The organism is Acidobacteriota bacterium (genome assembly GCA_016196035.1).
Taxonomy (GTDB): Bacteria; Acidobacteriota; Blastocatellia; order RBC074; family RBC074; genus JACPYM01.
Genome location: JACPYM010000117.1, coordinates 115,344 through 173,014 on the forward strand (window position 1 = coordinate 115,344; position 57,671 = coordinate 173,014).

A 57,671-nucleotide genomic window follows, 5' to 3' on the forward strand; every position below is an offset into this window, starting at 1 on the left:
GGCCCATAAATCGGATAGCCATCGAGCGCCCAGCCGAGAATGGGCGAATGCACCCAGGGCGCAGCTTTTTCACGATAAACGGTACCGGTGCGGCCCGTGTTGACGGTGACGAGATTGTCTTCGAGTTGCGCGCGCAAACAGACGGGCTGCGCGTGGTGGTGATATTGGCCGTTGCCGGGTTGATGGCCCAGGCATTTGTCAAAGGTTTGCGCTTCGCCGTAATAGGCGTTGCGCACCCAAATGCCGTCGCCTTGCTGTTGCGGCGGTTGCGCCCACACGGCCACGCTGCCAATCAATAACAAGAGGATGGCGCTGCTCAATGTAACTTTGTTCATGTTCTGCTCCCTCCCAGTTGCGTTCTCGAATTGGCGAAGCCTTTGGAGTGCGTGCGGCACAGGCCGCCGCTTTGGTATGCCCTTCACTAGCTACGATTCAAAGGATTACCAAAGCGGCGGCCTGTGCCGCACGCACTCCAAAGACGCTGCGCGTCAAAATCAGCACAAGCGTTCTTGTTCAGGGCGCGGCGGAGGCGGGCGATGCGCTTCGTGCTCGGCGTGGAATTGATCGAGCTTGGCGCGTTGTTCCGCCGTCAACACCTGATAAATCGCCGCGTCTTTGCGGGCGCGAATCACCGTCAACTCAATCTCACTTTGCGCGATGGCCGCCGCCAACGCGCGCACTTGCGCTTCATTGAATTGACCCTTGGCGGTCGCCGCTTCGAGCGCCTCGTGCGCCTCGCGGAGTTTGTCAAAATACGCTTCGGCCTGGGCGTCTTCGGTGTCTTGAATTGTTTTGACTTGCGCTTTTTGCGCGTCGCTCAGATCGAGAAAATGCAGCCGCATTCGCCCGCCATCCGGCGGCGGCGGGCCACCGGGGCCGCGTTCACCTGGCCCGTGTCCTTGGGCGAAAGCCATTGTCATTAACAGGCCGGCGCCCAGGGCCAGCACGCTCAGGACATTCAGTGTGTTGGGAAATTTCATGTCTTGCTCTCCTTTGGTTGCAGTCCGTTGTTGTTTGCCAGATGTCTTGTTGCACTGCCCGGACTATACGCACAAAGCAACGCGGCGTGTGTAAACCCTGGGTAAACAGCAATGCGCTTTGTAAAGGGCTGGTAAAGCATGCGCAAAAGGAGGGCGAACAATTCTTTCCGCCCTCCTTTTGCGCTTAGAGCGAACGCAGGAAAGCCAGTACCTGTCCGCGCTGCAATCCATTCAGCAAACGATAACGCGACATCACCTGTGCCGCTTCGCCGCGATGGCGCAGGATGGCTTCGTCAAAGGTCAGCGCCGTGCCATCGTGCAAGAGGCGATTGCGCGTGCGCACGCCCCAGAGCGGTGGCGTGCGCAATTTGCTGGCCGTCGCCGGGCCGCCGTTTTGAACGATGCCATCGCCCGTGCCGACATCGTGCAAGAGGAAGTCGCTGTAAGGATGAATGAGCTTGTTGCCGAGCGCAGGCGGCACGACGAATGAGCCGCCGTTGAGCGACGTGCCCGGCGGCGCGGTTTGCAAAGTTGGCACGTGGCAGACCGCACAACCGATCACGCCGAAGACCTGTGCGCCCGCGCGCGCTTCCGGCGCGGCGGCCAACGCTTCATCGCGCGACGGCGCTTTGCTGGCGCGCATAAAGCGGGCAAAGACGTCAATATCGCCATCCGCATCTTCGGGTTCCGGCACGTTGTCAAAAGCGGCGATGGGACGTCCCATCGAGGTGTTCTCTTCCATCAGCAAATAACTGGTGATGCCGATTTCGTTCAGATAAGCATCCGCCGAAAACGACAGCAAGCTGGCGTGCTGATTCTTCCACCCGAAGCGGCCCACGCGCGTCTGGCCGGGCGCTTCGAGCAGGGGTACCTGAATCACTTGCCCGGCAATTGCGCCGCGCGTGTCACGGGCCTGTTGGCGAGCAAGCTGAATCAGAGTTTCATCGGCGATGGCTTCGACATAACCGTCGCCCAGTGTGGTCAGCGAGGTGCGGAAGGTTTGAATGGTTTCGCCATACGTCACGTATTCCTGCAACGACGGGTGAATGGCGCGGTCGTGAATCAGCGAACCGCCGGGCGCTTCGACAAAGTTGCCCTGCGCGTCGCGATGCCCGGCGCGCAACACCGTCACTTGGCTGATGCCGCCCGTGACCGGGTTCTGATGGCATTCGACACAGCCTTGCGCGTTGTAAACCGGCCCCAGCCCTTTCTCGATCTCGTCGCGTTCTTCAAATGTTTCGCGGTCATGATCGAAAGTGGTTTGATCCACCATGCCGTTGGTTTTGTTATCAAAGCCAGTGGCGGCTTCGGTCAAACCTTGTTGCCCAGCCACTGGCCGCACCAACGTGGTGGGCCACGTGAGCATCGTCACGAAAAGTACGAGCACCGAAAGCTTCAAAAATTTCATCTTGATTCATCCTCCATGAGCGTGGCGTTAGCGTGACGCGGACACACTGCCCCCCTTCCGGGACGGCCCCAGTCACGATTGATTTATTGCTGTGGGTTGCCGGTGTAGCTTGTTCGTCGGGGCCATCCCTGGGAGCGCAGGCATCCTGCCTGCCGGGGGAAAGCCGCGTAGCGTTCCTCATCCCGTCAGAGAGAATAAGGAAGGCTGCGCCGCTTCTTTTGTAGTAGGCAGGAATGCCTGCGCTCCCAGGAAATCATCAATATGCGTTGGGGCCGTTGCGCAGCGTGTTACCTCGCTGCTCATTTGCGAGGCGGACTATAAACGCAAAGCGCGCGGCGCACTGTAAATTCCAGGTAAGCAAGCGGGCGCTTTGTAAAAGGCTGGTAAATTCGCGGGCGGGCAATGTCAGGCACCGCAATGCTGACGTAAAATGCGCGCGCTATGTGGCAACGAATCCAAACCAGCATGCGGGCCAACTGGCTGCTGTGCGGCGGCGCGGCGTTGTGCGTGCTGTTGCTGTTGACCGCCATATTGCAATACCGCTGGATCAATCGCGTCAGCGAAGCCGATCAGCAACTGCGGCACATCCTGTTGGAAATGACGCTGCGCAACTTCCAACGAGACTTTGACCGCCGGTTGCGCGACACCTTGCAATTTTATCAACGTGTCCTGGGCGTCACGCCCGGCACGGCTTGGGAACCGCGCCTCAACGCCGCGTTGAATCGCTGGCAAACCGAAAGCGCCGAAGCGCGGTTGGTCGAAGCCGTCAGCTTCGCCACGCTGGACGCGGCGGGCACGCCCGTCTTCAAACGCCGCGCTGGCAATGCCGCCGCTTTCACGTCACAGCCCTGGCCTGTGGCATTGCGGCCCTATCGCCAAATGCTTGCCCAGCGTTTGCGCACACGCGGGGGCGAGTTGCCGCTCACGCCGCGCGATCTGGTGCAGGAGTTTTCCGCCGACAAGCCCGTGCTCGTCTTTCAATTGGTCGAAGACGCCGCGCGCCAAGCCGAACTGGCGGCCTCGCCCGACGCTGCTGACCGTCCCGGCAGGTTGCCGCAACGCAAGCTTGAGGAATTCTTCAATTCGCTCACACCCGCCCCCGCCAAGCTGCCGCAGGGCCGGGCGGAGTTGGCGGGCTGGGTTTTCCTCGAACTCGACGCGGCCTATATGCAAACGCAATGGCTGCCGGAAATGTTAAAGCGGTACTTCGGCCAACGCGGCATGGAGGGTTATCAATTGGCGCTGTTGACCGGCCAGCCGCCACGCGCGCTGTATGTGTCAAACGCCGCACCCGCCGACGCATTTGTCACCGCCGACGCGGCGCTGGTGCTTTTCACGCGCCGCATTCAAACCAGCCAGGAAGCTGGCCCGCCCAATGGCCCGCCGCCACCGCCACCACCGCCACCGCCGCGCGCTGGACAACCCGACGCAGGCTCACCGCCTGAAGGGCCGCCGAATGAAGGGCCGCCAGAGGCCGGGCCGCCACGTACAGGCCGCAGGCTGCGGGAAGAATTCACGGCCTTCAATGCCGCCGCTGACCCGGCGGCCTGGCGCTTGGTCGTAAAGGATGTTTCCGGCTCGGTGGACACGGCGATTGCGCAGGCGCGCCGCCGCAATCTGGCGCTGGCGCTCGGCGTGCTGCTGATCCTATCCGCGAGTTTTGTGTTGATGATTGTGGCGACGCAGCGCGCCCGCCGCCTGGCCGCGCAACAATTGGAATTTGTCGCGGGCGTTTCGCACGAGTTGCGCACGCCGCTGTCGGTCATCCAATCCACCAGCCACAATCTGGCGCAAGGCATGGTCAAAGACGCCGCGCGCGTGCAACAGTACGGTGCGGCCATCCAAACCGAAGTGCGCCGCTTGTCGAACCAGGTCGAACAGATGCTCGCCTTCGCGGGCGTTCAATCGGGACGCAAGCTCTACGACTTGCGCCCGCTCAACCTCGCTGAAGTTTGCGAACACGCGCTGGCCGAATACGCCGCCGTGTTTGCCGCCGACGGCTGGCAGATCGAATGTAACTTGCCTGCGGAGCTGCCGCCCGTGCTGGCCGATGCCCAGGCGTTGGAAAGCGCGCTCAAGAACCTGTTGCACAACGCGCAAAAATACGCCGCCGCTGGCCGCTGGCTGAGCCTGAGCGCGACCACAATGACGGCGCGTCAACGCACCGAAGTGCAACTGACCATCGCCGATCACGGCCCCGGCATTGCAGCGGCGGATGTGCCGCACATCTTCGAGCCGTTCTATCGCAGCCCGCGCATCGTGGCGACCACCATTCCCGGCGCGGGTTTGGGCTTGAGTCTGGTGCAACGGCATTTGCAAGCGATGGGCGGGCGCGTGACGGTGAAAACGGCGGAAGGCGCCGGCACCGCATTCACGCTGCATTTGCCTGCCATCATCCCGGAACACGGCTCATGAAAAAACGAATCCTGCTGGTCGAAGATGAACCCGGTCTGGTGCTGGCGCTGACCGATTTGCTGCTCAATGAAGGCTACGAATTTGAGACCACGCCGGATGGTTTGGCGGGTCTGTCGTTGGCGAGCGAAGGCCGCTTTGACTTGGTGATCCTCGACGTGAATTTGCCGGGCAAAAACGGCTTCGACGTCTGCCGCGATCTGCGCCAGCGCGGCGTGACGACGCCCATTCTGATGTTGACCGCGCGCGGCCAAATCATTGACAAGGTGCTGGGACTGAAGCTGGGCGCGGATGATTATTTGACCAAGCCGTTTGATTCGCTGGAACTGCTGGCGCGTGTCGAGGCGCGTTTGCGCACTGCGCCGTCCGTTGCTGCCTCTTCCTCATCTGAGAGCTTTCATTTCGGCGCAATCGCGGTCAACTTCCCCAGCACCGAAGTGCGCCGCCACGGCCAAGCGGTCGAGCTGTCGGCGCGCGAATTTGAACTGCTGCGTTTTTTCATCGAGCGGCCCGGCATCACACTTTCGCGCCAGCAGTTGTTGCAAGAGGTTTGGGGTTATGCGTCGGACATCGAGACGCGCACGGTGGATGTGCATGTCGGCTGGCTGCGGCAAAAACTGGAAGACGACGCGAAAAACCCGCGCCACTTTTTGACGGTACGCGGGTTCGGCTACAAGTTTTTAGCGCAGGCAGAATAAGTTTGCCACAGAGGCACAGAGACACAGAGGAATAAGAGAGTTTGATGGGGCGGCTTTTTTTTAGCTCTGTGTCTCAGTGCCTCTGTGGCAAATCACCGCGCCACGCGCGCGCCGCCGCCTTTCATCACTTTTTCGACTTCGGCCAGCGTCGCCATCGAAGTGTCGCCCGGCGTCGTCATCGCCAACGCGCCATGTGCCGCGCCGTATTCGATGGCCCGCTGTGCGCCCTGCTCAGTCAAAAAGCCATACGCCAAGCCGGACGCGAACGAATCGCCGCCGCCGACGCGGTCAAAGATTTCCAGATTCTCGCGCAAGGGCGCTTCGTAAAACTGGCCGGCGTAGTAACAGATTGCGCCCCAGTCATTGACCGTCGCCGTTTTGGCGTTGCGCAATGTCGTCGCGACGACTTGGAAGTTGGGGTATTGCGCAACCGCGAGGGCGATCATTTTTTTGAAATTGGACGGATCGAGGTCGGCGAGATGTTCGTCTACGCCCTCGACGGCAAAGCCGAGCGCAGCGGTGAAATCCTCTTCGTTGCCGATCATCACGTCTACCAATTCGGCCAAGCCGCGATTGACTTCCTGCGCGCGCGCGTGGCCGCCGATGCCCTGCCAGAGCGATTCGCGGTAGTTCAGATCGTAGGAAATGATCGTGCCGTGTTTGCGCGCGGCTTCCATCGCCTCTTTGGCGACGAGCGGCGTCGTTTCGGAGAGCGCGGCGAAAATGCCGCCGCAATGGAACCAGCGCGCGCCTTCTACGCCAAAAATCTTTTCCCAATCAATCTCGCCGGGTTTGAGTTGCGCAATCGCCGTGTGGCCGCGATCTGAACAGCCGACCGCACCGCGCACGCCGAAGCCGCGTTCAGTAAAGTTCAAGCCATTGCGCACCGCGCGCCCGACGCCGTCATATTTGACCCATCTGATGTGCGACTGATCTACGCCGCCCTGATAGATCAAATCCTGCACGAGACGGCCCACCGGATTGTCGGCCAAGGCTGTCACCACAGCGGTGCGCATGCCAAAGCAACGCTTCAAGCCGCGCGCGACGTTATATTCGCCGCCGCCTTCCCACGTCTGAAACGTGCGCGTGGTGTGAATGCGCCCATCACCCGGATCGAGCCGCAGCATCACTTCGCCAAGCGCGACCATGTCCCATTTGCATTGTTCTTTTGGTTTTATCTGCATCTCGTTTTCTCCCACGAAGCCACACGAAGAATCACAAAGTTGTTCTTCTTTCTTTGTGATTCTTCGTGTGGCTTCGTGGGCAATCTCAGCTTACCCGCCGAGTGCTTGGCGGCAAAACGCATAGCACTTCTTCATTTCCGCAACAGTGTCCGCGCCTTTGTATTCGTATTCGATGTTGGCGGGAATCTTCCATTTGTTTTGCAGCAACAGGTCAAGCACGGCTTTGATCGGGGTATCGCCTTCGCCAAAAGGCACGTTGTCGCCCTGGTTGCGTTTGCGATCCTTGATGTGCAGCGTGACGACGCGGGCGTGATGCTTGGTCAGATAATCCACCGCGTCGAAATTAGCTGCTGTGAAATGGCCGATGTCGAGATTCATGCCGATGTACTCGGAATTGCCCTCCATCGCTTTGGCGAAATCATCCGGCGTGGCGAATTCGTTCGCGTGGATGTTGGAGTGGTTATGCATACCGACGCGGAGTTTGTATTTCCTGGCATAAACGTCCACACGCTTGGCGACGCTGACTTGCGCCGAAGAGGTGATGCATTTCGCGCCGAGCGCGCGCGCCATTTGAAAGCCACGCTCGATTTCTTCATCCGTCGAATCGTCGCGGAAGCTGTAGTTGAATGCGTAAAGCTCAATCCCGGCGGTTTTGAACTGCTGGCCGATGGCGGTGAATTGGCTGAGCGGCGTGGTCAGCCGCCATTTGCGCAACTCGTCGCGCTTCAGTCCGCGCGGTTCGATGTGGCCGGCCCACAACTCGCAGCAGTTCAGACCGACTTCGAGATAACCTTTGAGGGCGTCTTCGAGCGAGCGGTCGCGGAAGCTGTAACTTTGCGCGCCGATTTGCACGCCTTTGATTTTGGAATTGGGTTTGGCCTGCGCCAATAGCCTGCCGGGTAACGCGGTCGAAAAAAGGGAAGCGGTCAGCGTGCCAAGCGCAAGCTGGTGCCATTCCCTGCGAGTCAAATCCGCCATGCGAGTGTCTCCTAGAAATTCATGTTGATTGCGATGAGCGCGGTTGAAAAGTGCGGCAAATTGTAACGTTGCTGCCCACTTGCGACAAGACTTGCGGCCAGTCTTGCGGTGAGCCTGCGCAAGCGTAAAATCCGCTACGCAGGCGGTTGACACCTATGCTAAGCTCCGCGCGCGTTGAAGCTGTCCACACGAGAATTCATCGCATCCCACCTGTACGCGGCGCAACGCAAGCAAACCAAGATCATCGTTTCAGGAGTACCGCGATGTCCCCACAACCAAAATCCGGCAATTTACGCGAGTGTGTTTCGTGCAAACAGTGTTTCGGGCCGGGGCAGCAACTTTGCCCGAATTGTTTTATCGAACTCGTCACCGTCGAAGCCACGCCGCATCTGCTGAATGAACGCTACCGGCTGGATCGCATCGTCACGCGCGGCGCCAGCAACTTGCTGTTTGCCGGTTTCGATGTCGTTGACGAGCAACCCGTCGCCATCAAACTCATCCGCGCCGGCGCGATGCTCGATCCGCGCGCGAATGATCGTTTTCTGCGGGAGGCCGAACTCGCGGCGGGTTTCAAACATCCGGGCTTGGCAGAGATTTTCGCCTTCGGCCTGCTGGACGAAGGCGGCGCTTACGTCGCGTTCGAACTTACGCCGGGCACCCTGTTGCGCAGTGAAATGCGGCGCGTGGGCCAGTTCACGGTCGAGCAGGCCGTACCGCTGTTGTGCGTCATCGCGGGCGTTTTGCACGACGCCCATTGCGCCGGGCTGGTGCATCGCGATCTAAAACCCGAAAACATTATTTTGCCGCCGCCAGACCCAACCCTGGAACAACCCCGCGTGAAATTGGTGGATTTCAGTTTTGGGCGTGTGTCAGGCGGACAAGCCTATCAACCGGGCAAGACCGCGCGGTTACAAAACATCGGCCAATTGCCCTCGCGTCCGGCGTACCTCAGCCCGGAACAATTCCTGGGGGCCGAAGCCGACCCGCGCGCCGATATTTTCAGCCTGGGCGTGATCGCTTATGAAATGCTGGCCGGACAACCGCCGTTCAAGGCGAGCCGGGTGGGCGAGTTGGCGGGCAAAGTCTTGCACGAGCGCCCGGCTTCGTTGCGCAATTTCAATCCCGAGATCAGCGTGGTGATCGAGGCTGAGATTCTGCGCGCGCTGGAAAAAGAACCGCACAACCGCCAACAACACGCCGCCGAATTCAAACGCGAATTGCAAAACGCGTTGCATTGGAACTGAACCAATGGCTGACAGCCAAAACACGAAACGCGCGGGAAGCTGTGAGACCTCCCGCGCGTTTCGTGTTTAGGTTTTGCCTTCAGGTTTAACGTCTCACGCCATATACCACGCGCACCTCACCGGCATCAGCACGCCCGCCGTTGACGCTGGCAGAACGCGGGATGCCCAACACCAGATCAGGCACGTCCGCCCCATTCAGATTGCCAAACGCCAAGCCTCCAGCGCCCAAGCGGTCGCCCGCATTGGCGCCATAAATCGTCAAATCCGCCGCTTTGCTCGCCAGGTCATACGTGCTTGGCAATGAAGCGCGCGTACCCAAAATGAGGTAGGCCGCGCCTGATGGATCGCGCTTGTCGCTGATGAGATCGGCACCCGGTGCGCCGATTACCAAGTCGGCAATGCCATCTCCATTGAAATCTCCGACAGCCAGATTGGTACCGAGCGCATCGGCAAAGGCGTCGCCGGTGCGCCCGACGCCATAAATCACGGTGTTTTTCGCCTGCACCCCAGCGGCGCCGTAAAAGATAAAAACTTCGCCGGCATTTTGACGCGCGTTGTTCTGTCCATCGCCGTTGGGCGCGCTCATAATCAAATCGGCATACCCGTCGCCATTGATGTCGCCCAGCGCGACCGCCGCGCCAAAGTTGTCGTTATCGCTGGTGCCTGACAGGAAGAAGGCGACATTCGGCACCGTCGCGGTTTTCGTGCCCGTCAGGCCGGCATTCCCTAAGACCAGATAAGCAAAACCAGCCGCGCGGGCAAAAGCGCCATTCGAAAATGGAGCGCCCGTGGCGAAATCGTCGTAATCATCGCCATTGAAATTGCCGACCGCCAGCGCACTGCCAAGCTGCCCGCTGCCCAGCAAAGTATCGCCCAGCAGCGTGTAGGTGGCTGCGGTTCTCGCCAGATCAAGCTCTTTGCTGAGCGCCGCGCCACCGGCAAACAGATAAACAGCCCCCGCATCCGTGGCAATCAGATCAGCCGCCAGGTCGGATTTCACATCCACACCGGGCGCGCCTATCAACAAATCCAGCGGGCCGGTTTTGCTGCGCAGATGCCCGGCGGCAACACTCGCACCTAATCTGTCACCGGCCTTGAGGCCATTCACCGTCAACCCCGCGATGCGTGTGATGATGGCAGCCTTGTTGGCATCCAAACCATCCGGCGGGAAAGGCCCAAACAGCGCGTAGACTTTGCCACAATCGCGCCGGTCAGTCGTATCCGCCAGCGGGGCACCCACGATCAAATCGGGTTTCCCATCACCGCTGATGTCGCCAATCGCCAAGCTCGCGCCGAAGGAATCATAAGAACGCTCGCCATACAGCGTGACATCCGGTTTCTGCTGCGCCAGATCAAGCGTACCGCCCAGGCTCGCTTTGCCAAAAAAGACATAGACAGCGCCTGTATCGCGGCCCACGTCCTGCGTGCCGTTGTTGGCGAAAGGCGCGCCGATGACGAGATCCGCAATGCCGTCGCCATTCAAATCGCCCGTTGCCACACTCGTGCCCGTGGCATCGCCCGCATCCAAAACATTGCGCGGCACCGGGCCATGCGCGCCGTAAATCGTGAGATCGCCCGGCTCCTTGCTCAGTTCACGTTGCGCGTCAAAGACCGTGATGCGCACATCCTTGCTTTCACTACTGCCATTGGTGATGGCCCGGAAAGTGACGGTGTAACCGCCTGCTTGCGTATAGCCGGGCGTCCATTTGAATTGCCAGATGCCCGCGCTGGTCGCCGTCAGCGCCGCCCCCTCGGGCAAGTTGCTGGCCGTTACAGTGCTACCGGCTTGTCCTCCGGGAACGGCGACATCAAAGAGCAGCGATTGACCTTCGTTGACGGTTTGTGGGCCGGGCACCGACAACGTCGGCACGTCCAGGATCGTGATCTTAACCTCTTTCGTGTCGCTCAAGGGCGGCGTGCCATTGTCGGCAACTTTGAAGGTGACGGTGTAATTCCCCGCCTGTGTGAAGCTGGGCGTCCATTTGAATTGCGCGCTGGTTGGCGTAGTCGCAGACAAAGTCGCGCTGGCGGGCAAATTCGTTCCCGTGATCGTCAGCGTTTGCCCCTGATCTACATCCGTGGCGGTCAAGTTGATCACCAGCGGTTGCCCTTCATTGCTCGTGACCGCCGCAGGCGCGCTTAGCACGGGCGCGTCGTTCACCGGTTTGACCGTAATGACCACGGCCGCCGCCGCGCTATTCACGCTGCCGTCATTGACCACAAAGGTGAAGATGTCCGAACCATTGAAATTCGCATTCGGAATGTAAGTCAGATTTGGCGCGGTGCCGCTCAGCCCGCCATTCAACGGCGGCGTGAAAATCCTGTAAGTCAGCGGATTATTATCCGGATCAGTGCCGGTCAATTTGATCGTCAACGGCGTGTCTTCATCGGTCACCAAATCCAGACTATTGGCCGTGGGCGGACGGTTTTGATCTACTACGGAAACCGTCAGGTTATGTACGGCGGTGCCTCCCTGTTTATCATCAGCCGTGATCGTCAACGAGAAGGACCCACGCGCGGGCGGCGTCAATCGCAAAAGATAAGCATTGGCGTTAACGATTGTGCCGGTCCCTTGCACCTTGATCAACGAAGCCCAACTCGCGCCCATCACCGTCGCCGAAATTTGCTGCCCGGGATCGGGATCGGAAATCACCAAGCCAATGTCGGAGGTCTGCGTCACCGGAATCTCGACCTTTGGCGGGGCCAGAATCACCGGCGCACGATTGACAGACTCGCTGGGCAGGTAAGTCGGCTCGACTTTTGTAATGCTGCCAACCTCGACCTTGGCATCGGAACTTTGCGCCCGTGCCACGCGCCCGCTGGGCAATCTGTAAGTGACATCCACGGTGATGTTTTCGCCTGCGGTGGCCGGAACATTGGGCAGGATATAACTGCCATTGCCATCGGTTTCGGCTTCCTGACCACGCGCCTTGACGTTGGCCTTGCTAACCGGGTCAGCATGATTGCCAACGATTTGGCCACTCGCATTTACGCAGCACAAAACCTGTCCTTGCACCGTCGTCGAAGCGTTGGGAGACGGTCTCGCCGAAGCTTGCGCCGCAAAATAGATATTCGCTTCCTTGACATCACCTGACCCGGTTTCGAGATACTTGCCGTCGGATGAGATCGTAATCTTAGCCCCTTCAACTTCCGCAAAGCGGCCGATACTACCGCTACTGTCATAACGGTAAAGCTTCAGGCTCGCTCCCACAGCACGGCCATCATTCGGGAAAACCAGTTTCGCGCCCTCCGGAATTTTGGTATCAAACGGCGTGATCTGCACGATGCTCGTGCTGTACACCCCCGTCGGCAGATCCACGGGCGTCCGGCCATTCTGCACCGGGGTCAAGTAAATCTTCCCGCTACCGCTGCCATCGGGAAAGACGGGTTTGGCGTTTGCGGCGACTTGCAGACTGAAATTGCCGGTTTGGATATTCGTGGTGGGCGGCTGTGGTGTAGGTTGTTGTTGTTGCGCCGAACTCGCCACCCGCAAATTGCTTCCGCCCGCAGTTGCCGCTGAACCAGAACCAATGGTGCTGCTCGACCCGGTGGCTTGTTGCAAGGCAATCGCACTCGCAAATTTGTTATCACGATTGGCCGAAGCGACGATCTTCATTGTCAGCTTCGGATAGGGCGGTTGCGTGGGAATCAAATCACCATCAATAAAAACGGAATGCGCCGTGGCCGGCACATCCGCCAGCACAAACGTACCTTCGGCGGAAGTCGTAGTAGAAGCGCCATTCGAGAGGCGAACATTGACACCCACCAACGGTTGGCGATTGGTATTTTCGATGATTCCACTGATCGAAGTGACAATGGGTACGACGCTAGTACTGACGCCTTCACCATTGGGCGTGGCAACTTTGACTGTGCCGGTCTCGACGCCAAAAGGTACCACCACTTCCAACCTGGTAGGTGTGGCAGTCATAACTTGGGCTTCGGTGGCGCCAGGGCCGATATAAACTTTATTGGCGGTTTTATCCGAAGAAAATCCTGAGCCAGTGATAATAAGACTCTTTCCAGCCACAGCTTGACCACCAATTCCATCTTGTGGGGTCAGGCTCATGATCTGCGGCGTGGTAGGTCCGGTGCCATTACCGGCAATCTCAATCTCAACTAAGTTCGAGGAACCGAAGCCAGTTGCTGAAACAGAAACGCTAATTACACCTCTGCCCAAGAGAGTACGGGGGACTTTGACATTAAGTTGATCAACACCGACTAGGCCCCCTTGAGCACCGGCAAAGTCTGGGGGAATCTGTTCTCCGCCAATTAACACACTGATATTTTCTCTTGCTGGCGGATCAAAATAACGTAGCCCAGTCATGTAAAGGATGAGATAGACTTGGTCAGTTGTCGGCCCTAAATCTATTGGCTTAGTTATAAAGCGACCAGACCCCGTATTAAACTGAGCTGTCGTCTCAAAGGATTGGGTTCCATTGCTTCTTGCCCGCAAAAACACCGCTGCGGCTGCCCCGCGCCCATTGCCATTTGCTGAGAAAATGCCAGGTGTTACCTGCACAACTTGGATGGTTCCGTTTGAAACGGTGCCATCTCCGGAACGGATCACGACATTCGCTGTCCCGTAAAGGGTCGTCGAAGGAATCGCATAATTAACTTGGCCCGCCGACACAAAAAACAAACCCGCTCGCACTCCATTTACTTCCACTGTCGTTCCCCCGAGTTGCGTGGGCAACGGTGTTGTAGTTGCCGAAGCATTCTGTGTGGCAAGACCCGCTCCAAAAGAAGCCACAATCGAATCAGGTGCCGCTCCGGCTTCAAAACTTGCCGCCGACACCGTCGCTACGGCATTCGCGTTAATATCAACCGCCAGCCTGCCAGGTAGAGCGGCTGTTGCGGCCAGGTTGCGCACCGCTTGAACGAAAGTCTTTTTTGTCTCACGAAACTGTTGGCTGAGCGGCTTAGGCCAAGAGGCTGGCGCGGCAAGGCTCAAACCGAAAGCACTAATGGCGAGCGACAACGCGACGAAACCCAAAGTAATTATTTTTGAGGCGTGACGCGCTTGACGATTCAGCACGGCGGCACGGAGCTGTCGAACTAAAACTGATGCAAAGCGCGCGATACGCATAGGGACCTCCCAACAACGATTCATAAATGCCTATGGATAAATGGAAAGGAACGACGAGCTGCGGATTGTGCTCTCTGACTTGCGCCAACGGGGGAAAACCGATGTAACCAACAAGCGTGTTTTGCGTTGGGTGGCAACGCTGGGCAACAACACAAAGCGGTCAGTATTCGGGGAAACAAGGCTTCCGCCAAATCAACCTTACCCTTCACCTTATTGAATTACAAAAGCGGGGTACCGGCTGTCCGGTGCGAGCCAGAGAGTATCGCGGAGCGGCTCTTCGATGCAACTAATAAGCGTTGGGTTGGCAAGTCTTAAGAAATGTGATTGCGGATGGGAAAAAATTTGGGGCTAGCCAGTGGGCTAACCCCTTCAATGAATCTTTTAGCTAGCGGATGAACATTGTTTCAACGCATCAGGCTCAACTCTTCAGCAAGCCCTTGAAGTTGGCCGGATTGACTTGATAGCTCGGGAAAATCGTATTCAGGCTGGTCGCCCCCAGATGTGACTTGGCGACCTCTGCAAAGACATCGCGAAAATCTGTTGTCACCGCCAAATCGCGGCCTTCATACAATTGCTCGGTCTTCAAACCCGGCCACTTGCCATAGACTTTACCGCCTTTGACATTGCCGCCTAGCATAAACATCGCACTGGCGTGACCGTGATCAGTGCCGCGATTGCCGTTTTCTTTGGCCGTGCGCCCGAATTCGGTCATCGTCAGAATGACGATTTCATCGGCGCGGTCTTTGAGATCAGCATAAAGCGCCGCGATGCCCTGCCCGAATTCGGTCAAACGCCCGGCCAATTGGCCCTGCGCCGACCCCTCGTTCACATGCGTATCCCAACCACCAATGTCGGCAAAGGCGACTTCCAATCCGATATCCGATTTGATGAGTTGGGCAAGTTGTTTCAAGCGGTCGCCGTAAGGGCCGCGTGGATAGTTCACGCCCGCCGCCGGCTGATATTGATTGGGGTTGACCTGCTTCAGCAACTTGACGGCCTCGAAGGTTTCGTGCCCGGTACCACGCAAAGCCTCGCTGGCGGCTTGTGCATACATCGCCTCGAATCCACCCTGCACAGCCTTGGCGTCACCGTTTCCAGTGCGAATGCCAAAGTCGTTCAGGTTGTTGATAGCAAGGGCGGGTGCTTTGCCTTGCATCATGCGCGGCATATTCGCGCCCATTGCCACGGCCCGGAAGGGCGTCGCCTTCGCATCAGCTTTGCTTTGCAAGTAGCGGTTGAGCCAGCCATCGGTCGTACTCTTCACGCCAGGGGTCGCGGACTCCATGTAATCCTGCGCATCGAAATGTGAGCGCGTAATGTCGGGCGAACCGACCGCGTGGACGATGGCCAATTGTCCGGCGTCATAAATGGGCTTGAATGACGCCAGTGCCGGGTGCAGGCCAAAATGCCCATCCAAATCAAGCGCCGCGTTCGGCTCGCCAACTTTGGGACGCGGAATGGCGATGGTTGGACGCAGGTCGTAATACTCCTGCTCGGCGTAGGGAACAACGACATTCAATCCATCCATCGCGCCACGTTGAAAAAGGGCGATCAGAATTTTGCGTTTTCCTTTCGTCCCCGTTTGCGCCAACGTGCGCGTCAAGAACGAAGGGGAATTCACCGCCACGCTAAAGCTCGCCATCGCGACGCCGCTACTTTTCAGGAAAAATCTTCTGTTCATTGCTTTGCTCTCCTTTCGTCCAGTTTGACCAAGCTATTGTCGTTGAAACTCCGGCGAACCCAAAAGTAAGCCGACGATTTTCGCGGCGTCTGTTGCCGGTTCCGCTGCGGCTGAACGATTGTTCATCGCCACTTGGGTTTCGCTCAAGCTCTTGTCAATCGTCGCCCGCGTTTGCGCTGAGACTTCCCCACGTAAGAGCACCTTCGCGTAATAATCAACCAACTGCGCTTGCGAGTTCAGCGGCGCACTCGGTGCCAGCTTGCTCAGGTCAACCCGCGTGCCGACGATGCGATTGGCGCTCAAGGCCAGCGCGAAGTTCATACGCTCAAGCAACGCACCTGTATTCACCCACTGCTCCGACGTGTCGGGGTAACCAGTCGGCGGTTGCATCAAAAACAGCCCTTCACCCATTTGCGCCAGCCAGCGATGGAATTGCGGGTTGCCGTTGGTTTCGGCCCCCAAAGCGCGGACAGCGCTGACAGTCATTTCAAACGGCGTCTTGATCTTCGTGCGGTAAACCTCTGGCGACCAGAATCCGGGAGCGCTGAACATGGTCTTCAAGACCTCGCGGATGTCGCCTTCGGTTTTCTGAAAGGTCTGCGCCATTTTGTTCACCAGCGCCGGTGGCGGGTTGTCGGCCACGAACTTGCGCGCCAGTTTGGTCGAGATGAACTTGGCCGTCGAAGGCTGCGTTGCCAGTATGTGAATTACAGCGTAGCCATCCTGCACACCACCACCCGCCGGAATCTTTTTGCCCAAGACCGTTTTCTCACCATCGTCGTGCATGAATTTGCTGAAAAAGAACTCTGCTCCAGCCCGCGGAGTGCGCAGCGTCCAGCCGGTAAAACAGCGCGCCACTTCCTGCACGTCCTTTTGCGTGTAGCCGCCATCCACACCCAATGTATGCAATTCCATGATTTCGCGCGCGTAATTTTCGTTGATGCCGCGCGGCATGCGTTTGGGCTGTGGCTTAACTTGGGGATTTTGCTGGTTCTGTGCATTGCGTTGTGTCATCACTTCGCGCATTTGTTTTAGACGCTGCCGGTCAATTTTGGTCAAATCCCCATCGCTCCGCATTTGACGTAATTCGTTGCGGTTGTTAAAGGCAGGCATTTTCATATTCGGAGACGCGCTCTGCCAATTGTCCAGATACCAAAGCATCGCCGGGCTTTCCGCTGTCGCCTTAAGCAGGTCTTCAAATTTGCCGAACACGCGCGGGCGAATCGTGTCGCGTTCATAGGCAGTCGTCAGTACGCGGTCGGCCCCCTTCTGCATATAAACATTGAAGTGATTGAACCAGAAATCAGTCATGACTTCCTGCAATTGCCGCTCGCTGTACACCGCGCGTTGGATCTTGGCCGCCTGCGTTTCGGCGATCAGTTGCTGGCCGGGCTTATAACCGGCTTCCGCCAATACGCGCCTGGCCTCACGCCGGCGCGCATTGCCATCTTTAGCCTGTTCATTTGCCTTATCGGGCGTCATCTGGTCGGCGTTCGCTTGCCCACCTTTCATATCGGCAATGTCCAAGCCACGTGCTTTTAAGGTGGCTGCCAATACTTGTTGCGGGGGGTAGTACGTCTGCGCCAATTCACTATTGCTCAAGCGCTGGCTTTCGATGTTTTTGAGCTTCTGTTCCAAGGCTTGATCGTCAAGGCGTTCGGGATTCAATTGCGCATCCAGATATTTCTGCCAGCCCATTTTCAGCACGCGTTCGACTTCGCCGGGGCGTGGGCCAAAGCTGGCGCGATCCAGCAGGTGCAACACTTTTTGCTCCACTGTCAGAGCTTTGGCATTTACATTGACGGGTTTGTCTTTACCCCTTTGCTTCATCTCCTGGGCAAGCCCGAACGATGGGCCACAGGCCAGCAATCCAATCAGCAAATAGGCGCCATATCTTCTTAGCTCTCTGGTTCCTTTCGGCATAATTCTCTCCATAGTTTCAAAGGTAGACGGCAAAGATACCGCTACTTACCCTGATATACGATTTAATGCGAATGACGAACGGTTAGAGATCAGTGGTGTTGGTTTGGTCGGGAAAGATTCTAGCGCGGCAGGTTGAAAAGCTGGCAAGTAAAACAATGGCATTAATGTAAGAACGGCTGCCTAAACTCGTAAGGCCTCCCCCAAGAACCATACGAACTAAGACAGCCGTTCTAACTCGTCTACGGCATCAGTGCTAGCAATCCAGCCAGCGCCTTGATGTTCCCCAACATCATCCGTAGTAAGAGCATTACGTAAACTGAAGCATTGCTTGTCGGGCAGCTATATTGCAACGACCATACCACTCATCAAATCCCTGAAGACATTTCTACTTTTGACTTCTAAACTATTGTTTTCACAAGAGTAATTTTCCAACTTGAAGATGTTTCTAAATCGGCTCAGGAACTTTCGCAGAAGACAGTTGCAACAAAACACTACAATTAAACTCAACGTCTGCATTTTTTCTGTCCACTTGGCATTACAACGTTAAAGAACCGCTTGTCCAAAACGGCAATGTTCGATCAGGCAGCATTGCTTGCATTGCGGATTACGCGCATGACAAATGCGCCGTCCGTGCAAAATCATATTGATGTGTAACGCATAGTGCTTACAGTCTGGTACCCATTGTTCCATCCGTCTGTGCCCCTGTGTATCACTGCCCTTTTCGGGAATCAGTCCTAACCGCCGGGCAATGCGAAAAATATGCGTATCCATAGGGAAAACCGGCTGTTTGCAGGCAAAAAGCAAAACACATGCGGCGGTTTTTGGCCCTACCCCCGGCAAGCTTGTCAAAAAGTCTCTGGCTTCTTCGATAGGTGCGGTGTGTAAAAATGACAGACTCAGTTTTCCGACGCGCGTTTTAACTTCATTCAGGAGATTTTTGATCACCACGGATTTGACCTGCGCCAATCCGCCCAGTTTGATGGCGGCTTCGATCTTTTCCGGGCGGGCGCGCCGCACGGCCTCCCAATCTTTGAAGCAGGCTTTCAAATTCGCGAAGGTGCGCTGGCTATTTTGGTTGGTGGTAGCTTGGGAAAGGATCGTCCCAATGAGTTCATCAAGCGGATCATCGGTGCCGTCGTTGCGGGGAAAGCCATAAACGGCTTCCAGGTTTTGCGTGACGTATTTGAGTTGCTGGCGTTTCTCAGCAAGCTCCGCCGGTTCAACCGCGATCTGCACTTTCATTTCGATCAGTGTTTGGGTGGTCTGCGCGCCGCCAGGCAAATGTTTCGGAGATGCCTTACTTCGACGCCCAATAAGCAAAGACCAGCAATATCACCAGGGCCAGCAAAACGATGGGCACGGCCCGCGCCAGCCGCCGATGCTGTTGATTATGTTCAGGTGGCGCGGAGGGCATGAACCATTGGGTGAAAAATGGTTTTCCCGTCACGCCGCGTTGTAATTCCAGGGTGGAAAGATCAACCGCCGGAGGCGTCTCAGACAGCGTGTCTTCTTCGACCTGGGTTACCGCATAAGAAATGACGCCATAGCTTTGTTTTGGCGAATCATCAGGCACAGTTTCATTTGCCGACTGTGCCCCTAGTCGTGCCGAAACATTGGTGATCGCGCCGGGTGGAGTGCCCATGAAATCAGTTCCCTTTTCAAGGGCAGCTTCAGCTTCACCAGCAGTAGATTTGGCAGGAGGCTGACGTTCAGTTCCGCGTTGAGCAATTTGGTCGGTGCGGGGTTTGGGCGTCAATTCCGGTGTCGTCGGCCCTAAACTCGCTTCTTGTTCGGCGGTTTGTCCCGGTTTTAATTCATGCGTAGCCGCTTTTTGGGTGGCTAACAGTGCGCTGCCAAACCGTTCTTGCACCGGCTTGCCACACTGATTGCAGAAATGAGCCGTGGAGCGAAGTTTTGCGCCACAAATTTGACAGAACATGGTGGGGAGACTCGCTTACTTCTCTTCGATAAGTTTGGCGATGCGTTGCGCCAGTTTGCGGTAATTGCCACCGCCACGTTGCACTTCGCGCACATTGCCACGCCGGTCAATCAGGATCGTCGTGGGCAAGCCGGTGACGCCATATCGTTCGTCGTTGGTGACATCATCCATTTTGCCGACGGCGCAAGAATACGACAATTGATGCTTGCGTTTGAATGCCAGCAAGGCTTGCCATTCCTGCTCGCGATTCAAATCGTCTTTCTCATCCGAACGTCCATAAAAGCGCGTCACACCGACAATCTCAAAGCCCCTGCCGGCATATTTCGTTTGCCATTCGCGAAAGTGCGGAAAGGCCGCGACGCAGGGAGCGCACCACAGCGCCCAAAAATCTACCAGCACAACCTTGCCGCGCAACTCGTTAAGCTTGACGGGCTGCCCATCCAGCCAGCGCGGCGCCAGCACCTCGGGCACAGGCTTGCCAATCAGCCGCGCGCTGGTGAGTTCGGCTTGATAAGCGTCGCGCCATTGCGATTGCGGATCGAAATCCGTTTTGAGCACTTGCTGATGAAACTCGCCCGCCTCTTTTTGTTTGCCCGCCTGTTCCAGCAACGCCACGATCAGCGCGGCCAAATTCGGACGCAACGGATCAACCACTTCGCGCCAGCGCGGGTTCATGGCTTGCGGGCTTTTCGTGAAGTCATAGGCCTCGCGCGCAAACTGCAAGCTCAACTCCACCTGTCCGCGTTCGCGCAAAGCCACGGCCAAGTCCTTCTGCAAACTCAGGCGCAGCGGCATCTCTTCATTGAAGCTGCCTGGAAAATCCAGCTTGGTTTCACTCAGGGTTTTGAGTGCCTCGGCAAGTTGATCGGTCTCCAGCAGCGCGCGTAACAAACCAATCCGTGCCTTGGCAAGGGTGTTTAGATTGCGCAGGTCTTTCAGGTACAGGCGATATGCTTCAACGGCGGGAGCATATTGTTCGCCCATCTCATACAGGCGAATCAACGCCAGCAACTCCTCGCCCTTCCAGTCCGCTGCTTTGAAGGGAGCCACGCGTTGCACCGCCATTTGCCGCAGCGCTGTTTTAATAGCCTCGAGTTGATCGGGCGCTTGCGCTTTCTCTTGTTCCGCATTGCGCAAAACTTCAGTCATCTGTTTGCGCTGCTGATTGACCACCTGGTTCAACGCATCAGAAGGCTTCTTATCCCTCTGCGCCACCTGTGCCGCTTGCCCCGCTTGCCCCCACTCCACAACAAACACCTCGCCCACCAGCAGCAAGCACGCCGTCAATCCAATCAGCCAGGCAAAGGGAAACTTTGTTTTCATAGGTACTCGAAATACGCGATGGTTTATGTTGCTCACGATGCCGCGCATTTTATGCGCACCTGCAAAGCGTCACAAGCCATGCAACTCTAATCTGGCCGCTGGCTGGACAATCCTGGAACGATGTTGTACAAACGCCGCCTAGCTCCCACCATCCGTGCAAAGGACGCTGCACTAATGAAATTCGGCGTAGTCATCTTTCCCGGATCGAATTGCGATCACGACGCCTATCACGTCATCAGCAAGGTCATCGGCCAACCCGTAGATTTCATCTGGCACAAAGACACCGACGTAACCTCGTTTGACGCGATCATTTTGCCCGGCGGCTTCTCTTACGGCGATTACCTGCGCACGGGCGCCATCGCGCGTTTCTCGCCCGTGATGAATTCGATCAAGGAATTCGCCAGCGGCGGCGGCCTGGTCATCGGCATCTGTAACGGCTTTCAAATCCTGTGTGAAGCCGGCCTGCTGCCCGGTGCGTTGTTACGCAATCGCAGCCTGAAATACATCTGCGAGCACGTCAATCTGCGCGTCGAACAGGTCAATACGCCCTTCACCACTGATTGCAGCGCCGGCCAAATCCTGAGCGTGCCGATTGCGCACGGCGAAGGCAATTACTTTTGCGATCCGGCCACGCTGGCCGAACTTGAAGGCGAGGGCCGCGTGATCTTTCGATATTGCGACGCCACCGGCAATATCACTGACGCCGCCAATCCGAACGGTTCACTCAACGGCATCGCTGGCATCTGCAACCGCGAACGCAATGTGCTGGGCATGATGCCGCACCCTGAACGCGCGGCGGAAAGCGCCCTGGGCAGCAACGATGGGCGCGTCATCTTCCGTTCGATGGCCGACAGCTTGCGCGAAATGCTGAAGCAACACGCTTAAGCCAAAAGCGCGCGAATGATTAAAGACACGCGCGTAATCTCAAATCTCCAATTTCAAATTCATCCATGCCTGAATTCAAAGTCACACCGGAACTCCTCGATCAGCACAACATCACACCTGAAGAGTACGACCGTATCAAACAACTGATGGGCCGCGAGCCTTCCTTCACCGAACTAGGCATCTTCTCAGTGATGTGGTCGGAGCATTGCTCGTACAAATCCTCGCGCGTGCATTTGAAACGCCTGCCGGTCGAAGGCGAAGCCCTCGTGCAAGGCCCCGGCGAAAACGCGGGCATCGTGGACATCGGCGATGGCTGGTGCGCCGCCTTCAAGATCGAATCGCACAATCACCCTTCCTTCATCGAGCCGTACCAAGGCGCGGCCACGGGCGTCGGCGGTATCCTGCGCGACATTTTCACGATGGGCGCGCGGCCTGTCGCGGCGCTCAACAGTTTGCGCTTCGGCCCGATCCGCGATGCCGAAATTAATGAATCGCGCGAACAGACTTCGGCAACGAGCATCGCGCGCAATCGCCGCATCGTGGCAGGCGTCGTCAAAGGCATCGGCGATTACGGCAATGCCTTTGGCGTGCCGACCATCGGCGGCGAAGTCTATTTTGCCGACTGCTATTCGCTCAATCCGCTGGTCAACGCCTTTGCGCTCGGCCTGGTGCGCCGCGAGCAAATCTTTTACGGCAAGGCCGAAGGCGTCGGCAACGCGGTCATTTATGTCGGCGCGAAGACGGGCCGCGACGGCATTCACGGCGCCACGATGGCCTCGGCGGAATTTGACGAGAGCGCGCTGGAAAAACGTCCCACCGTGCAAGTCGGCGACCCCTTTGCCGAAAAGCTGTTGCTGGAAGCCTGTCTGGAAGCGATGCGTGCCGGGGCCATCGTTGGCATTCAGGACATGGGGGCTGCCGGGCTGACTTCGTCCTCGTGCGAAATGGGCGCGCGCGCGGGCAATGGCGTCGAGTTGAATCTCGACCATCTGCCACAGCGCGAAATGAACATGACGGCTTATGAAATGATGCTGTCCGAATCGCAGGAACGCATGCTCATCGTGGCCAATCGCGGTCACGATAACCAGGTGGCGGACATCTTTCGTAAATGGGATCTGGACGTAGCCATCATTGGCAAAGTGATCGCCGAGCCGCGCCTGCGCATCTGGCACAAAGGCGAACTGGTCGCCGACATTCCCAACCAAGCCCTGACTGACGAAGCGCCGCGTTACCAACGCCCAATGGCTGCGCCGGTTTCTGCGCCGGTTGCCGATGTCACGCCGCAACTGGTCGCCCATCTCAAATCTCAAATCTCGAATCTCAAGTCCGAACCGGCTGCCTTGACTAACATCTTGCACCGCCTGCTCGCGTCGCCCAACCTTGCGTCAAAACAATGGGTCTACCGCCAATACGATCACATGGTGCGCACCAACACGGTGGTGCTGCCGGGTTCCGACGCGGCGGTGATTCGCGTCAAAGAAACGCGCCGCAGCCTGGCGATGTCGCTGGATGGCAATGGGCGTTATTGCCAGTTGAATCCACGCGAAGGCGCGAAACTGGCCGTGGCCGAAGCCGCGCGCAACGTTGTGTGCAGCGGCGCAAAACCAATCGCCATCACCAACTGCCTGAATTTCGCCAGCCCGCAACGCCCCGAAGTGATGTGGTCATTCAGCGAAACGATTGACGGCATCGGCGAAGCCTGTCGCGCGTTCAACATCCCCGTGACCGGCGGCAACGTCAGTTTTTATAACGAAACCGAAGGGCGCGGCATCTATCCCACACCCGTCATCGGCATGCTCGGCGTCATCGAAGAAGCCAAACACGCCACCACGCAATGGTTCAAAGCGGCGGGCGATGTGATCCTGCTGCTCGGCGAAACCGGCAACGACCTGGGCGCCAGCGAAACTCTCGCCGTTCTAACCGGCGAAGCGGTTGGCGCTGTCCCGCAACTTGATCTGGCGCTGGAAACCGCCGTCCAACAAGTCTGTTTGCAAGCCATTCAAACCGGATTGGTCGCCTCGGCGCACGATTGCTCGGATGGCGGGTTGGCTGTGGCGCTGGCTGAAAGCTGTTTCTCGCATTACCGCGCCACCGCGCTCGGCGCACAGCTTGATCTGAGCGAACATTTTCAAGCGAGCGGGTTGCAAAGCCTGCCCGCCAGCCTTGCTCAAAAGCTGGCGCTGCTGTTCGCCGAATCGCCCGCGCGAATTGTGTTGAGCGTGAGGGCAGAGAATGTGGCCGCAGTGCAGGAACGCGCAACGCAAGCAAAAGTGCCCTGCGCCGTTATTGGGCAAGTCGGCGGTGAACGCCTGAACATCGTTTGTGCGGGTGAAACGCTGATAGACGCAGCGGTGGCTGAACTAGAAACGGCCTGGAATGAGGCGTTGCCGCAAAGCTTGGATCGTCCGTTGCAGGCGGCGGCTTGAATGGGCGTTATTTCGTTATCGGCTCCAACTCTTCCTTGCTCGGTTCGACAATCGAACAGTTGTTTTTGAAATTGAGCAGCCGCGCGCTCGCCGTACCCGCCGAAGTTTTGGCCACGAGCTTGACGGGGATGTGGCTCTTGTCCGCTGTCAGCCACATCGTCATTTCGCCCTGCCTTGAGAACAATTGGCCGGGGCCGAACAGCTTCGGCTCGATGCGGATCGTATTGAGCTTGCCGCAATCGGTGCCGAGTTTCTCTTTCTTGCCCACCACGATTTCGAATACGTAATTGACGCCGTCATCGCTGACCGGGAAGCGCAGCAATTCGTTTTCTTTCAGTTTCTGCAAGCGCACAAAATACAAAGCAGAGATGAGATCAAGCATGCCTTCAGGTCGTGGCAAAGGCTTACGCTTCACTTCAGCTTGCGGTTTGGTCAGGTCGGTGAATTGGTAATTCACCGCAGCCGGTTCGCGTTCAAACAGCGCCACCTGCGACTGATTTTTTTTCCCCTCCTTGATCTCGTGCCAATGCAAGCGCGCGCTGAAATCCTGGCGGTCAACCAGCGTTTCGTACCGGTTCAGCACATCAATGCCGAAAAGGGCGGTCAGGATGCCCTTGGAAACCGCGCTAGCCCGCAGCCGGAAATAACGCTCTTGCGGGTTGGGTTGAAAGGCGAAATCGAGCCGCTTGAAAAACTCCTCTTCGGTGGCGGGGAGGCCCGGCGGTTCGGCTTCGCCCACGTATTCAAACGTCACCTCGCCGACTTTGGCGGCAATGGGAAAGCGCGTGAATTTGACTTCGTAAACCAGCTTCTCGCCCGCTTTGAACGGCAAGGATTTGAACTCGCGCTGCAACTGCGCCAGCGGCAACGCGGATGTCGGCGTGGGCGTGGGTTTGGCTCGCGCCGCTGCGGTACCAGTCACGACCGGGCCGGCTTGCGCGCGCACAAACGCCAGATAGCACGCGCTACACAACAGCCAAACCAAACTTGCGGTCACCACAACTCGTCTCATTCAACCTCGCCAAGCCAGTTTCAACCCCAGCTTCAATGCCAGGAGGCAAAGCACCACGGCCACGCCGAACAGCGCGCGATATTCGCGATGATGCAGATACTGCTGCCAATCAAACGTGCGCCGCTGTTCGCTGGCATACGGCGTCAAGCGCGGCACGAACAACGGCACCGCCGCCGCCCATTGCGTATAGGCCGCGCCAAACAGCCGTGTCATGTGTTCGGCCTCGGCTTGCATCACCGGCCAGTAAATCAGCATAAAGAACACCAACAGCCACAAGCCCAGCCACCACACGCCGCCGCTCACCGCGCAACCGAGCGCCATCACGAAGCTGCCGAAATAGAGCGGATTGCGCGTATGCGCGTATGGCCCGCTCACCGCTAGTTCAGCATTCTTGCGCAAATGCCCTGACGCCCAGGCGCGCAGCCCCGCGCCCAGCAACGCCAGCGGCGCGCCCCACGCCAACGAACGCCACGACGGTTGCGACGCCAATACAAACAGCACCGCCGTCGCAAAGCCCAACGGCACGCGCAACCGTTGCAGCCGCGCGCGCCAGGTAAAACTGTTTTCTGTTTCTACTTTCATCACTTGAACGAAACCACTGGCATTTCTTTATTCCGCAATCCGCAATCTGCAATCCGCAAGCGTTTTTCAATGCCCTGCCAGACCATTTCCACCGGCAGCTTCATGCACGAAATGTGACTGCATTGGCGGCGGTAACAATCGGTGCGGCAATCCAAATCGAAGCGCTCGACCACGACATCCTCCGCTGCGAACGGTCCGTTGCGCCGCGCCGAAGTCGGCCCGAACAGCGCTACAATCGGCGCGCTGGCCGCCGCCGCCAAATGCATCGGCCCGGTATCGCCGCCGACAAAAAGTTTTGCTTGCAGTGCCAGCGCGACAAATTCTTTCAAATTGGTATTCAGCAATTCCGCCGCGCCGCTGCGGGATTGCTCAACCACTGCGCGCGCCAGTGCCTCTTCGCCCGGGCCGTAAGTCACGAACGAACGCAGCCCGTGAACTTGCCACAAACGGTCGGCAATTTCGGCAAAGCCTGCTGTGCTCCAGAGCTTCGTCACCCAACCGCCACCGGGGTTAAGAATGGCGAACGACCCGCGCGCCGCATACTGTGCGGCAAACTGCCGGTCTTCTTCATTCAAGGCAAGCGGGAAGACATAAGGCTTGGCGATTTCGCAGCCGAGGTGCGCGGCGAGTTGCAGATTCTTTTCAATGATGTGCCCGCGATCATCCACGGCAACCTGTTCGGTGTAACACGCCGCGCTGGCCTTTTCACGCAAGGCTTCGGTCGCAAAACCGACGCGGCGCAGGGCGCGCGAAAATTTAACGATGCCAGCCGATTTCAGCAGCCCTTGAAAATCCAACGCCACATCAAAGGCGGATTCGTGCAGCCGTTGCACGGCTCGATAAGACGCCCGCCACGTGGCGGGATGCCAGAGCCGTTTGCGCCAGCCGCGCAGATCCAATTCGATCAAGTCATCCAGATACGGCGTATCGGCCAAGAGCTTCGCCGCCCCGCCGCGTTCGACCGCCCAGGCGATATAGGCCTGCGGCCATGTGCGTCGCAGCGCCGCCAACGCGGGCAGCGTGTGCACGACATCGCCGATGGCGCCAAGTCTGACAATCAAAATGCGCATGGTTCGATAGCGGATGATTCGATTGCGGATTGCGGATTGCGGATCGCGGATTCAAGGCAAGCGCTCGCTGTACTCAAAATGAACTGCACGGCTTCGAGCAGATTTGCGGCGACGAATTCCGGCTGGCGCGGCCATTGCGCGCGCTGCGCATACTCTTCACGGCCATAGCCTGTCAGCACGAGCACGCCTTGCGCGCCCGCGCTGTGCCCCATTTCCACATCGCGGTACCGGTCGCCAATGACGAAGCTGCGCGCGACATCAATCCCAAAATCTGCGGCTGCCTGCTTGATCAATCCCGGTTTGGGCTTCCGGCAATCGCACTCGATGCGATATTGCCGCAAGGCTTCACTTACTTCGACATGCTCAAACGGCAGATGTGGGCAAACATAAAAAGCATCCAGACGCGCGCCAGCCGGTTGCAAGCGGCGCTGCATTTCGGCGTGCGCCTCGCCGATAAACGATTCGGGGAAGAGACCGCGCGCCACGCCCGATTGATTGGTCAGCACCAGCGCCAACCAATCAGCTTCATTGATCAAGCGCACGGCTTCGACCGCGCCCGCACAGAAGCGCAAATCGGCCAGTGAGCGCAGATAACCCATCTCTTCATTCAGCGTGCCATCACGATCCAGGAAGATCGCGCGGCGCGGTTCAAGTTGGGTTTTAGCGTCTTTCATGAGCGATTTGCGAAGCGGCGAGGATAGGACGTGCGGCGTGTCGAGGCAAGCGGCGGTTAATCCGCGCTGACAGGCGGCGCTTGAGTTTGCTATCTTTGCTGGTAAATGGGGGCCAAACCGTCGAGTCCAAATTTTACCACCCGCCGATTACGCCACAGCCAGACGCTGCTGGGCCAGGCATTGTTGGTCTTGCTGCTGCTGTTCGCACTGGCCACGTCCGCCTGCTTGAAAGCGACCAAACCGACGCTGCCTAAAGTCTTCCCCGCGCCGCAACAACTCGCGCCCAAAAACAAACCGCCGCTCATCATCATCCCCGGCATTCTGGGCACCGAACTGGTCAACCAAAAGACGCAACAACGCCTCTGGCCGGAGTTGTTCCCGGCTGACCGCGACGCATTGTTGCTGCCGATTGCGTCGGCCAACTTGCGCGAGAACCGTGACGACATTGCGGCAACGCGCGTGATCGAGCAGGCCGACCTGGGCAAGTTGGTTCCGCAAATCGGCGTGTATGCCGGCTTGCTGCAAGCTTTGGAAAATTACGCCGGATACAAACGCGGCGACATTGATAACCCGGCCAACGACGGCGGCCGCGATACGTTTTACCTGTTTGCCTACGATTGGCGGCGCGACAACGTCGAAGCGGCGCAATTGCTGGCCGAAAAGCTCGCCAAGCTGAAAGCCAAACTGAATCAGCCGGAACTGCGCTTCGATGTGATTGCGCATTCGATGGGCGGGTTGATCGCGCGCTATTACGCGATGTATGGCGGGCGCGATGTGCTGAGCGACCCGATGTCCGAACCCGATTGGGCCGGGCTGCAACACATCAACCGGCTGATTTTGATCGGCACGCCCAACGCGGGTTCCTTCGACGCCTTTCGCTCGTTACTCCAAGGCTATTCCGTCACCGAAGCCAATCACACGCGCGTGGCGCTCTTTCGCGGCTTGCACCAGCGGATGATCTTCACGGTACCGTCAGTCTACCAACTGTTGCCGCGCAACACCGGCGCGCGTTTTTTCAACGAGAAGCTGGAACGCTTGCCGCTCGATCTTTACGACGCCGAGATCTGGCGGCAACAGCACTGGTCGGCGGCGTTCGACCCGGTAATTCAAACCCGCGAGCGCAAAGACTTCGCGAAGAAGCGGGGTTTGGCAGCCGGGGAGTTAGCAGCGAAAGAATTGGCCGAGCGGCGCGCGCTGTTTATGGCCGCCGCGCTGGCGCGGGCCCGCGCTTTTCAACACGCGCTGGACGCACACAATACGAACTCCGTCAATTTGCCGCTCTATCTGATCGGCGGCGATTGCGAACCGACCATCGCCGGAGCGTTTTTGATCCAGGAAAACGGCGTGCCCATAACGCTATTCTGGCCCAACAAAGCGCTCGGCAATCGCCAGCAACGCCGTCGCGCCATAGACCTCATCTTCTTGCCCGGCGATGGGCGCGTCACGCGGCAAAGCCTGCTCGGCCTGACGCTGGAACCGGAAGCGAGTGAGCCGTTCTTGCGGGCGATGAAAGCGACGCCGCAACAAACGCTATTCAATTGCGACGTACACGGCGACCTGCCGCTCAATCTGATTATTCAAAACAATCTGCTGACGTTGTTGCTGGGGAATCAGTACTGAGGGGAGTAGTCAGTAGGTTATGATTTAACCGACTACTGACTACCGACTACTGACTACTGACTACCGACTACTGACTACTCTTTAAGGTTTGATTGGCCCCGGCAGCTCATCCGTAATTTTGATGTCGGTCTCGAACTTGCGATAGAACTTGAAGGTGAGCAGGTTGCGGAAGTATTTGCGCTCGCGGCGGTCGGCGATGATGAACTCGGCGCGGATCGGCAGCAGAAATTCGCTGTCCAGGCCGCGCAGCTTCACAGTGTCATAATCCACCGAGCTTTCTGAATTGGTCACCGGATAATTCGCGGGCATGGCGTCCACGGCTGTGTCCAAGCGCAAGACCAGCTTTTTCTCGGCGTCAATCCAAACGGTGCCGCTGTAACCCGCCACGATTTGGGGGTAGCCTTCGGCCTTGACCGTCAGCTTGGAAGTCGGTTGTGGGACGGTGAAATCGTATAGCAGGGTAGGACGCGTGCCGAGCCTTTCTTTGCCTGCCGCTTTGAACATCGCCTTGGTCTCGGTGTCGAACAGCGAGGCCAGCATCGAGGCGAAATCGCCGGTCGAATAAGCGCCGCCTGCTTGTTCGAGCGACTTCGTTGGCGGGCGGCCAATACTATTCATGGGTTTGTATTTCTCACCGTTCTTGCGGCTGTAGGTTAATTCATAAGTCAGCTTGTCGGCGCGATCCCAGGCGCCGCGCGCCTCAAAATCGAAATAACGCTCGACATCCTGCTGGCAGATGAAATCCGGCAGGTCTTCCAGATAATCGCGCACGTTGCGGCGCGTCTCTTCCAAAAACGGATCGGGCGTTTCGCGCAGGATGGTGAGCTTGCTGTTGGCGTTGGCGTTCAACCGTTCAGCCACCCGTTTGATAGTGTTGATCAGATGTTGATGCGCCCCGTTGGCGCGTAGGCGGCTGACGGCTTCGGGCGTGGGGTCAAAGGCGAGGCCGACGCGTTCGACCAGCAACGCCAAATTGGCTTCGGTCAGGTCGCGCCCAACCTGCTGGCGTAATAGCGTATTCATCATCTGCAACGTCAATGGCTCGGTCGGTAAGGTGGAAGCCCGTTGTGCCCAGGTGGGCAACGCCAATACGTATAGAAAAAGGACAAGCAAACTGATTCGGTGTTTCATAAGTACCTCGCAGTGAGTGAACGCCGCCGCCACGTGCAACGCGCAAGGATTGTGCGTTATCCGCCCAGGTTTTTCCAGCCGCGCGCTGGTTGAGGGCTTTGCGCGGCTGGAATCCCGGCTTTACAGCGACAAAGCCCGTGTGCTACTTTCCGCGCTTCAATTTCAAAGGAAAATCGTAATTAGACAGTTACACATAGATTTGGAGGCAAATAGAAATTGCTATGTCGTTAGCAAAAGAAGTCAAGGTAGACATCGTCACGCAATACAAGACCCACGAGAGCGACACGGGTTCGCCTGAAGTGCAGGTCGCGCTGCTGACCAAGCGCATCGTTGAGTTGCAAGATCATTTCCGCACCCACGCCAAAGACCACCATTCACGCCGTGGCTTGTTGAAGCTGGTGCAACAGCGCCGCAGCTTGTTGGATTATCTGAAGCGGTGCGACATCACGCGTTACCACGATCTGATCACACGGCTTGGATTGCGCAAATAAGATTTTGAATTGTTGCGGTGCCTGGGGCCTGAACGGCCCCAGACGCCGCTTTCGTTGTGTGCCGAACGTGACGGCGTTCCTTATCTCTTGCGCACCTTGCAGAAAGCTCAGGCGAAGCTGTTTAAGCCCAGTTGCTCAAGCAACATCAACTGCCCGCCCTATTCCGCACATGCGAGCAGCCTGAGCCGGTGCAGCCAGTGATCATCCCAGCGCCATCATCACGCAGGCCGCTTTCGAGCAGCGCCAACGTGAACTCAACTTTCACCAGTACCAAGTTACTTAACCAAGCCAATGTTATAGCCGTCGGCATTGCCGGGCGCGTGTTTTGCGCCCGGTTGCGCCACGGCTTTTGTCGTTTCAAGTCGCAGTTCACCGTTCACAGTTGCCAGGCCCATTGACTGCCGACTGCCGCACTGCTGACTGTTGTTGAAGAGGAGATATACAAAATGTTTTTGAAGCAAGCGATCAATTTGGGCGGTCACGAAATCACCATCGAGACGGGCCGCATCGCCAAACAGGCCGATGGTGCCGTGCTCATCAGCCAAGGCGAAACCGTCGTGCTGGTCACCGCCGTTTCGGCCCGCAAGGCCAAAGAAGGCCAAAGCTGGTTCCCGCTGACCGTGGATTATCGCGAATACGGTTACGCCGCCGGGCGTATCCCGGGCGGCTATTTCAAACGCGAAGGCCGTCCGACCGAGCGCGAAATCCTGATCTCGCGCATGACTGACCGCCCGGTGCGCCCGCTCTTCCCAGAAGGTTACCAAAACGAAACCCAGATCATCTCGATGGTGATCTCGGCGGACGATCAAAACGATCCCGATGTCTTGGCGATCACCGGTGCGTCCGCCGCGCTCTATCTGTCGGACATTCCGTTTCACACGCCGGTCGCGGGCGTGCGTGTCGCGCTGGTCGAAGGCAAATACATCGTCAATCCGACCTACGAGGAAAATCGCGGCTCGTTAATCAACCTGATCGTCGTGGGCAGCGAAGAGGCCATCGTCATGGTCGAAGCCGGCGCCAAGGAAGTCAGCGAGGAAGTCATGGTCGAAGCCCTCATGTTCGGCCACAACGAAATCAAGAAGCTGTGTCAATTGCAACGCGCGATGTTTGAGACGCTCGGCATCAAGAAACGCGCATACACCACGCCTGCCGTCAACGAAGAGTTGCTAGGCCAGATTGCCGCCAAGTACACCGATGGGCTGCGCGACGCGCTGGACGTGACCAAGCACGGCAAGATCGAAAGCTACGCCAAGATTGACGAACTGCACGCCGCCTGCGAAGCCGACTTCCCCGAAGATCAACCGGCGCTGCGCAAGGAGGCGGGCAAGCTCTTCGACCGTTTGAAAGAGCGCATCTTCCGCGACGACATTTTGAATAATCGCCGCCGTCCCGATGGCCGCCGCTTTTCAGAGATTCGCCCGATCAGCATCGAGGCCGGTTGGATTCCGCGCACGCATGGTTCGGCGCTCTTCACGCGCGGCGAAACCCAGGCCATCGTCACCACGACGCTCGGCACTTCGCAGGACGTGCAGTACCTCGACAACATCGAGTTCGGCGAGATCAAGCGCCGCTTCATTTTGAACTACAACTTCCCGCCCTTCTCGGTTGGCGAAACGGGCCGCACCGGCAGCCCCGGCCGTCGCGAAATCGGCCACGGCGCGCTGGCGCATCGCGCGCTGAGCGCCGTGATGCCGGACGAGACCGAGTGGCCGTACATCGTGCGCGTCGTGTCGGACATTACCGAATCGAACGGCTCGTCTTCGATGGCGACGGTCTGCGGCGGCGCGCTGGCGATGATGGATGCGGGCGTCCCGCTCAAAGCGCCGGTCGCGGGTGTGGCGATGGGTCTGGTGATGGAAGGCATGAAGTACGCCGTGCTCTCTGACATCGCGGGCGCCGAAGATCATTACGGCGACATGGATTTCAAGGTCGCGGGCACGCGCGCCGGGATCACCGCCTTGCAGATGGACATCAAGATCACCGGCCTCAATCCGGCGATCCTTTCGGAAGCGCTGGAGCAGGCCAGGAAAGGCCGCTTCCACATCCTCGACAAGATGGATGAAGTGCTGCCCGCCGCGCGGCCCGAAATCAGCAAGTATGCGCCGCGCATCATCACGATCATGATTCCGACCGACAAGATTCGTGACCTGATCGGCCCCGGCGGCAAGATCATTCGCGGCATCGTCGAACAGACCGGCGCGAAGATTGACGTCGAAGACAGTGGCCGCGTCAGCATCGCCACTTCCAACGGCGAAGCGGGCGCGCGCGCCTTGCAAATGGTCAAGGACATCACCGCCGAAGCCGAACCGGGTCAGTCGTACCTGGGCACGGTCACGCGCATCGTGGATTTTGGCGCTTTCATCGAAATCTTCCCCGGCACCGAGGGCTTGTTGCACGTCAGTGAAATCGCGCCTTACCGCGTGCACGATGTGCGCGACGAACTGACCGAAGGCCAGCAAATCCTGGTCAAGTGTCTCAACGTCGAAGGCAACAAGATTCGCCTAAGCCGCAAGGCTCTGCTCGCTGGTGAAGGCGGCGAAGAAGGCGGTGGCAATAGCGAAGACGAGGTGGATGACGGCGGCGGTTATCAACAACGCGAACGTCAGGAGCGCGGCGGCGACCGTGGCGGACGCGGTGGCGGCGGTGGTCGTCCGGGTGGCGGCGGTCGTCCGGGTGGCGGCGGTCGTCCGGGTGGCGGTGGTCGTGGCCGTCGGTAAACACGTCCCACATTGTTTTCAACTTCGGCGGAGCGCATCGCATTGCGCTCCGCTTTTCTTTTTGTCGAAGCCTAGATCAGTTTGCAATTGTAATGTACGGGGGCGCGGTACTGACCGGGTGCGCACCTTTTCCCGTACACCGCTCTGCCATCCGATCTAATTGCCGATGACCCTGAAAAAATTCAGTTCAAGCAAAGGTGCGCCTAACGACAAAGGCATGGGGGTTCAGCCTTCAGGCTGCTGCGCGCGCAACGCACGCCAGACAAGCTAAAGCTTGAACTCCATGCTTTTCTCTCCCGCTTGCACCACTACCTTCAACAGCCCTACGGTTTTTCCTGCCGCACCATGAACGTGTGGCGGCCCAACAACGCTGGCAGCCAGCGGGCCGGTGGTTGAGCGAATACGCTTTTGATTTTCGGCCACATAACCCTGAGCGGAATGCGCCAGCGCCACATCGGCACAAAACCGAAGCGCGCAAAATAGCCCGGCTTCATCGTGCCGAGCCAGACTTTGGCGATGCTGCACTGAGTTGCTTTTTGCAAACCTGCCTGCACCAGTTGCTCACCGATACGCCGCCCTTGTCTTTCCGGCAAGACCGCGACCGAATGCAGTTCAGCCGATTGATCGGGATAACAATGCAAAGCCGCGCAACCGACGACACCGGCAGAGCGCATTACAGCAACCAAGTACTCAGGTAGTTGTACGGTGATCTCGGCGGCTGAGCGTTGAAACAAAGATGGATCGGCCAGATTGGCGCGCAGCACAGCCAGGATGGCTTCGACATCGGCAGGAACTGCGGCTCTGACAAGTACCTCTTCGGACATCTGCAAACATTGGGCGAAATCGAACTCGTCACCTGCACGACAAAGTTTTCGACAGGATTGACCGGATTTTTTTGGATGACCAGGATCAGGCCGGATTGCTGTTTTATCCTGTCAATCCAGCCAACATCCTGTTCATCCTGTCTCAAAGTTCCGTGGATTGGGCTATGCCTGAACCTGAACCATCTCTTGCAACTGTGCGCGGCGCGCGCGCATGTTGGCGATGAACTCGTGAAAGAGATACGCCGCATCGTGCTGTTCATCCTGTCTCAAAGTTCCGTGGATTGGGCTATGCCTGAACCTGAACCATCTCTTGCAACTGTGCGCGGCGCGCGCGCATGTTGGCGATGAACTCGTGAAAGAGATACGCCGCATCGTGCGGGCCGGGGCCTGCTTCAGGGTGGTATTGCACCGAAAAGACGGGCAAGCGGCGATGGCGCAAGCCTTCCAGACAGCCGTCGTTGAGATTGAAATGCGTCAACTCGATTTCATTCTGGTCGAGGCTCGCGGGGTCTACTGCAAAGCCGTGGTTGTGCGAAGTGATTTCGATGCGCTTGGTGCGTTCGTTGCGCACAGGTTGATTGCCGCCGCGATGTCCGAATTTGAGTTTGTAGGTCTGTCCGCCGAAAGCGCGCGCCAAAATCTGATGGCCCAGGCAAATGCCGAAGACCGGCGCGGCATTCGTCAACTGGCGCACGTTCGCCACAATGTGCGGCAACGCCGCCGGGTCGCCAGGGCCGTTGGAAAGAAAGATGCCATCGGGCGCGAGCGCCAGCACATCATCCGCCGAAGTGCTGGCCGGAACCACCGTCACCTCGCAACCCAGCGCCGCCAGATAACGCAGGATGTAGTACTTGATGCCGAAATCAAAAGCGACCACACGAAACGGCGTTTCGCCCGGCTGCAAGGCCACACCCAGCGTCTCACGAAACTCGCCGAGCGCGTCGTAAGTTTGCACATCCTTTATCGAAGACCATGCATAACTGTCGCCACAGGTGACCTGGTCAACCAGGTTGCGGCCCAGCATCGCGGGCGCGTTTTGGGCTTTCTTGACGACGCTCTGTTCGTCGTTGTCGAGCGCCGAGAGGCAGGCGCGCATCGCGCCCTTTTCGCGGATGTGGCGCACCAGGGCGCGCGTGTCCACTTCGGAAATGCCGACGATGCCGTGCTGTTTCAGGTATTCATCCAGCGATTGCGTTGCGCGCCAATTGGAGGTGACCTCTGAAGCTTCGCGCACGACGAAGCCTTCGACAAAGGGACGGCGCGATTCCACGTCTTCGTTGTTCACGCCGTAATTGCCGATCAGCGGATAGGTCATCGTCACAATCTGTCCGGCATAGGATGGATCGGTCAGAATTTCCTGGTAGCCTGACATCGCCGTGTTGAAGACGATTTCGCCTGTACGCTCAGTCGCCGCGCCCCACGCCCGCCCCCGAAACACGCGGCCATCTTCCAACGCCAGAATCGCTGTTTTGTATTTATCGCTCGCCATCGTTGCCTGTTGTTTCTCCTGAAATTGAGATTTGAATTTAATGCTGCCGCTCCCGCAGAAAATCCTGCGCCTGCTGCAACCAGCGCCGTTCCGTCCGGTATTTATAGGCAGGCGCCGTGCGCACCGTCTCGATGCACGTTTGCATTTCGGCGGCGGCCTCGTCGTCGCGCCCCAATTGCGCCAGCGTCAGCCCGCGCCAGTAATGTGCCTCGGCGTCGGTCGTCCGTTGCGCCAAAAATTTGTCGAGCATCGCCAAGGTGTCAGGATATTGTTTGGCCGCGTAATAGACCAACCCCGTCTCGCGCCAGATTTCATACTGGCTATGATTCGGCGCCTGCCGCACGACTTTTTCAAAATGTTCAATCGCCTCGTTCAACCTACCCTGCTCGCGCGCGATGCGTCCGAGCTGATAATGCGCATCAATCTCTTGCGGGTCAATCGCGCTGGCGCGCTGAAAGGCTTGCACAGCCTGTTCATATTCGCCGCGTTGCTGGTAAAGCAACCCCAGATTGTAATGCGCCGACGCATCCGCCGGATTGAGTGTCGCCGCTTCCAGATTTTGCCGGAAGGAACGCCGCGCATTGCGCGCCGAGAGCAAATCGCCGATTTGGTCGCGCAGAAAATAGACCAGCAATAGCAATAAGAACGGCGAAGCGAATAGGAAAGCCACTGCCTGCATCAACACGAGCAGCCCAAATAGCGAAAGAAACGAGAGCAGTGTCACGACCGCCGACTTGGCCCAATTGATGCGAAAGATCACCCCCAGCGCCAACGTCATCAACGCCGCAAAAATCGGCAGCGGGATCACCAGTAACAAGACGAAATAGCCCACCACGGCTTCGCTGTTGAGCCAGGCGCTCTGCCAACTGATGACCGCCGCCGGCAACAGCGTTACCAGTAAGGCCGCCGCCAACGCCGCCAACGCGCACGAAGCGACGGCCGCATACTCTTCGCGCAAAACCAGCGCAAAGCTGGCGCGCCGTTCAAAGAGATTCGCCAGCAGAATCGCGAACGGCACATACAGCACCGCGACAAAGAGCAAGAGCAAGGCGGCATTCAACGCCGCACTTTGTACATTCCCAATCCAGAATTGCGGCGTGCGCGTCACCGGCGCCGCAAACAAACGCCCACCTTGCGCATAACCTTCCAGCACGGCGGCGGCCAGGGCATAGAAAAATGTCGCCAGCCACGCGCCCAAAGCTGCCAAACCGAAGGGCGCGCGGTCGCGCAAGCCTTTGAGCGCCGTCACAGGTTGCCACAAGAGGCCGGTTACCAAATTCAAATCACGCATTGGCTTTTGGATAAAGCAAAGCGCGGAAAGCCGCCTGGCCTCCGCGCTTCAATTACATTCATTGCATTCGCATCAGGCTACTCAATCAAGCTTGCCGAGTCGCTCTGTCGGCATAAAGGGGTAGTAGCGGAAGATCGCTTTGCCATAAATGTATTTCTCCGGCACCAGTCCCCAATAGCGGCTGTCGCTGCTGTTGCGCCGGTTGTCGCCCATCACGAAGTAATGATGCTCTTTCACCCGCGTCGGCCCGGTCGTGTCTTGCGACAGATATTCGGGGTCGAGGTAATCTTCGTTCATTTGCACGCCGTTGATATAAAGCTTGCCGTTCTCGACATTGACCTCTTCGCCGGGCAAGCCGACCACGCGCTTGATGTAAGATTTCGAGGGGTCTTCAGGATAGAGCAGCACGACGATGTCGCCGCGTTTGATCGGCTCGCGGTCGCCCAGCCATTCGCGCAGCGGATAAATGAATTTGTTGACGAAGATGCGATCCTGATCGTGCAAGCGCGGCATCATGCTCTGGCCCTCGACACGCACCGGTTGCACCACAAAGACCACGATCAAAACTGCAATCACACCAGCGAAGAAAATATCGCGCAACAGCGACTTCGCCTCGTACCACAAGCCGCCCTGGTCATACCCGCCATTGCGCCACGCGCCCAGGTCGTCAATCACACGAATATCGCCATCGTCCTCGGGCGCAATGCCCGGATACTTCTCTTTCTTCATAGTAGGAAATCACCTCGAACGTTCAGTCTGAACCACTAGGCGTTGCTAGCGCGTCCAAACGCGGCAAAAGATATTATGCGCACTTGGGCTTGTCAACGCAGCGTTTTGACGTGTTTTCACGCCGACAGGATTGCATCAGGGCCACGCGGCTCAATACGAAACCTTGCCTTGCAAAGTTGTGTCAATCTCAGCTTGTTTCCCCGTGCCGAATAGGAAGGCTTGCATGTTATCCAAGAGGAACGTCTGGTGATCAGGATTGATCGTGCTCAACCCATAATGATTGATGAGTTGATTTTGCGATGCCAGCCACGCCTTCCAGCATGCCTGGCAAATTTCAGCGTGAATCTTTTTGCCCAAAGCGCTGCCAAAGGGCGCTTTTTCGAGGGCGGGCAGCTTTTGTTTGCAACGCGCGCACGTGATGATTTCTGCCATACGAAAACCTTCTCCTTGTCTGCGGAAGATAATGAAAATTGGTGTCATTCCGTGAGAAAGGGCATCTTAGCACAGGCCGCGCCGCTGCCGCAGCGCCCTATTGACAATCCCGGGTAGTGGGGCAAGGGGGTGGGATAGTGGATAATCTGATGTGATGATCACTATCACCCTTAAATGCCATCACTGCGGCAGTGAAGAGCTTGTGCGTGATGGACGCACGCGCAATGGAAAACAACGTTACTGGTGTCGCGCTTGTCAGCGTAGCAGTCGTGATACGCCACGACCTGGCGGCTACAGTAAGCTGAACAAGACCAAATTCTCAAAGCCTACGAGGAACGCAGTTCTTTGCGTGGTTTGGAACGAGTTTTTGGTGTCTCACGCAAAACGGTCAGTGTTTGGCTCAAAAAAAGGGGGCCGCACTCCCACCTTTGAGCGAAACTCTGATTGAGCCGGATCAGACACTGGGCAGCGAGCTGGAACTCGATGAACTGTGGTCATTCGTGCTCAAAAAAAAGCCGTAAACGCTGGGTCTGGGTGGCACTGTGCCGTCAGACGCGGCAAATCGTCGCCTTTGCGATTGGCAATCGCAGTGCAGCGACTTGCCGAAAGCTTTGGCAGCAGATACCGCCAGTTTACCGACAAGCGCATTGTTACACCGATTTCTGGTAGGCTTATCAAAAAGTCGTCCCGACAGCACAACACACACCTGGTGGCAAGGAGAGCGGACTAACTGCTCACGTCGAGCGCTGGAACAACACGCTGCGCCAACGGCTTGCTCGGTTTGTCAGAAAAACGTTGTCGTTCTCAAAGTCAGATCGCATGCACAAGATTTGTCTGCGATCGTTTATTCACTACTACAATCTATCAGTGGGCAAACTTGATGGTTGGAAAATGGAAGCTGTATATCCCACCCCATTACCCCACTACCTCCAACTTTAATTGGTCTGGCAATCGGTCTTACGCTAGCTTTTATACTGGCTCGCTTAATGGAGAGCCTACTTTATGAAGTTACCAGCTATGACGCCCTATCAGTCATTTCGTCTGTAGTTCGGCTCGCATCTGTCGCACTGTTGGCCTGTTTTTTCCCGGCACGGCGAGCGATGAAGATATCTCCAGTGTCTGCACTCAAAAATGAGTAGGGATGGGAAAGTGGCCCTGTTGCGGAGTCGGCTCAGTTACCGATCCAATCGCTTGCTTCTATCTTCCACCTTCGGCGCAATCTCGCCTGCCGCCACAATCGCATTGGCCAGCACAGTCGAATCAATCTGCGCCGATTGCGGATCAATCAGCGTTTTCGCGCCCTTCAGCATTGCGTAACCGTCGCCGCCATCCGCCACAAAAGAAGTGCAGGCTAATGTGTAGGTTTTCTTCTCATCCAGCGGCTGGCCGTTGACCGTGACTTTGACCACGCGCGAACCGGCAGGCTTACGACCATCGAAATCGAATTCCACGCCGGACACGTGCGGGAAGCGGCCGCTCTCGCTTTCTTCGACGACTTGGCTGACGCCGTTTTCCAGTGCGGCGCGCAAGATAGCGCCGGTCACTTCCAGCTTCACCACCGGATTTTCAAACGGCAGAATCGCCAGTGTATCGCGTTTGCTCAAGGCCCCTGCCGCGAAGATTTTGTTGACGCGCACCGAACCGCCGTTGAGCAAGCCTACGTCCGCGCCCGTCGCCTGTTTGAAAGCATCGGCGATGAAATTGCCGAGGTTGGTTTCCTTGGTGCGATTGGCCAGCGTCGTCGCATCGAGTTCGACCGAAGTGCGCCCCACTGGCTTATCCAGTTCCGCCGAAACTTTGTCTTCGTATTCCTTGATGGTTGCCGCCACTGCCGGATCATCTGGCGTCGTGCTGGTCACAGGCAGGCCCGCCCAATCCATGCTGAGGAGCTTGCCCGAACGCGCGTCTACGTTCAGGTCAATGCGGCCCAGCAAGCGCGCGTCCTGCCCCCATTTGAAAATCGGCGTGCGTCCGGCCAGTGATTGCAGCAATTCATGTTCGTGGCCGCCGATGATGACGTCGGCCAGTCCGGTGGCGGCCAGCCGCTTGTCTTCGCTCATCGTCAAATGCGTGACGGCGATGATGAGCTTGGCTCCTTGCGCGCGCATACGTTTGACCAGCACGCGCGCCGTCAGCAGCGGATCAACAAACCGGATGCTATTGCCGGGCTTCGAACTCGTCGCCGTATCGGTTGTCAGCAAGCCGAACAAGCCGACTTTAACGCCGCCGATGTTGCGAAGGACAAAGCGCGGCATGCCGTTGAACGGTTGATTGGTGCGCCGGTCAATCACGTTGGAGCCGAGCCAGCCGAACTTCGATTCCTTCATCCGCGCGCTCAAGAGGTCAGGGCCGAAATCGAATTCGTGATTGCCAAGACAGGCGTAATCCAAGCCCAGCGCATTCCACGCCGCGATCATCTGTTGCCCTTTGAAAATCGTCGAAGCGACCGACGGCGAAATCGTGTCACCCGCCAATAAAAACAAGGTATTCGGCGCTTCGGCCAAAATCTTTTTGCGCAAGGTAGCGATGCGCGCCAGCCCCGCGCTCTTGCCGCCATCCAGCGCGGCGGTTTGGTAAACGTCGTTGAGTTGCAACAGCGTAATGCGCGTGACCGACTGCGATTTGGCTTGCGCAAACGTGGCAGTGCTGAAGCAGGCGCAAAGCAAGAGAGCGCCAAACAGCAAACGAGAGAAAGACGTGCGGGAAAACATTTAGGGAAACCTCCGAAACCGTTAAATTGTGTTTTGAAAAGTACGTCCTGATTCCAGCATCCTGACTCCCGACTCCCTTAAAGGAAAACAGACGTCAGGAATGAGGAATCAGGAGCCAGCGAATCGTACCGGATTGTCTTGCTGCTAACGATACAAAGCCTTGCCTGTCTCAAGCTGAGCTAACCACCTTGCGCCACCATCTTCTGCGCGGCCTCACGCGCTTCCGCCAACGTCCGCACCGCGCCATCCAATTGCAATTCATAAACGGTATGCGTGATTTCACCAATGCGTTTGCCCGGCTCTAAACCCAATTCAAGCACGTGGCGGCCCAGCAAGAGCGGCGCGGGCGCGCGCTCTGCAATGCCCAACGCAAGCACGCGATTGTGAAACCACTCTTCGGCCACTGGTTGAGGTTCGCCCTCACGGCCCAGGCAATCGGCGCGCGCGACGCGGTAAAGCAACTCCGGTTCGACCTGCAACGCGAGGCGGCGAAACATGCCGTCGGTGACGGTCGCGCGCACTTTGTTCCAGCGGTACGGGATGTCGTGCAACCGCGCCAACGCCACGGCCTGTTTGCGCACGTCGTAACCATCAAAGGTGAACACTTTCAGCCGTTCGAGAAAGCGTTCAGCCAACAGCGCGCCCGCCGCTTCGTGGCCGGCAGCTTTGACGGTGTCGCCTTCAACTTTTGTCGTCACAGGCTTGCCGAAATCGTGACAGAGCGCGCCCAGCATCACGGCCAATTGCTTCGGGCGCGGCAGGTCGTCAATCAGCTTGCGCGCTTCGTCGAGCACCATGCCGTTGTGCGTGAACACATCGCCTTCGGGATGCGTGCGCGGGTTTTGCGGACAATCAATCAATGCGTGCACTTCGGGCCAAAGCTTTTCGGTGATAGCCAACTCGCACGCCGCCCACCAGCCGACGGAAGGCCGCCGCGCCGCCAGCAACCATTTCTCGACTTCGGCCCAAATGCGTTCGGCGGGCAAATCTGACAGATCAATCGAACGGCACAGCGCGACCGTCGCAGGTTCGATGGTGAATTCAAAGCGCGCGGCGAATTGCATGGCACGCAGCACGCGCAGGCTGTCTTCGACAAACGTGCTCGGATCAACCACACGAATCAGGCGCGCTTGCAAATCGGCGCGGCCCCCGTGCGGGTCAATGATCTCATCGGTCAACGGGTCATACAGCAGCGCATTGATCGTGAAATCGCGCCGCCGCGCCGCTTCGGCAAACGTCATGAACGGATCGCCCGTCACCTCGAAGCCGCGATGCCCGCGCCCGACCTTCGATTCGCGGCGCGGCAGACTGACATCCACCACGAAGCTCTGCCCCGCCTCACGCACCTTGAGTTTGTACACCGTGAAGGCCTCGCCCACCGCATCCACCCGGCCCAGCGTCCTGAGCAGCGCTTTCAACCGCGTCGCTTCCAGCCCGTAACACTCAATGTCGTAATCGGTGCCCTGGTCATCGGTCGTCTGCCCGCCGCTGCGCACGAATTCGCGCACCCAGCCGCCGACGAGCAAGGCGCGCCCCCCTGCTACGTTCACTGTCTGACAGATTTTTATAACGGCGGGAGAAATCATCGGCGCGGATTATGGCGTGTTTGCGCTAGAATTTCACTCGACTTGTGATGCAGTACCGGGAGCGGTAGCGACTGAGTGATTTCGCCTGTGTGTTTATCGGAATGACCCGGTCGCTTGTATGTTCGACAAGCTGCCAGCTTGTCGAAGTCTCCGCTGGCAGCTAATTGGTTTAACGGCCAGGCCTCGACAAGCTGGCAGCTTGTCGAACAACCGGGTCGCTACCTCCCGGTACTGCATCGTTCGTCATCACGAAAAAGGAGAAGGAAACCTATGAAGCTTTGGCAAAAAATTATGGTGAATGGCGGCGCGCGCGTCGCCCGCAAGGTCGGCAAATCCATGCCCCTGGTCGGCACGGCGGTCGTAATCGGCTTGATGGGCTACGAAATCAAAAAGAAGGGCTTGGTGAAAGGCGTTGTCAACACGGCGCTCGACGCGACGCCCGTGCTTGGCACGGCGAAGAACGTCATTGAACTTTTCACGGGGGATTGGCTGGCGGATAAAGATAAGGTCAGGGAGGAAAAGCGGGAAGGCTGAAGTCTTCGGTACGCCCGACAAACTCGTTCCAAGAATCGGCAACAATCAGGTAAACGACATAATTGCAGGGAGTATCAGCATACATAACAACGTGTTCTACAGGCACGGGCTGTAGCTTACAACGCTCATTGGTCGCACTGCACTAAAATGAATGTTCGGCAAAAACTGACCCTACCTATCTGGAATGACCTTCAGATTCGACAAGTAACCTCCCTGCCCAGGCCCTACCCATAGGCCAACACCTCCGCCCTTCCGATTGCTCAGTTCCTCAACCACTAGGCTTGGCTCCTTGGCATCGTTGACGTAAACACTCACCTTCGACTTTTGAATGACAATCTTGGCGTGGAACCAAGTATCACCATCTGGAGCAGGGACAATAGGCTTCTCGTATTGATCGGGTTTGTCTTTGCGAAGGTCAAACCAATGGTATTTCGGGTGAGAGATATACTGGACTGCATGCGACTTCCGCACCGGATCTTCGGCGCGAAAGTTGAAAGGACGGAAGTAAACTGCATCGTGAGTCGTATCATCAACGACACGAAAGGCGACACCCAGGAAGTTACTTTGAGGCGGGTTACTTTGTCCGAGAGCGTCAAACTCAATGACTCCGTCCGTAAACTTGATGCCAGTCAGGGCGACCACCCATTCGTCTTTCTCTGAAAATTCCTTTTTCGTTGGTTGGATTTTCAGCGCGGGTTTCCCTTTGACGTTTTCTACCCACTTGAGGCTGACTTCAGCCGTAACCTTCGCCGCCTTCTCTTCCGCGAGCGCCTTCAAATCAGGTGTGATGGTTTTCTGCTGTGCAATCGCCGACCCAGCGAAGACCGAGAGCACAATGAGCCTCAGTAGCATGTATCGCATCATAATTGACCTTTCTGTAGAAGGCTGACCCGCAGATCACACCATGTCCGTTCTGAGGGACATTCGCGTATATGTCATCTGAGCAACGACCCGCCACCGAACATGAGGTTATTGTCCTTCGCAAACACGCGCCGTCTGCAACAATCTCGACTCATCAAACGGCTTCCCAACCAACTGCAAACCAATCGGCAAACCTTCGCTCGAACTCCCACACGGCACGCTGATACCCGGCAGGCCCACCAGATTGAGCGTCACCGTGTAAATGTCGCCCAGGTACATCGCCAGCGGATCATCCGACTTTTCGCCGATCTTAAAGGGCGGCGTCGGCGCGGTCGGCGTGGCAATTACGTCGCAGTGTTCAAAAGCCCGCTCGAAATCTTGCACCAGCATCGTGCGCACGCGCTGGGCTTTTTCGTAATAGGCGTCGTAATAACCTGACGACAACGCGAAGGTACCGAGCATGATGCGGCGTTTGACTTCGGCGCCGAAGCCCAGGTCGCGCGTCTTGCGATACAGCTCGGCCAGCGTGCGCGCTTCTTCGGCGCGGAAGCCGTAGCGCACGCCATCGTAACGCGCCAGATTCGACGAAGCCTCCGCCGTAGCGATGATGTAATAGGCAGCAATCGCATACTGGGTGTGCGGCAAATGCACTTCGACAAGCTGCGCGCCTTGCGCTTCCAGTTGTTTGAGCGCGGCTTCGACGCTGGCTTTGACTTCGGGGTGCAAGCCTTCGCCAAAGCATTCGGGCGGGACGCCGATGCGCAAGCCCTGCACACCGGCATTCAAATGCGCTGTGTAATCGGGCACGTCCACGTTTGCCGAGGTCGCGTCGTAACGGTCGCGTCCGGCGATGACTTGCAACACGCGCGCGGCGTCTTTGACCGTGTGCGCGAAGGGGCCGATTTGATCAAGCGAGGAGGCAAAGGCCACCAGGCCGTAGCGCGACACGCGGCCATAGGTTGGTTTCAACCCGACTACGCCACAGAACGAGGCTGGTTGGCGAATCGAGCCGCCCGTGTCGGAGCCGAGGGAAACGGGCACGCAATCCGCCGCGACGGCGATGGCGGAACCGCCGGAACTGCCGCCGGGCACGTAGTCGGGATTGTGCGGGTTGCGCGCGGGGCCAAAGGCGGAGTTTTCATTCGAGCCGCCCATCGCAAATTCGTCGAGGTTGGTTTTGGCGACGATGATCGCGCCGGCGGCTTCGAGTTTGGCGACGGCGGTGGCGGTGTACGGCGGCGCGTAATCGCCGAGGATGCGCGAACCGGCGGTCGTGCGCAGTCCGGTCGTGCACATGTTGTCTTTGATGGCAACGGGAATGCCGGCCAGCGGCTGCGTTTGCAGTTGTGTTTGAATCTCTGCGTCGAGCGCGTGGGCGCGTTCGAGCGCGGCCTTGCGGTTGATCGTCAGAAAGGCGTTGAGGCGCGGATTGGCCGCTTCGATGCGGTCGAGCGCCGCGCTGACAACGTCGCTCGGTTTGGCCTCACCGGTGGCGTAGAGCCTGTGAATGGCTTCGATGGTGCGGGTTTCGTTCAAACTGGTGACTCCGACTGCGAAGGAAAGGCGCAGCAGGAAACAAAAGTATGGAGTTCGGCCTTTAGGCTGCTTTCGCTCGCCGCCCCGCCACTAGCGGGACTGACAAGCTAACGCTTGAACTCCATGCTCTCGTTATTCGGTTGCATCACGGCGTGCGAAAAAGACGAAGTTGGTTGCTGCCCGGTCTTCGTGTTCTTCGTGGTTGGCTTTTATCGCAGCGAGGCGTCTAAGAAACAACGCCTCGCCCGCAGGCAGTTCGCCTTAGCCCTCGGCGCGATTCTCGACGCGATATTTTTCCGGCACTTCTTCCAGATCGGTCGTGTGCGCAAGGGCCAACATCCAGCGTCCATGCCGCAACACGAAAACATCGGTGAAGCTGACGGCGGTGATTTCTTCGGCGCCCTCGTTGTCGCGCGTCTTGCTGAGTTGGATGCCGGTCACGATGGCGGTGTCGGCAAAGACGTTGACGCGCAACTCTTCGCCCCAGAGCGCCACGTATTTGACCGGAATCGCGGCAATCAATTTGAGGAAATCTTCTTTGTTGACCGGGTCTTCGCCAGGACTGCGGTAGGAAAAATGGTCATAGAGCAAGCGGCCGAGCGCCGTGATGTTTTTGCTTTTGATCGCCTCGAAGATTTCGACTTCCAGGCGGCGCAGTTCTTGTGGAGTGGTATTGATATTCGAAAATCTGTTCACGTTGCATCCTTACTGGTTAACGCCGCGCCGCCTCTTTCAGCGGTTGCCAGCGATTGCTGGACGGCGAGTTGTCATTATCAAGCTGGCTGTTTGGCGGATGGGGTGAAAACTCACCCGCCAATCACGCGCGGTACGAGGAAGTGCCCTTCATCGTGTTCCGGCGCTTGTTCCAGTGCCTTCGCGGTGCCGAGGCTCGGCTCGACACGGTCAGCGCGTGCGGCAAATGACGCTTGTAATTCGCCCGCGCTGCGCTGTTGCCACGGTTTTACGGCTGAAGTGTCGAGCGCATTGAGCTGGTCAATGTACTCGACGATGGCGGAAAGCTGCGTGGCAAACGTTTCAGTCTCTTCCGCCGTCAATTCCAAATTGGACAATTGAGCGATCTTTTCAACTTCGGGTTTCGTGATCGGCATTCAGCAGCAGTGGTCAGTGATCAGTGGTCAGTGGTCAGCAAAACAGTTGACCACTGACCACTGACCACTGACCACTATCCTCCAGTTCGTTCCAAATACTTCGCGGCGGCGCGCAAAAACTGAGCGCGCAATGCTTCATCCTTGATCTGTTCGGCGGCGCTGCGCAGTTCTTCCGTCAGTTCCGCCGTGTGTTGAAATTCAAAGCCCTGCTCATCGGGCTGGCGTGTGTCGAGCACATGATGCGGGTCAACGCGAAACTCGATAAACGTCACGAACGGCGCGCCCAGCAACGAATTGAGCCGGAAGAGGAATTCGCCCGCGACGGCTTCCATCTGCTTTTTCCAGGTCAAATCCTGCACGGCAATGACCAACTGCTTTTGATACAGCCGAAACGGCACACAGGAACGCGCCAGCGATTTTCCGGCAATCGTGCGCCACGCGGTGAACACTGCCTGCTCGCGCACCTCTTCGTTGTCGCCCGACAGGCGGATCATCGTGGGCAGCAGTTTGAGCAAGCTATTCATATTGCGGATTGCGGATTGCGGATTGCGGATTGGCAATCCGTCCGCATCATTTTTTCTTAGCGCGTGTTTTGTTGCTCACTTGCGCCAATGGAGCGACCTTCAAAGTACCGTGCCCAACGACAGGCCAGTATTTCGCAAAGACGAAATCGGGACTGTTGTCGCGGTCGTGACAAGCCACGCAACTGGCCGGGGCCGCTGGAGTCGGATACTTCCCTTTTACCGGATTGGCAGCGTGTTCCGCGCCGGGGCCGTGGCACGAGTCGCATTGCACATTGGCGAATTTGGGCGTCGCCTTGATGTTGATGAAACCCTGCTGTTGATAGCCGACCGAATGACAGCCGATACAGGCCGCATCGAACGGACGCTGGCGCTTTTCCAATCCGGCGAAGGCCTGCGCGTGGCGCGTGGTTTGCCATTGTTTGTATTCGGCCATGTGACACTGGCTGCAGGTTTCGGCGGTCACATACGGAGACTTAGGCTCGCCGTCTTTGGCAATCCGAGCGGCGACTTTTTCGGCTTCCGCTTCGGCCATTTTGGTTTGCAGGTCGCCGATTTCCCGCCGGGCCTGCTTGGTCATCCGGGCCATTTGCGGGTCGTCCGGGATCACCTCATCCAACGCGACATAACGGTTGGTGAAGCGCTCAATGACGCCTTCTTGATCGGCGTAAAAGCGCAATTCGCCCAAGTGCTTGGTCTCTTTGGTCGCATAAACGATCAACGTGTTGTTGATTTGCAGCGGATCGAGCGTGACGCCGGAGCCGTCAGAATTGATAATGAGATCGAGGTCAGGATTCTGCTGCGCCAGTTTGGTGGCCGTGCCGCGTTTCAGATAGCCCACGATGACGGTGACATCGGCCTTGTCATAAACCTCGGCCAGCGCCGCTTTGGCCGCCGCCAGCGGGTCGTGAATGACGAAGCCGCTCGCTTCGACCTGCCCTTTGAACTCGTCCGGCGGCAGATCGCTCAAACCGATGAAAGCAATGCGCAACGGCAACGGCAGGCGTTTGCCAGTGACGGTTTTGATCACATAAGGCGAAGCGTTTTCGCGCGTGCCGTCGGTCACTTTGATGTTGGCGGAAACCAGGGCCGAACGCTCCGGTTTGAGTTTGGCGTCGGGCAACAACAGGCCGCCCGCATAAGGCAAATCGCGGTACGAAAGATTGACGATTTCCAGCTCCATCAAATCGTGGGCGCGCACGATCCAATCGTTCATCAACCGTGCATCGGGCCGCAATTCGTCGCTGCCTTCCTGCTTCTCGTCGGCAAAGAGCCGCCCGACATCGGCCATCACAATGGCAGCGTCCGGCGAACGTTTGCGAAAGGCGCGGATGTAACCCATCCGCCGCGCCACGCCGCCCAAAGGGTGAATCGGGCAGCCACACACTTCGAGATTGCCGTGGATGTCCGCCGAATAGAACAGCACCATTGCATAGCCATCGTCTTTGTCGAGCCGTTGGCGCAGCGTGCCCAGCGGCGCTGCCTTTTTGGCCAGCCCTTCGCGCTCCTGCCGATCTTTGGCTTGTTTGTCTTTGGGCAAATTGCTTTTGGCAGGCGCGTTTTTTTGCGCAACCGCACGCGCCAATTCGCCCAGTCCACTGGTGGCGGCCAAGGCCCACAAGGTGAACAGTCCGATGATGACTAAAAAGACTCCGCGTTTACGATTCGACATAATGTAAGGCGCTGTGCTGGAATAAATCCGGCAGTCACGAGCCGCTAGTGTAGACAAAAAGGATAGGAGCGACAAGTTGAGCACTTCCCAATTAGTTTTGGCTTCGGCCTCGCCGCGCCGCGCCGAATTGTTGCGCGCCGCCGGTATCGAATTTTCGGTGCGCGTCGCCGACCTCGACGAGACCCAAATGCCGGGCGAAAACCCGCCTGCTTACGTGCTGCGCCTGGCGCGCGCAAAGGCGCTGGCCGTAGCGCAGCCCGGTGAACTCGTGCTGGGCGCTGACACCACCGTGGTCGTCGGCAATGAAAGCGCGGGCAAGCCACTGGATGCCGCTGACGCTCGCCGCATGTTACGGCTGCTGAGCGGCGCCTGGCACGAAGTGCTGACGGGTGTGGCGCTGGTCAAAGATGCGCAAGTTTGCGCTGAACTCGCCGTCACGCGCGTCAAGTTCGCGCCGTTAAGCGCCGCCGAAATTGACTGGTACATCGCCACGCACGAACCATTCGACAAAGCTGGCGCGTATGGCATTCAAGGCTACGCCTCACGTTTCGTCGAACAGATTGAGGGTAGTTACGCCAACGTCGTCGGGCTGCCGGTGCAGACGGTCTATCGCCTGTTGCGCCAGTTGAAGACGGATTGCGGATTGCGGATTGCGGATTGAAGGAAAGCTACCAGATGCGGCAAGTGGCAAGGGCGATAATCACGAAAAAGCGGATCACAGATTGCCCTCCTACGCAGCGGCGACAATCCGCAATCCGCAATCCGCAATCCGCAATCTGCAATCAAAAAATGCCATTGAGTTGCAGCAGGTGACCCATCTTCTCTTTTTTTGTCAGCAGGTATTTGACCGACGTTGCATGCGGTTTGATCTCGACCGGCACGCGCTCGACCACATCCAGCCCGGCCTCGCGCAAGGCTTTGACCTTCTCAGGATTGTTCGACATCACGCGCACCTGGCCCGCGCCCAGCAATTTGATGATCTCGGCGCATTGATCGTATTTGCGCGCGTCCACATCCAGCCCCAATTGCACGTTGGCTTCGATGGTATCGGCGCCCTGATCCTGCAAGGCATAGGCGCGAATCTTGTTGATGATGCCGATGCCGCGCCCTTCCTGCTGCTGATACACGATGATGCCTGCGCCTTCGGCCTGCACCATTTCCATCGCGCATTGCAATTGCGCGCCGCAATCGCATTTGAGCGAGTGAAAAACATCGCCGGTCAGGCATTGCGAATGAATGCGCACCAGCGTCGGTGTTTTGGGATTGATTTCGCCTTTGACAAGCGCGACGAACTCTTCATCGCTGGTGGTACTGCGGAAGCCCACAATGCGGAAGGGGCCGAATTCGGTGGGCAGTTTTGCCTCGGCTTCCTTGGTCACTGTGAACCCAACTGTTGCTCGGTTCTGCTCTTCTCTCACTAAAACCCTCCTTCTAGGTTTGTACCGATGTTGCGTAGGTTCGAGAGCCACTATAAGTGTGGCCTCAGAGCGGGTCAAGGTCTTGTTTCGCGGGCCTGGCCCACCCGGATGCAGGGCGCGGCAGTTCCCGCGCAGACAGCCATTTACGCTGGCCCAGGCCGCCCTTTTCTGGCTGAAAGCACCCCGCCAGTGTCAAGGACACGGCGGTTCAAGCGCCGCGCCAAAAATGTCTTCGTCTGATGTACAGCCCGGCCTTTTACCTGCTATCTTGGCCCGCCACGAAATTGTTTTGAACCCGCGCGCATTAACACGGCTTACACCAGTAACTCATGGGAAATCTCTTCGCTGTCTTGCTCACAATTGGCGCCATCAGCTTTGGCTCGCTGCTCACCTACCGTGTCATTCCACAAACCACCCTCCCGACCCGCGTTTGTATTGGTTCCGTGGTAGGGCTGGCGGCGCTCGCTTGGCTGGGCTTTCTTTCGGCGCTGGCGTTGGGGCTGACGACGCTGGCGATTGGGGTCACGGCTGCCGTGCTCGTCTGCGGCTTGCTGGCCTTGGCGTTGTCGGTCAACCAGGCGAATTTACAGGCGGACTGGCGTTCGAGCGGGCGCAATCAGGGCGAGGTGCTTTATTACAGCGTCTGGGCGGCGCTGCTGATCATGCTCTTCAGCCGCGTCGTGATGTTCCAGCCCGACGGATTGCATACCGCGCCCGCCAACAATTACGGCGACCTGCCGTTTCATTTCGGCGTGATCACTTCGTTTGCGTATGGCGAAAACCTGCCGCCGGAAAACCCGATCTTTGCGGGCATGCGCTTCACTTATCCCTTCCTGATAGATTTCCTGACGGCCTTTTTCATCAAACTGGGCGCGGATTGGCGTGTGGCCTTTTTTGTCGAGAACCTGCCGCTGAGCCTGGCGCTGGTCGGCTTGCTGAATTTCCTGACCTACCGGTTGACGGGCAACCGGCTGGCCGCGCGCTTGACGCCGTTGATTTTTCTTTTCAATGGCGGGCTGGGCTTTTTGAATTTCTTTCAGGATTTAGGCCGAGCGACGGATGGGTGGTGGCAGTTCCTGACGCATCTGCCGCACACCTACACGATGAATGCTGAGTTGGAATTGCCCGGCGGCAAATATCCGTTGCGCTGGGGCAATGTGTTTACAACCTTGCTGATCCCGCAACGTTCGATGCTCTTCGGTTTGCCATTTGTAGCGCTCATCATCACGCTGTGGTGGATGGCTTGGGGCGAGGGCGAACTGGAAGCCCAGGTGCGCAAACGCTACCTGTTTGCCGCGGGCGTGCTGGCCGGCGCCTTGCCGATGTTGCACGCGCATGGTTTTTTCGCCGTAATGATCGCCAGTGCCTTGATGGCGGTTTTCTTTTTCTCGCTGGAGTGGGCCGCCTTTTTCCTGCCGGTTGCCCTGCTCGCCGCGCCGCAAGCGTGGTGGTTGAGCGGCACCCAAGTCAAAAACTCGCTTTTCAAACTGCATCTCTGGTGGGAAGCAGGCGACTCTTCGCCCTTTATTTTCTGGGTCGTCAATGCGGGCGTCTTTCTCTCGCTGTTTTTGCTGGCCATGTTCAGCAGCAAGCTTTCGACCGTGCGCCAACGCCGTTTCAGCCTGCCTTTCGTCATCTGGTTCGTCCTGCCCAATGTCGTGCTGCTGGCGCCCTGGGCCTGGGACAACATCAAAGTCTTGGTGTATTGGTCGCTCGCCTCAGCGCCCTTTGTCGCCTACGCGCTTTCGCATCTTTTCAGCCAACGCGCCGTTTTTGCGCGCCTGCTGGCGACAATGATGCTGGCCTGTCTGATTTTCTCCGGGGCGCTTGATGTCGGGCGCGCGTTGTCGCCAGCGGAAAACACCGCGCTCTTTAGCCAAGCCGACCTCGCAGTCGCTGAAGCGATTCGCGCCAGCACACCGCCGCGCGCCCGCGTCTTGCACGCGCCGATTCACAATTCCGCCGTCGCGCTGACGGGCCGCCAGTCGCTGATGGGGTATCCCGGCCATCTGTGGACGCACGGCATTGATTACGGCACGCGCGAAACCGAAGTGCAGTTGATTTATCGCGGCGGCCCCACCGCCGTGGATTTGCTGGCCAAGCACAACATTGATTTCGTCGTCATCGGCCCCGTCGAACGCAACCAGTTGAACGCCGATGAAAAGTATTTTGCCGACAATTACCGCAAGATTATTGATCAACCGGAGTATCGGGTTTATCAAATCAGGAAGTGATTTCCACATCTCCGCCCCAACGGGGCAGAATAAGGTAGCCAGGGGGCAACGCCCCTGGTGAAATGGCCGATATACCTAAGCCCTGAAAGGGCGTCGTAGCCACGGTTATTTCGCCCTTTCAGGGCTTCACTAATTTTGCCGCGCTCCCAGGGCGTTGCCCTGGGCTACCGCATTTCGCCCCGTTGGGGCTATGGGCCAGCGCAATGTTTGCCGAAGTTGCCATTCCACTCAACGTCATTCAAACTTTCACCTACGCCTTGCCCGCGAGTTTCGCCGCCAAGGCCAGAGCGGGCGCGCGCGTGCTGGTGCCCTTCGGCAAGCAACTGCTGACGGCCTACATCGTGGATGTGCACGCGACGCTGGCAGAGGCTGGGCAAGAGCCTGACAGTTACGAGGTCAAAGAGGTCGAAGAGTTATTCGACACCGAACCGCTGGTCACGGGTGAAATGCTGGAGCTGACCAAGTGGATTGCCGATTATTACTACGCGCCCTGGGGCGAGGTCATCAAAGCCTCGCTGCCTGCCGGCATCAATGCCGAAGCCGAAACCATCGTCTCGATCACGCAAATTGGCCGCAATGCGCTGACCACGGTCTTTGCCAAACGCGCGACATCCGTCAAAGCCCAGGCGTTGACCCGGCTTGCTGACGCTGGCTTTCTGAAATCCACCGAACTCGCCAAAGAGTTCACCAAGCCCCGCGCCACCGCCGTCATCCGCGAACTGGAAAAAGAAGGCTACGTCACCGTCAAACGCCAGGTGCAACAGGCCATCGTCAAGCCCAAACGCCAGCAAGCTGTCCGCCTGTTGGAACGCGCGCCCATCGAAGGCAGCAAGCCGCTCAACGAACAGCAGGAACGCATCATCAAGCTATTGTTCGATGCCGGTGGATCGCTCAGTTTCGCGCAACTCAGCGAACAGGCCGCCGTCAGCCCGTCCGTCATCCGCACGCTGGAAAAACGCGGCTACACCGAGGTCTTCATCCGCGAAGTCCGCCGCGATCCGTTGGCGCATATGAAAACGACGCGCGCCGCCGACGGCTCCGATGATTTGTCGCTGACCGTGAAACAACAGAACGCGCTCAACCAGATCACCGACAAGCTATTGACCAATGAATACGCGGCCTTCCTGCTGCACGGCGTGACCGGCTCCGGCAAGACCGAGGTTTACATCCGCGCCATGCGCGCCGTCGTGGACAGGGGCAAGACCGCGTTGATGCTGGTGCCCGAAATCGCGCTGACGCCGATGTTCGCGCGCCGCTTGCGCGCCCATTTCGGCGAGGCCGTCGCCATCCTGCACTCGTCGCTTTCGGACGGCGAGCGGCTAGACGAATGGAACCGCTTGCGCAGCGGCGAGGCCCGCGTGTGCATCGGCGCGCGCTCGGCCATCTTCGCCCCGCTCGAAAACATCGGCCTGATCGTCGTGGATGAAGAGCACGAGGCTTCGTACAAGCAGGACGAATCGCCGCGTTACCACGGGCGCGACACCGCGATCATGCGCGCGGCCAAAGCCAATGCCCTGATCATCCTCGGTTCGGCCACGCCTTCGATGGAGTCGTATCACAACGCGCACACTGGCAAATACACCTACCTGCGGCTGGACGAACGCATCGGCAGCCGTCAACTCGCCAAAGTCGAAATCGTAGACATGCGCGAAGTCTTCGCCCAATACGGCAAACAGCAGCTTTTCTCCGACCCGATGAAATCGGCCATCGCCGACAACCACGCGCGCGGCGAACAGACGCTGGTCTTGCTCAATCGGCGCGGCTATTCGTCCTTCACGCTCTGCCGCGCCTGCGGCCACACGGCGCGCTGCCCCAATTGCGACGTCACGCTCACCTTCCACAAAGCCGAAGCCCGCCTGACCTGTCATTACTGCGGCCACCAGGAACGCGTCCCGCGTCAATGCCCCGATTGCCAGGGACCGTACATTTACTTCGCAGGCGAAGGCACCGAGCAGATCGAAACGCTGCTGAAAGACCTGTACCCTGACCTGCATATCACGCGCCTCGACCGCGACACCACGCGCCGCCGTGGGGCCTTTGAAAAACTGCTCAACGAATTCGCCAGCGGCGCGATTGACCTGATGGTCGGCACGCAAATGATCGCCAAAGGCCACGACTTCCCCAACGTCACGCTGGTCTGCGTGATCTCGGTGGATGCCGGTTTGAGCATGCCCGACTTCCGCTCCGCCGAACGCACGTTTCAATTGCTGACCCAAGTCGCCGGGCGCGCCGGACGCGGCGACAAACCGGGTCGCGTGATTATCCAGAGCTACCACACCGAACATTACGCGCTGGAATTTGCGAAGGAGCAGAACTACGAAAAGTTTTATGCGCACGAGATTGGGTTTCGGCGCGAGCTGCGCTACCCGCCGTTTGTGGCGCTGATCAATGTGCTGATACGCCACACCGAATTTCAGAAGGCTGAAACCGTCGCGGCTGATTTGGCGCGGCTGGTGCAAGCGGCGGACGCTGAGAACTTATTGCGTGTGTTGGGGCCAGCGCCCGCGCCGTTGTCGCGGTTGAAGGGCGAGCACCGCATGCAGGTGCTGATCAAAACGCGTTACCGGCGGCAGGCGCGCGAGGCGTTGGATGCGGCGATGTTGAAGTTGAAAGAAGATGGGGTGGATTTGAAGATGATTACGGTGGAGGTTGATCCGGTGAGTTTGATGTAATTCCAACAACTGAAATACAGCACACCGCCTACAGTTCGTAGCAAACATCTACCGACGGAAGGAGTGCCTATGAGCAAGATTTCAACAGAGCATTTTTTCCCAATCTCTGTTTACTTTCGCAAAAAGAAAGAGGAGTTGAAAAAGGTATTTTCTGAACAGGGTGGTAAAGCCACCTTTGAGTCAGGGAAGAAATGGACTGGGGCCAGCAAGCTGCTCGAGCAGGCAAAAGCGACAGGTCAAAAATTGCCTATCCTTTTCAGTGCTGCTGATGGCTACAACGATCTGATTTACTGGGCAGTTCTTGAAAGCATATCGGTTCAGCCAGATGCCAAAGGTAAATTCCCCACGACTCTCAAAATTGTTGATCTGACCCCTCTACCCGAAGATATTCCATTAAATTCTCTACGCAAGGTTGGTACTGATCAGCATTTTTCTGATGACATGCTTTCAGGCTATTGCTTTTGCCAAACTCCGGCGTTTCTTCAGCACCAAATTCACTATTGGGTGATCAAAGGAAGGCCAAGCGATAATGACTTCGAGAGCTGGCTAATACCGGGCACAGAAGACACTTGGCGTACAAGTAGGCCACCGCAATCTTGGTCTCCTGGCGACCGTCTTTTTTTCTGGATGTCATCCCCGGCTCGCTGTGTTGTTGGGCTAGGCGTTCTAAAAGGGTTGCACAAGAAGAAGGACAAATCCGGAAATAACTTATTCGATGTTGAGTATCTAACCTATCCACTTGCGAATCGTCCCTTTATTGATGATCTTCGGCTGAATGCTAAACTCTTTGACGCTTCATTCCTCAAATCTGGTCCAGCATGGACTGTTTACTCGCTGACGGAAGAACAAGGGAAAGAGCTTTACCAGATTGTTGTCGGTCAAAACCCGGAAATTAATCTTGGATGGAATACCCGTACACCTTTGATTCAGCGAGCCAGAGAGTTTGAAGCGGTAGATTTAGCAGAGCCTCCGGCTCGTGTGATCACCACAACCAGCCGCGTCATTCGAGATACTGTTAAAGCAAGGCAAATGAAATTGAAATACGGCTATGGCTGTCAGGTCTGCCGCTTGAAGATTGAGTTTGGGCCGGGCCGATTCTATGTGGAAGCTCACCATGTACGTCCGCTAGGTGGTAACCATAAAGGATGCGATACAGAAGATAACTTGATGATTTTATGCCCTACCCATCACGCGATGTTTGATCTGGGCATTCCATATTTCGTTTCACCAAATCGAATTCGCATATACAACCAAGAGTACGATCTGCTATGCAACCACAAGCTTTCAGATGACAATGTCAGCTATCACAATGAGTTTCTTTATAACGGTGTTTTGAATAGTAGCCGCCCGAATTGAAGCCCCAACGGGGCGCAATAAAACTGCCTGGGCCGCCAAATCATTCTGACCATTTCGCCCTTTCAGGGCTTGTCACTCGTTGCCAATGCGTCCAGGGGCGACGCTCCGCTCTGCCCCTGGCTATCGTATTGCCGCCCCGTTGGGGCTCGTGGAGAGCTTCCCTTTCTACAAAAAATGCTGCCACATGATTCAGGTTATTTCGCCCTCTCAGGGCTTGTCACTCTTTGCCGATGCAGCCAGGGGCGGCGCGTTGCTCTGCCCCTGGCTATCGTATGACCGCCCCGTTGGGGCTTATGGGGAATTGTTCTTCCCATTCAAAAAAGGAGGTCGCTCATGCCGCAATCGCTTTCCTCAATCCTGATCCATCTGGTTTTCAGCACCAAACACCGCGAACCTTGGTTGACGCCGGAGATCGAAACGGAACTGCATCCGTATCTGGCGACCGTGTTCAAAGGCTGTGATTCGCCTGCCTTGATCATTAACGGCGACCGCGATCACATCCACGCGCTTTTCACGCTCGCGCGCACGTGGACGGTTGCCGACGTGGTCGAAGAGGTAAAGAAACGCTCGTCGAAATGGATAAAAACGACGGATGCCGGGCTGAAACAGTTCCAATGGCAGGTGGGCTACGGTGCTTTTTCGGTTAGCCAATCACAGGTCGAACAGGTCAGGCGCTACATTGCCAATCAAAAGGCACACCATCGGCAACAGCCGTTTCAAGACGAATACCGGGCGTTGTTGCAAAAATACGGGATCGAATTTGACGAGAAATACGTTTGGGATTGAGGGCTAATTGCGTGGCATTCGGGCCTATGCGATGGTTGAGCCGCGTTCCTTATGAAAACCAAACTCAAAAAACTGCTGGCCGCCCCTTTCCTGCTGCTGGCCGCCCTCATCGTCCTGCTCGAAGATTGGTTGTGGGACGACCTGTTGCTTCTGGCGGTGTGGCTGGGGCGTTTGCCGGTGTTGCGGCAGCTCGAAGCGTTGATTGCCGCGTTGCCGCCCTATGGCGCGTTGACCGTGTTCGCGGCGCCTTCGTTGTTGTTGGTGCCGGTCAAGCTGATTGGGTTGTGGTTTCTGGCGCATGGGCATGCGGGGATGGGCGTATTGACGGCGCTCGCCGCCAAAATTATTGGTACGGCGCTGGTGGCGCGGATTTACGCGTTGACGGAAAAGAAATTGTTGCAGATTGCCTGGTTCGCCCGCTGGCACGAACGGTTCGTCCTCTTCAA

Annotated in this window: 45 protein-coding genes and 1 pseudogene (2 of these 46 cut by a window edge); 16 read left to right on the forward strand and 30 right to left on the reverse strand. The window is 57.6% G+C overall.

Annotated features, from left to right (window positions below):
- The 3 genes from HY011_33110 to HY011_33120 form a co-directional block, all read right to left on the reverse strand.
- Nucleotides 1-335, reverse strand: partial view of a YHYH protein gene (locus HY011_33110; protein ID MBI3427788.1) — the beginning only. It extends 1,621 nt beyond the left edge of the window; the window shows 335 of its 1,956 coding nt (coding positions 1-335); it begins with the start codon at nt 333-335; its stop codon lies beyond the left edge, outside the window.
- Nucleotides 336-494: 159 nt separating this feature from the next.
- A complete protein-coding gene (locus HY011_33115; protein ID MBI3427789.1) occupies nt 495-980 on the reverse strand; it encodes a Spy/CpxP family protein refolding chaperone in 486 nt (161 codons plus the stop codon).
- 184 nt (nt 981-1,164) lie between these two features.
- Nucleotides 1,165-2,388, reverse strand: a complete 1,224-nt coding sequence (locus HY011_33120; GenBank protein MBI3427790.1) for a hypothetical protein — start codon at nt 2,386-2,388, stop codon at nt 1,165-1,167.
- 441 nt (nt 2,389-2,829) lie between these two features.
- Between HY011_33120 and HY011_33125 the strand changes: the two genes are divergently transcribed.
- Both HY011_33125 and HY011_33130 read left to right on the forward strand, forming a co-directional pair.
- A complete protein-coding gene (locus HY011_33125) occupies nt 2,830-4,803 on the forward strand; it encodes a HAMP domain-containing histidine kinase (protein MBI3427791.1) in 1,974 nt (657 codons plus the stop codon).
- Nucleotides 4,800-5,498, forward strand: coding sequence for a response regulator transcription factor (locus HY011_33130; GenBank protein ID MBI3427792.1), 699 nt, complete (start codon nt 4,800-4,802; stop codon nt 5,496-5,498). Before HY011_33125 ends, HY011_33130 begins: the two co-directional genes overlap by 4 nt.
- Before the next feature lie 92 nt (nt 5,499-5,590).
- Here the strand turns inward: HY011_33130 and HY011_33135 are convergent, their stop codons facing one another.
- Both HY011_33135 and HY011_33140 read right to left on the reverse strand, forming a co-directional pair.
- Nucleotides 5,591-6,682 carry a sugar kinase gene (locus HY011_33135; protein ID MBI3427793.1) on the reverse strand — a complete coding sequence of 364 codons (1,092 nt, stop codon included), beginning with the start codon at nt 6,680-6,682 and terminating at the stop codon, nt 5,591-5,593.
- Nucleotides 6,683-6,772: 90 nt separating this feature from the next.
- The gene (locus HY011_33140; GenBank protein MBI3427794.1) at nt 6,773-7,660 is read right to left on the reverse strand and encodes a sugar phosphate isomerase/epimerase; all 888 of its coding nucleotides are present in this window, start codon (nt 7,658-7,660) and stop codon (nt 6,773-6,775) included.
- Nucleotides 7,661-7,923: 263 nt separating this feature from the next.
- On the opposite strand from HY011_33140, the gene HY011_33145 reads away from it, so the two are divergent.
- Complete coding sequence (locus HY011_33145) at nt 7,924-8,904, forward strand: serine/threonine protein kinase (GenBank protein ID MBI3427795.1); 981 nt, start codon at nt 7,924-7,926, stop codon at nt 8,902-8,904.
- An 85-nt stretch (nt 8,905-8,989) separates the two neighbouring features.
- Here HY011_33145 and HY011_33150 read toward each other — a convergent pair whose 3' ends face one another.
- The 6 genes from HY011_33150 to HY011_33175 all read right to left on the reverse strand — a co-directional run bounded on the left by HY011_33150 (nt 8,990) and on the right by HY011_33175 (nt 20,856).
- Entirely contained in the window at nt 8,990-13,774 is a 4,785-nt protein-coding gene (locus HY011_33150; protein ID MBI3427796.1) for an FG-GAP repeat protein, read from the reverse strand.
- Nucleotides 13,775-14,408: 634 nt separating this feature from the next.
- Entirely contained in the window at nt 14,409-15,671 is a 1,263-nt protein-coding gene (locus HY011_33155) for a DUF1501 domain-containing protein (protein ID MBI3427797.1), read from the reverse strand.
- 33 nt (nt 15,672-15,704) lie between these two features.
- The gene (locus HY011_33160; GenBank protein ID MBI3427798.1) at nt 15,705-17,594 is read right to left on the reverse strand and encodes a DUF1800 domain-containing protein; all 1,890 of its coding nucleotides are present in this window, start codon (nt 17,592-17,594) and stop codon (nt 15,705-15,707) included.
- A 543-nt stretch (nt 17,595-18,137) separates the two neighbouring features.
- Nucleotides 18,138-18,836: an endonuclease III gene (locus tag HY011_33165; protein ID MBI3427799.1), complete on the reverse strand. Its 699-nt coding sequence runs from the start codon at nt 18,834-18,836 to the stop codon at nt 18,138-18,140.
- A 55-nt stretch (nt 18,837-18,891) separates the two neighbouring features.
- Nucleotides 18,892-19,533 carry a zinc ribbon domain-containing protein gene (locus tag HY011_33170; GenBank protein ID MBI3427800.1) on the reverse strand — a complete coding sequence of 214 codons (642 nt, stop codon included), beginning with the start codon at nt 19,531-19,533 and terminating at the stop codon, nt 18,892-18,894.
- Between the two features lie 15 nt (nt 19,534-19,548).
- Nucleotides 19,549-20,856, reverse strand: coding sequence for a TlpA family protein disulfide reductase (locus HY011_33175; GenBank protein MBI3427801.1), 1,308 nt, complete (start codon nt 20,854-20,856; stop codon nt 19,549-19,551).
- Nucleotides 20,857-21,030: 174 nt separating this feature from the next.
- On the opposite strand from HY011_33175, the gene purQ reads away from it, so the two are divergent.
- Nucleotides 21,031-21,741: a phosphoribosylformylglycinamidine synthase subunit PurQ gene (purQ, locus tag HY011_33180; GenBank protein ID MBI3427802.1), complete on the forward strand. Its 711-nt coding sequence runs from the start codon at nt 21,031-21,033 to the stop codon at nt 21,739-21,741.
- 65 nt (nt 21,742-21,806) lie between these two features.
- Nucleotides 21,807-24,167 (forward strand): phosphoribosylformylglycinamidine synthase subunit PurL, encoded by a 2,361-nt coding sequence (gene purL, locus HY011_33185; protein ID MBI3427803.1) that lies wholly within the window; start codon nt 21,807-21,809, stop codon nt 24,165-24,167.
- A gap of 7 nt (nt 24,168-24,174) precedes the next feature.
- Here the strand turns inward: purL and HY011_33190 are convergent, their stop codons facing one another.
- From HY011_33190 to HY011_33205, 4 genes are read right to left on the reverse strand one after another with little or no spacing between them, the layout of a single operon-like run.
- Nucleotides 24,175-25,179 carry a DUF3108 domain-containing protein gene (locus HY011_33190; protein ID MBI3427804.1) on the reverse strand — a complete coding sequence of 335 codons (1,005 nt, stop codon included), beginning with the start codon at nt 25,177-25,179 and terminating at the stop codon, nt 24,175-24,177.
- Nucleotides 25,180-25,761, reverse strand: a complete 582-nt coding sequence (locus HY011_33195; GenBank protein ID MBI3427805.1) for an isoprenylcysteine carboxylmethyltransferase family protein — start codon at nt 25,759-25,761, stop codon at nt 25,180-25,182.
- Nucleotides 25,761-26,831 (reverse strand): glycosyltransferase family 9 protein, encoded by a 1,071-nt coding sequence (locus tag HY011_33200; protein ID MBI3427806.1) that lies wholly within the window; start codon nt 26,829-26,831, stop codon nt 25,761-25,763. The genes HY011_33195 and HY011_33200 overlap by 1 nt, the downstream gene beginning before the upstream one ends.
- Entirely contained in the window at nt 26,819-27,505 is a 687-nt protein-coding gene (locus tag HY011_33205; GenBank protein MBI3427807.1) for an HAD family hydrolase, read from the reverse strand. The genes HY011_33200 and HY011_33205 overlap by 13 nt, the downstream gene beginning before the upstream one ends.
- Nucleotides 27,506-27,610: 105 nt before the next feature.
- Here HY011_33205 and HY011_33210 point away from each other — a divergent pair, with 105 nt between their 5' ends.
- Nucleotides 27,611-29,125 carry an alpha/beta fold hydrolase gene (locus HY011_33210; protein MBI3427808.1) on the forward strand — a complete coding sequence of 505 codons (1,515 nt, stop codon included), beginning with the start codon at nt 27,611-27,613 and terminating at the stop codon, nt 29,123-29,125.
- Nucleotides 29,126-29,206: 81 nt separating this feature from the next.
- On the opposite strand, the gene HY011_33215 is transcribed toward HY011_33210, so the two are convergent.
- Complete coding sequence (locus HY011_33215; protein ID MBI3427809.1) at nt 29,207-30,256, reverse strand: hypothetical protein; 1,050 nt, start codon at nt 30,254-30,256, stop codon at nt 29,207-29,209.
- 221 nt (nt 30,257-30,477) lie between these two features.
- Here HY011_33215 and rpsO point away from each other — a divergent pair, with 221 nt between their 5' ends.
- Both rpsO and pnp read left to right on the forward strand, forming a co-directional pair.
- The gene (gene rpsO / locus HY011_33220; GenBank protein MBI3427810.1) at nt 30,478-30,747 is read left to right on the forward strand and encodes a 30S ribosomal protein S15; all 270 of its coding nucleotides are present in this window, start codon (nt 30,478-30,480) and stop codon (nt 30,745-30,747) included.
- A gap of 446 nt (nt 30,748-31,193) precedes the next feature.
- Nucleotides 31,194-33,464: a polyribonucleotide nucleotidyltransferase gene (pnp, locus tag HY011_33225; GenBank protein MBI3427811.1), complete on the forward strand. Its 2,271-nt coding sequence runs from the start codon at nt 31,194-31,196 to the stop codon at nt 33,462-33,464.
- A gap of 323 nt (nt 33,465-33,787) precedes the next feature.
- On the opposite strand, the gene HY011_33230 is transcribed toward pnp, so the two are convergent.
- The 5 genes from HY011_33230 to HY011_33250 form a co-directional block, all read right to left on the reverse strand.
- A complete protein-coding gene (locus tag HY011_33230; GenBank protein ID MBI3427812.1) occupies nt 33,788-34,288 on the reverse strand; it encodes a GNAT family N-acetyltransferase in 501 nt (166 codons plus the stop codon).
- Between the two features lie 286 nt (nt 34,289-34,574).
- Nucleotides 34,575-35,777: a glutamine-hydrolyzing carbamoyl-phosphate synthase small subunit gene (gene carA, locus HY011_33235; GenBank protein MBI3427813.1), complete on the reverse strand. Its 1,203-nt coding sequence runs from the start codon at nt 35,775-35,777 to the stop codon at nt 34,575-34,577.
- A gap of 37 nt (nt 35,778-35,814) precedes the next feature.
- Nucleotides 35,815-37,068 carry a tetratricopeptide repeat protein gene (locus tag HY011_33240; protein MBI3427814.1) on the reverse strand — a complete coding sequence of 418 codons (1,254 nt, stop codon included), beginning with the start codon at nt 37,066-37,068 and terminating at the stop codon, nt 35,815-35,817.
- 81 nt (nt 37,069-37,149) lie between these two features.
- The gene (gene lepB, locus HY011_33245) at nt 37,150-37,797 is read right to left on the reverse strand and encodes a signal peptidase I (protein MBI3427815.1); all 648 of its coding nucleotides are present in this window, start codon (nt 37,795-37,797) and stop codon (nt 37,150-37,152) included.
- Nucleotides 37,798-37,947: 150 nt separating this feature from the next.
- Nucleotides 37,948-38,229: an oxidative damage protection protein gene (locus tag HY011_33250; protein MBI3427816.1), complete on the reverse strand. Its 282-nt coding sequence runs from the start codon at nt 38,227-38,229 to the stop codon at nt 37,948-37,950.
- Between the two features lie 154 nt (nt 38,230-38,383).
- Here HY011_33250 and HY011_33255 point away from each other — a divergent pair.
- A pseudogene (locus HY011_33255) lies at nt 38,384-39,051 on the forward strand (IS1 family transposase).
- Nucleotides 39,052-39,404: 353 nt separating this feature from the next.
- Here the strand turns inward: HY011_33255 and HY011_33260 are convergent.
- Together HY011_33260 and HY011_33265 are read right to left on the reverse strand one after the other, a co-directional pair.
- Complete coding sequence (locus HY011_33260; protein ID MBI3427817.1) at nt 39,405-40,940, reverse strand: bifunctional metallophosphatase/5'-nucleotidase; 1,536 nt, start codon at nt 40,938-40,940, stop codon at nt 39,405-39,407.
- 179 nt (nt 40,941-41,119) lie between these two features.
- On the reverse strand, nt 41,120-42,490 hold the full coding sequence (locus HY011_33265) for an HDIG domain-containing protein (protein MBI3427818.1): 1,371 nt from the start codon (nt 42,488-42,490) through the stop codon (nt 41,120-41,122).
- 306 nt (nt 42,491-42,796) lie between these two features.
- Here HY011_33265 and HY011_33270 point away from each other — a divergent pair, with 306 nt between their 5' ends.
- Nucleotides 42,797-43,060: a hypothetical protein gene (locus HY011_33270; protein ID MBI3427819.1), complete on the forward strand. Its 264-nt coding sequence runs from the start codon at nt 42,797-42,799 to the stop codon at nt 43,058-43,060.
- Between the two features lie 171 nt (nt 43,061-43,231).
- Here HY011_33270 and HY011_33275 read toward each other — a convergent pair whose 3' ends face one another.
- From HY011_33275 to HY011_33300, 6 genes are all read right to left on the reverse strand, one after another.
- A complete protein-coding gene (locus HY011_33275) occupies nt 43,232-43,924 on the reverse strand; it encodes a hypothetical protein (GenBank protein MBI3427820.1) in 693 nt (230 codons plus the stop codon).
- 105 nt (nt 43,925-44,029) lie between these two features.
- On the reverse strand, nt 44,030-45,439 hold the full coding sequence (gene gatA / locus HY011_33280) for an Asp-tRNA(Asn)/Glu-tRNA(Gln) amidotransferase subunit GatA (GenBank protein ID MBI3427821.1): 1,410 nt from the start codon (nt 45,437-45,439) through the stop codon (nt 44,030-44,032).
- A 279-nt stretch (nt 45,440-45,718) separates the two neighbouring features.
- A complete protein-coding gene (locus tag HY011_33285; GenBank protein ID MBI3427822.1) occupies nt 45,719-46,153 on the reverse strand; it encodes a nuclear transport factor 2 family protein in 435 nt (144 codons plus the stop codon).
- 110 nt (nt 46,154-46,263) lie between these two features.
- Entirely contained in the window at nt 46,264-46,566 is a 303-nt protein-coding gene (gatC, locus tag HY011_33290) for an Asp-tRNA(Asn)/Glu-tRNA(Gln) amidotransferase subunit GatC (protein MBI3427823.1), read from the reverse strand.
- Nucleotides 46,567-46,640: 74 nt separating this feature from the next.
- Entirely contained in the window at nt 46,641-47,090 is a 450-nt protein-coding gene (locus tag HY011_33295; protein ID MBI3427824.1) for a DUF721 domain-containing protein, read from the reverse strand.
- A 46-nt stretch (nt 47,091-47,136) separates the two neighbouring features.
- The gene (locus HY011_33300) at nt 47,137-48,759 is read right to left on the reverse strand and encodes a hypothetical protein (protein MBI3427825.1); all 1,623 of its coding nucleotides are present in this window, start codon (nt 48,757-48,759) and stop codon (nt 47,137-47,139) included.
- A gap of 76 nt (nt 48,760-48,835) precedes the next feature.
- Here HY011_33300 and maf point away from each other — a divergent pair, with 76 nt between their 5' ends.
- Complete coding sequence (maf, locus tag HY011_33305; protein ID MBI3427826.1) at nt 48,836-49,420, forward strand: septum formation inhibitor Maf; 585 nt, start codon at nt 48,836-48,838, stop codon at nt 49,418-49,420.
- 121 nt (nt 49,421-49,541) lie between these two features.
- Here the strand turns inward: maf and ribA are convergent, their stop codons facing one another.
- Entirely contained in the window at nt 49,542-50,177 is a 636-nt protein-coding gene (gene ribA / locus HY011_33310) for a GTP cyclohydrolase II (protein ID MBI3427827.1), read from the reverse strand.
- 329 nt (nt 50,178-50,506) lie between these two features.
- On the opposite strand from ribA, the gene HY011_33315 reads away from it, so the two are divergent.
- The 5 genes from HY011_33315 to HY011_33335 all read left to right on the forward strand — a co-directional run.
- Nucleotides 50,507-52,411 (forward strand): hypothetical protein, encoded by a 1,905-nt coding sequence (locus HY011_33315; GenBank protein ID MBI3427828.1) that lies wholly within the window; start codon nt 50,507-50,509, stop codon nt 52,409-52,411.
- A 203-nt stretch (nt 52,412-52,614) separates the two neighbouring features.
- The gene (priA, locus tag HY011_33320; GenBank protein MBI3427829.1) at nt 52,615-55,083 is read left to right on the forward strand and encodes a primosomal protein N'; all 2,469 of its coding nucleotides are present in this window, start codon (nt 52,615-52,617) and stop codon (nt 55,081-55,083) included.
- A 69-nt stretch (nt 55,084-55,152) separates the two neighbouring features.
- Nucleotides 55,153-56,439 carry an HNH endonuclease gene (locus HY011_33325; GenBank protein MBI3427830.1) on the forward strand — a complete coding sequence of 429 codons (1,287 nt, stop codon included), beginning with the start codon at nt 55,153-55,155 and terminating at the stop codon, nt 56,437-56,439.
- A gap of 333 nt (nt 56,440-56,772) precedes the next feature.
- Complete coding sequence (gene tnpA, locus HY011_33330; protein MBI3427831.1) at nt 56,773-57,225, forward strand: IS200/IS605 family transposase; 453 nt, start codon at nt 56,773-56,775, stop codon at nt 57,223-57,225.
- 51 nt (nt 57,226-57,276) lie between these two features.
- Nucleotides 57,277-57,671 carry the 5' portion of a hypothetical protein gene (locus HY011_33335; protein ID MBI3427832.1) on the forward strand. Its footprint extends 166 nt past the window's final position, so only the first 395 of its 561 coding nucleotides appear in the window; it begins with the start codon at nt 57,277-57,279; its stop codon lies off the right edge, out of view.

Excerpts from the sequence above, each read along its gene's own strand:
- HY011_33175 (MBI3427801.1), bottom strand. The coding sequence starts at position 20,856 with ATGAAAACAAAGTTTCCCTTTGCCTGGCTGATTGGATTGACGGCGTGC.
- HY011_33140 (MBI3427794.1), bottom strand. The coding sequence starts at position 7,660 with ATGGCGGATTTGACTCGCAGGGAATGGCACCAGCTTGCGCTTGGCACG.
- pnp (MBI3427811.1), top strand. The coding sequence starts at position 31,194 with ATGTTTTTGAAGCAAGCGATCAATTTGGGCGGTCACGAAATCACCATC.
- HY011_33130 (MBI3427792.1), top strand. The coding sequence starts at position 4,800 with ATGAAAAAACGAATCCTGCTGGTCGAAGATGAACCCGGTCTGGTGCTG.
- HY011_33250 (MBI3427816.1), bottom strand. The coding sequence starts at position 38,229 with ATGGCAGAAATCATCACGTGCGCGCGTTGCAAACAAAAGCTGCCCGCC.
- HY011_33195 (MBI3427805.1), bottom strand. The coding sequence starts at position 25,761 with ATGAAAGTAGAAACAGAAAACAGTTTTACCTGGCGCGCGCGGCTGCAA.
- gatC (MBI3427823.1), bottom strand. The coding sequence starts at position 46,566 with ATGCCGATCACGAAACCCGAAGTTGAAAAGATCGCTCAATTGTCCAAT.
- HY011_33215 (MBI3427809.1), bottom strand. The coding sequence starts at position 30,256 with ATGAAACACCGAATCAGTTTGCTTGTCCTTTTTCTATACGTATTGGCG.
- HY011_33170 (MBI3427800.1), bottom strand. The coding sequence starts at position 19,533 with ATGTTCTGTCAAATTTGTGGCGCAAAACTTCGCTCCACGGCTCATTTC.
- lepB (MBI3427815.1), bottom strand. The coding sequence starts at position 37,797 with ATGAAGAAAGAGAAGTATCCGGGCATTGCGCCCGAGGACGATGGCGAT.
- carA (MBI3427813.1), bottom strand. The coding sequence starts at position 35,777 with ATGGCGAGCGATAAATACAAAACAGCGATTCTGGCGTTGGAAGATGGC.
- purL (MBI3427803.1), top strand. The coding sequence starts at position 21,807 with ATGCCTGAATTCAAAGTCACACCGGAACTCCTCGATCAGCACAACATC.
- HY011_33325 (MBI3427830.1), top strand. The coding sequence starts at position 55,153 with ATGAGCAAGATTTCAACAGAGCATTTTTTCCCAATCTCTGTTTACTTT.
- HY011_33275 (MBI3427820.1), bottom strand. The coding sequence starts at position 43,924 with ATGATGCGATACATGCTACTGAGGCTCATTGTGCTCTCGGTCTTCGCT.
- HY011_33200 (MBI3427806.1), bottom strand. The coding sequence starts at position 26,831 with ATGCGCATTTTGATTGTCAGACTTGGCGCCATCGGCGATGTCGTGCAC.
- rpsO (MBI3427810.1), top strand. The coding sequence starts at position 30,478 with ATGTCGTTAGCAAAAGAAGTCAAGGTAGACATCGTCACGCAATACAAG.
- HY011_33160 (MBI3427798.1), bottom strand. The coding sequence starts at position 17,594 with ATGCCGAAAGGAACCAGAGAGCTAAGAAGATATGGCGCCTATTTGCTG.
- purQ (MBI3427802.1), top strand. The coding sequence starts at position 21,031 with ATGAAATTCGGCGTAGTCATCTTTCCCGGATCGAATTGCGATCACGAC.
- tnpA (MBI3427831.1), top strand. The coding sequence starts at position 56,773 with ATGCCGCAATCGCTTTCCTCAATCCTGATCCATCTGGTTTTCAGCACC.
- HY011_33115 (MBI3427789.1), bottom strand. The coding sequence starts at position 980 with ATGAAATTTCCCAACACACTGAATGTCCTGAGCGTGCTGGCCCTGGGC.
- HY011_33315 (MBI3427828.1), top strand. The coding sequence starts at position 50,507 with ATGGGAAATCTCTTCGCTGTCTTGCTCACAATTGGCGCCATCAGCTTT.
- HY011_33260 (MBI3427817.1), bottom strand. The coding sequence starts at position 40,940 with ATGTTTTCCCGCACGTCTTTCTCTCGTTTGCTGTTTGGCGCTCTCTTG.
- HY011_33165 (MBI3427799.1), bottom strand. The coding sequence starts at position 18,836 with ATGAAAGTGCAGATCGCGGTTGAACCGGCGGAGCTTGCTGAGAAACGC.
- HY011_33120 (MBI3427790.1), bottom strand. The coding sequence starts at position 2,388 with ATGAAATTTTTGAAGCTTTCGGTGCTCGTACTTTTCGTGACGATGCTC.
- HY011_33125 (MBI3427791.1), top strand. The coding sequence starts at position 2,830 with ATGTGGCAACGAATCCAAACCAGCATGCGGGCCAACTGGCTGCTGTGC.
- HY011_33145 (MBI3427795.1), top strand. The coding sequence starts at position 7,924 with ATGTCCCCACAACCAAAATCCGGCAATTTACGCGAGTGTGTTTCGTGC.
- HY011_33295 (MBI3427824.1), bottom strand. The coding sequence starts at position 47,090 with ATGAATAGCTTGCTCAAACTGCTGCCCACGATGATCCGCCTGTCGGGC.
- HY011_33300 (MBI3427825.1), bottom strand. The coding sequence starts at position 48,759 with ATGTCGAATCGTAAACGCGGAGTCTTTTTAGTCATCATCGGACTGTTC.
- HY011_33155 (MBI3427797.1), bottom strand. The coding sequence starts at position 15,671 with ATGAACAGAAGATTTTTCCTGAAAAGTAGCGGCGTCGCGATGGCGAGC.
- HY011_33230 (MBI3427812.1), bottom strand. The coding sequence starts at position 34,288 with ATGTCCGAAGAGGTACTTGTCAGAGCCGCAGTTCCTGCCGATGTCGAA.
- HY011_33270 (MBI3427819.1), top strand. The coding sequence starts at position 42,797 with ATGAAGCTTTGGCAAAAAATTATGGTGAATGGCGGCGCGCGCGTCGCC.
- HY011_33210 (MBI3427808.1), top strand. The coding sequence starts at position 27,611 with ATGGGGGCCAAACCGTCGAGTCCAAATTTTACCACCCGCCGATTACGC.
- HY011_33190 (MBI3427804.1), bottom strand. The coding sequence starts at position 25,179 with ATGAGACGAGTTGTGGTGACCGCAAGTTTGGTTTGGCTGTTGTGTAGC.
- HY011_33135 (MBI3427793.1), bottom strand. The coding sequence starts at position 6,682 with ATGCAGATAAAACCAAAAGAACAATGCAAATGGGACATGGTCGCGCTT.
- HY011_33240 (MBI3427814.1), bottom strand. The coding sequence starts at position 37,068 with ATGCGTGATTTGAATTTGGTAACCGGCCTCTTGTGGCAACCTGTGACG.
- priA (MBI3427829.1), top strand. The coding sequence starts at position 52,615 with ATGTTTGCCGAAGTTGCCATTCCACTCAACGTCATTCAAACTTTCACC.
- HY011_33205 (MBI3427807.1), bottom strand. The coding sequence starts at position 27,505 with ATGAAAGACGCTAAAACCCAACTTGAACCGCGCCGCGCGATCTTCCTG.